The sequence below is a fragment of the Mycoplasma sp. 21DD0573 genome (assembly GCF_034863425.1).
Classification (GTDB): Bacteria; Bacillota_I; Bacilli_A; order Mycoplasmatales; family Metamycoplasmataceae; genus Mycoplasmopsis.
The window spans coordinates 1-57671 of the sequence record NZ_JAYFEZ010000002.1 but is presented as its reverse complement, the minus strand read 5'-3'; the positions used below and the strand labels follow the sequence as shown (position 1 = coordinate 57671).

7 protein-coding genes (1 of these 7 running past the window's edge) are annotated in these 57671 nt (G+C 28.4%); 6 read left to right on the top strand and 1 reads right to left on the bottom strand.

The genetic code is table 4. The features are described 5' to 3' along the window. The 5 genes from VBM86_RS00395 to VBM86_RS00375 all read left to right on the top strand — a co-directional run. Positions 1-6418 carry the 3' portion of a lipoprotein 17-related variable surface protein gene (locus VBM86_RS00395; RefSeq protein WP_323189481.1) on the top strand. Its footprint begins 3395 nt before the window's first position, so only the last 6418 of its 9813 coding nucleotides appear in the window; its start codon lies off the left edge, out of view; its stop codon occupies positions 6416-6418. A 332-nt stretch (positions 6419-6750) separates the two neighbouring features. Next, positions 6751-16383: a hypothetical protein gene (locus VBM86_RS00390; RefSeq protein WP_323189480.1), complete on the top strand. Its 9633-nt coding sequence runs from the start codon at positions 6751-6753 to the stop codon at positions 16381-16383. Between the two features lie 358 nt (positions 16384-16741). Continuing rightward, the gene (locus tag VBM86_RS00385; protein WP_323189479.1) at positions 16742-28084 is read left to right on the top strand and encodes a lipoprotein 17-related variable surface protein; all 11343 of its coding nucleotides are present in this window, start codon (positions 16742-16744) and stop codon (positions 28082-28084) included. Positions 28085-28537: 453 nt separating this feature from the next. Then, the gene (locus VBM86_RS00380) at positions 28538-38800 is read left to right on the top strand and encodes a lipoprotein 17-related variable surface protein (RefSeq protein WP_323189478.1); all 10263 of its coding nucleotides are present in this window, start codon (positions 28538-28540) and stop codon (positions 38798-38800) included. Between the two features lie 299 nt (positions 38801-39099). Further along, the gene (locus VBM86_RS00375; RefSeq protein ID WP_323189477.1) at positions 39100-48942 is read left to right on the top strand and encodes a lipoprotein 17-related variable surface protein; all 9843 of its coding nucleotides are present in this window, start codon (positions 39100-39102) and stop codon (positions 48940-48942) included. Positions 48943-49105: 163 nt separating this feature from the next. Here VBM86_RS00375 and VBM86_RS00370 read toward each other — a convergent pair whose 3' ends face one another. Then, complete coding sequence (locus VBM86_RS00370; protein ID WP_323188476.1) at positions 49106-49243, bottom strand: hypothetical protein; 138 nt, start codon at positions 49241-49243, stop codon at positions 49106-49108. 56 nt (positions 49244-49299) lie between these two features. On the opposite strand from VBM86_RS00370, the gene VBM86_RS00365 reads away from it, so the two are divergent. Further along, complete coding sequence (locus tag VBM86_RS00365) at positions 49300-57522, top strand: lipoprotein 17-related variable surface protein (RefSeq protein ID WP_323189476.1); 8223 nt, start codon at positions 49300-49302, stop codon at positions 57520-57522. Positions 57523-57671: the final 149 nt, after the last annotated feature.

Below are 57671 nucleotides of genomic sequence, written 5' to 3'. Positions count from 1 at the left end.
CTATGATATTACAGGTTTTGCTAATGAGCAAAATAGAGTTAATAAATTAAGTGCTACTCCAGATTATAAAGATGCGAGTGAAAAACCAAATATTCAAGCTTCAGCTGTTGTAAACAGAAATAATAATACTGAAGATATTGCTTGAGTATTACCAACAAAAACACAAATTTATGCAGATAGTGTTAGATATCTTGGTTATAACGATATAACCGGAAAAATTAAAATTGCATATAAATTGCAATCAACTGTAAATGCAAGTGCAATTTCTGATGAAAAAACTGCAGAAATTACTGGTTTTGAAACAGAAAGTACTAGATTAAATAATTTAGTCAAACAAGATACAGATGCTAACAAAAATACAGTTCTTAACATCACTGCAAACCCTATTAAACGTGCTTCAGATTCAACTTTAAATACTGATTACACAATTGCTTTAGCAAATAATTATGGAACTAATAACCAAGTTGAATTAACTAATTTATCATCTCCTACAGCTAATGATACTGATGGTTCAGTTTCATATACATATAAATTAAAAACTACAAGAACTAAAGAAGATTTAGTAACAATTACTGAAGAAGTAGTTAATGACAATGATATTTATAGTGATGTTTCAGCATCACAAACTAGAACTGGCTTTTTAACTCAAGCTCAATATGAACAAAATCAAAAAGATGCAAAGAAAAAAGCAATTGATGATTATCAATCTTTAAATGATGCACAAAAAACAGCACTTAAAAATGAAATTGATCAAGCTAATCTAGATAAATTAGATAAAATTGCGCAAAATGCAAGTGATTTAAATGATGCAATGGAAGCTTACAACGGTGCAACTAATAACATCGAAACAATTAAAGAAGGCACAGATTATACTCAAGCAGATAATGATAATAAGAGTGCTTTAGATAATGCAGTAAATCAACAAAAAACCGATGTTAATAAAACTCAAGGACCTAATTTATCATTAGAAGAAGTTAAAAAGAGAACTAAAGCAATTCAAGATGCAATTAGTGATTTAAATGGTGATGAAAAATTACAAGAAGCTAAAGATGAAGCGATTAGAAAAATTAATTCTGATTATTCATCATTAACTGATAAACAAAAAGAAAAAGCAATTGCTTTAATTAATGAACAAACAACAATTGATGGTGTTACTACTCAAGACGCAACCAATAGTGAATTAAATTCTTCAATGAAAACCTTACGTGATTACATAGCAGGTCAAGATACTGTAACAGCAGGTGATGATTATATTTACACAACAAATGATTTAAGAGCTGCCTATGATGGTAATCCTGCTAAAAATAATAATCAAAAAGGTGGCGTGATTAAAGAAGCAGAAGATTTAGTAGATGCTTTAAATACTAACAATAATGATAATTTAATGAATAAAGAAACAATTGATGCTTTAAACAAAAAAATTAAAGGCGCAATTGATGCTTTAAATGGACAAGAACGTTATGGTGAAGAATTAGCAAGATTAAATGGCTTATCTCTTGCTTTAGCTAAAGTTAAAGATGCAAATCGAGCTACAGATACAGCAAGTGAAGTTGACACTAATGAAGTTGAATTCATTTCTTCAACTATGCCTGACAATGTAACTCCAGTTGATTTAGTTATTTCAAATCCAAATGAATTAACAGGTAAATTAGACTTAAGTTACAAATATCAATCAACTAAAGAAAATCTTGAAAATGTTAAATCAACCAAAGTTTATACATTAAATAACAATAATGCTTTAAGCACTTTAACTGAACAACAAAGAGTGGACGCTATTTTAGCTGATTCAAACATTCCATTTACTATTAATGAAAATGATACTAACGCAATTGATAGAAATCAATTACCAAGTGCAGTTGCTAAAGAAGCCATTAAAGCGTTTAACAACCCGGCAGACTTAAATGTTGAAGGTTATTTAAATAGTATTGAATTATCGCCAAACAATGACAATGGTACATTAAACATAACATTCAAAATCGCTTCAACCAAAGCAATATTGAATTCAAATAATGATCCACAAAACCCAGCGGTTGTTTCAACTAACACAAGAACAATTACTTTAACAGGATTTAAAACAACTTTACAAGCTGAAAAAGAAAAAGTTATTGAATACATTAATAACAATGTTCCTGAAGCAAAAAAACAAGCTTTATTAGATGAATTAGCAAACGCTAATACTCTTGACGAAGTAGCTAAAGTTCAACTTAAAGCAGAAATTGAAAAAGCTATTGCAGATGCAACAAATAATTACCCTTATTTAAATAACAATCAATTAGAAGCTTATAAAACAGATTTAAGATCAGCTACTTCAACTGAAGGAATTCAAACTCATAGTGCAACAGCAAGCACATTAAATGCCAAAATGAAAGAATTAAGTGATGCTGTTAAAACTGAATTAACTGCTTTAACTAAAAAAACAGTTGAAAATGATCAAAACAATGATGCTAAAACAGCTATTGTTTATACTTTAGCAGATGCTGATAAAAAACAAGCTTATGATAACGCTTTATCAGCAGCTCAAGAATTACTTAATAAAACTAATGGTGCTAACTCAGAATTAAGTGCTGTTGAAACAGTATTAAGCAATTTACAAACTGCTTATGGTGAGTTAAATGGTGATCAAAACCAAAATGCATTAAACGAAAGAATTGATGCTTTAAACAATTTAACTGAAAAACAAAAAGCGCAATTAAAAGAAAATATTGCTAACGCCGACGCTCAAGCAGATGCTGAAACTATTGTAGAAGCAGCAGAAACATTAGATGCCAAAATTGCCGATACTAAAAAACAATTAGTCGAATTAAATAATTACAAAAACAATGATGTTTATAAATTAGATAAAGAAAATAAAGACGCTTACGATACAGCACTTGAAAATATTCAAAATGCTTTAGATGAATTAAGTAACAAAGACTTAACTTCTGTAAGTGCTGATGATCTTAACAGCGAAGCTACTAATTTAGACACCAAAGTAAGTGAAGCAAATCAAGCTAAAGACCTATTAGATGGAATTAGAAGCGATCTTAAAGATAAATTAAATAATTTTGATAACTTAACTCCTGCCAACAAGCAAGCGTTAATCAATTTAATTAATGCCGATGACAAAGAGTTAAGCGCTGAAAAAGTGACTGATTATCTAAACCAAGCATTAAACTTAGCTAAAACTAACGTTAATAATGAAATAGACAAATTAACACATTTAACACCAGCAGAAAAACAAGCTTATAAAGATGCCGTTAATGAGGCTGAATTAAACACTGCAGACGGTGAAAAATATGACAAAAATCTTAATGACATTTTAACCCAAGCAAAAGCCGATGATGAGGCCAAAAAAGCTTTAATTAAGGCTATTAATGACAAGCAATATTTAAATGATGCTCAAAAAGCGGCTTTAATTGACAAAGTTTATAAAACTCCATTAGCTGAACTTAATGAATTTGAAAATGATGCTACATCATTAGATAATGCAATGAAAACATATAGCGAAATTGCCACTGTTGATAAAGAAAGCATCAAATATAAAGAAGCATTTGAAGATAGACAAGCTGAATATAACAATCAAATTACTAATCGTGACAATGCTTTAAATAAAACTGATGGTGCTAATTTATCATTAGACCAAGTTAATGAAGCAATCAAAAAATTAAATAAAGCAATCAACAATTTAAATGGTGAAGAAAGATTACAAAGAGCTAAAAATGAAGCGATTGCTAAAATCACTGGTGATAATCCAACTTACACTGATTTAACAGATGCTCAAAAAACAGTTTTAATTAACCAAATCAATGCCCAAACATCAATTGCTGATGTTAATGCAGTTGATGCTAAGAACAAGCAAATTAACGATTTAACCAAAATGCTTAAAGACAATATTAATGGTGAAAGTGGCATTAAAGAGTCAATTCATTACACTGGTTCAGAACCTGATGTAAAAAGCGAATATGATGAAGCCATTGAAGCAGCTAAAGAATTATTAGCTAAATTAAATGAGCCAAATTCTGATACTAATAATATTGTTGATTTAGATAGAATTAAAAACCAAAACCAAGCCGTTCATGATGCAATTGATGCCTTAAATGGTGAACAAAACATTAAAAAACGTAGAGAAGAAGCTTTAGCTAAATTAGAAGAATTAGAACACATTAATAATTTACAAAAAGCAGCTTTAACTACTCAAATCGATAATGCAACATCACCAGAAAAAATTGACGAAATTGTTGCTAATGCAACTAACTTAAATGAGCAAATGGGCTTATTAAAAGAAGAATTAGCAAATCAAGCACCAGTTAAAGACACACCTAAATACTTAAATGCTGATGAAGATCCTCGTAATAAATATGATGATTTATTAAATGAAGCTACATTTTTAGTTGACAAAGAAAATGGTGGTGCTCAACTAAGCCCAGAAGCAGTTGCTGACTTAATTAATAACATTAAAGTTGCTGAACAAGCACTAGATGGTAATGAGAAATTTGATGAAGTAAAACAACAAATTATTGCTGATATCGATGCTTTAGAACATTTAAATGATGCTCAAAAAGCAGCCCTTAAAGAATCATTAAATGAGAAAAAATTAATTGCCGACCTTAAACAAGTTGGTGAAGATGCTAAACTTCTTGATAACGCAATGGCAGAAATTAAAGCTAAAGCTCAAGAAATAGCTAATGATTTAGCCCAAGAAGGTAATTATAAATATGTAGCAGCAACTGAAGAACCAAAAACAAATTATGATAATGTTAAAGCCAAAGTTGATGCGTTAGTTGTTCCTAGTGGTAATAACTTAAACTTAAAAGAAGTTCAAGACTTACAAAAAGCTTTAATAGCAGCTGAAAAAGCACTTGATGGAGAAACTAACTATGATTACTTTAGAAATAAAGCAATTGAAAAAATTCAAAGTAATCCTAATTTAACAGATGAAGAAAAAACAGCCTTAATTGACCAATTAAATAATGTTCAATCTCCTAACGACGATGAAGCAATTACTAAAGAAGACTTTTTAAACAATTTAGACAAAATTGTTGATAAAGCAAAATTAATTGAAACAATTAAGAATGATGACAATTTAACTCCAGAACAAAAAACAGACTTGATTGATGACATTGTTAAAGCAGATTCAACACAAGCAAACTATGATGATGTGCTTGATAAAATCAAAGCTAAAGAAGATGCATATAAAACATTAAATAATGACGATTCATTAACAGAAGACGATAAGGCTAAATTAAGCGAAAACATAGCCGACATTGAGCCTAATAGTCCTAAATTTAATGAAGAGTTAAACAATGAAAAAATCAAACAAGACGCTATTAAAGAAATTAGAAACGATGACAATTTACCTGAAACTACAAAGAACAATTTAGCAAATGAAATTGCTGAATTAGACAATAAACAAGCTAAATCAGCATTAAATTACCAAATTGATAAGGTTAAAGAAAAACAAAAATTAATAGACGAAATTAAAGCTTCAAATCTACCAAATGAACAAAAAGAAGCTTTAATTAATGAAATAAATTCATTCAAGGGAAACGATGACAAAGCTCCAGTAATCCTTGACAAAATTCGTGATCAATTCAATAAATTGAAAGAAATTCAAGAAGATCCAAACTTAAGCCAAGAAGACAAAGCTCAATTAGTTGAAGACGTTTTAGCTAATGATCCAAAAGACGAAAAATACTATGAAATAGCTAAAAACATTAACAAGAAACAAGAAGTAATTGATCAAGTTAGACAAAATCCAAACTTGACACAAGAACAAAAAGATTCAATTTCTCAAAACATTAGAGAATTAGATGAAACAAGCGAAGAATTTACTAATAAATTAGAGAATGAAAAAGCTAGATTAGATTTAATTGATCAATTACATCAAGAAGCTAAAGACAACAAAATTTCTGATGAAACGAGAGATAAATTAATTAGTGAAACACTGAATTTAGTTAATGATTCAAGCTTTGTAAATGACTTAAATAACATTAAAGCTAAAGACAAATTAATTCAACAAGTTAAAGAGAGCGAAGTGCTTAATGACACAACCAAAGCAACATTAATCAATAACATTTTAGATAATAATGCTACAAGCACAGAATTTGATAATAAACATAATCAAATTACTCAATTACATGTTGATGCTGAAGAATTGGCTAAAGCTAAAAATGATTTAGTAGATTTAACCAAATCTAAGAAATTTGAAAAATTATCTAAAGATAAACAAGATGCAATTAATAAAGCAATTGCCGATTCAGATGAAATTTTAAATAATCTTAACTCTTATAAAAATGAAGATGTGGTTAAACAAACAATTATTGATAAAAAATTAAAACAAGCATCACCAATCTTAATCTGACCATACTTTGTAGCTGCTTCATTTGTAAGTTGATTAATTGGTATGTTAATCTTTGTATTTGGTAGAAAGAAAAAATAAGAAGTTAATTAACAATTAATAAACAATCAAAATCAATCAGTACTAGATAAAAATAGTGCTGATTTTTTTGTATTTTTTTAAAACCAAAAAAATTTCAGAAAAATCACTTAAAAATTTCATAAATGTGAAACTTTAAGGGTGAAAATATGTAAAAAATTACATTTTTTGCAAAAAAAAAAAAAAAAAAAGTTGCCTCAAAGATGATTTTTATGCTATATATAAGTATATTTAATATGAATATTTGACTTATAAAAAAGAATAAAATAAGTGCTTTTCTAGCTTAAAATTAATATTTTTAGCTTCCTTAAGTATTTATTGAAAAAGGAAATTTTATGAACTTGAAAAACAAGAAAAAATGAATTCTTTTACCTTTAAGCGCAGGAGTTACAGCTCCACTTGCTTTACTTACAACAGTAAGTGCATCTGCAAATAATGAACCCCGTGAAGTGAGTTTATCACCAACAGGTAGATGAGATGAGGGTATTCAAAATTGAACAGGTAGAGAGAATATAGGAACATTCCATCCAAGTCAGACAGATTATGTATGAGAAGATTGTGATGAATATGGAACATACTATTATAAACATTGATCATGGAGTCACATAAAAGAGTTTCCTGAGTCCAAAGTAAGAGAATCTATGCAAATAGATAAAGTCGTAAATGAAGATGGCACAATTGATTGGACACTTCAGTATTTTAAACCTTTTGGTTTCGTAGAAATAGAAGGTATTGATAGTGAACAAAAAGCATATTTTGCTTTCTTTCTTACTAAAGACATACAATTAAGTTCACCTGTCGAAATTAAGAGATTCGAAAAAGATGGTTCTGATAGACTAATCACTAGTTCAGTTACGTTACAACCAGGACATGAATTATCTTCAAGTCAATTAAAACAAGTTGGTCTTGGTGGTTCTTGACATCACTATGGTACAAATGATGAGCTAACTAGATCTTCACTGGCTAAAGTTGAGTGATATAACCTTCAGAATAAACCAAGCAATAGTTCTAATCATAACCAAAATCTTCTATTTTCGACATGAAATAGAAACGATATTAATGATCCAGGTGGTAAATTTATTGATGGTAAGAAAACATCAATTAGAGATTTTACTTACGATTATGAATTTCAAACTGCCGGATGAGATCATTCAAAATTTGAGATTAAATTTAAAACAGCACCTATTCCAGGTGCACAAAAAGGTTATTTTTCAGGAGTTATGACATCTGAAAGATCACGGCAAGATGATGGTACGTACTCTAGAGTTCTCTTAAATGGTGTTAGAAAGAAAGAAACAAAGAAATTCGAAAGATATCCTGTTATTGTAGAACAAGTGTTTGAGGATATTTATGACACTACAAATATACCTGCAACCAATTCAACATTAACAAAGACTATTACATCTCCAGTGGATTGATCATATAAAACATTCACTAAAGATATTCAAATTCCTGCGCAAAGATTAACTCCAACATCAGGCAATGCATCTTATACAGTGAAAAATGAATATTTAATAAATGATATTATTCCTGCTAGTTTAAATGGACTTTCAAATGAGCAGAAAGCGAACTCTATTTCATTTAATCCTACTGCAATACCTGGATTTGATATTGTTTCAACAAATAAGAATGTATATAGAAAAAAACTTAATAATTCATTTCTAGAAGATGCTGTAGTAGTGCAAACTATATACAGAAAAAAAGCTGATAAAACAAAACTTGAAGAAGAAATTAATTATTCGAAAGGTGATTTCTTTAATCAGCATCCATATCTTGATGCAGATGATGATTTAAAAAATGCTTACAATGCAGCTTTAACAGCAGCTAAAAAAGTATTTGAAAATAATAGTGCAAGACAACCTCAAGTTAACACAGCATATCAAAGTTTAAATCAAGCAAGATTGAAATTAAATGGAAAGATAAACTTCGATAATTTCAAAGAGAAAGCCAGAAAAGTCCTTTTTGAAAGTAATCCAACTTGAGAAGAAGATGGAACTACTGTATCATTAATACCTCTAAATAAATTATTGACACTTGAAAGAGATGAAGCTTGAAATTTAATTAGTAATGCAAAAAGTATTTCAGATGCTACTCCTATTCGAACTTGAGCAGAAGAGCTTAATGATTTAAGAAAAGAATTAGAGCTATCTAAGGATATTAAAGAAAACCCGGATAATAATAATCATAGTAATTACACAGAAGCTACAACAGGTGCAAAAGAACCGAGCGATAATAAAAAAGATAATTTTGATGAAGCGATCAAAGTTGCTGAAAATTTAAAAGATATTTCAACCTACTCATCACAATCTATTAATACAATTAAATCTGCTAAAGATGCATTAGTAGAAACTCGTAAAGCACTTAACGGATTTGATAATGTGAATGCTGCTAAAGCTGCTGCTCAACAAACTATTAATTCACTTCCAAACTTGAGTGGAACAGAAAAAAATAATGCTAATAATGAAGTTAAAAGTCAATCTACAATTGCTGGCGTTAATGATAAATTATTTGAAGCACAAAAACTTGATGCTAAAAACAAAATTGTTCAATTAAGTAACTTGACAAATACTCAAAGAGATGCTGCTAAACGTTTAATTGACTCAAAATCATCTAAAGATCAAATTGATGCCATTGTTAATAATGCAACAACTGTTAATAATGAAGTTCCAAAACTTACCGCTGCTAAAGAGATTAAATCAAATAATGAAATAAGATATACAGAAGCATCAACAACTCCAAATAAATCAAACTTTGATAATGCTATTTCAGCATTAAATGATTTAACTACATATACAGACTTTGAAACAGCATATCCAGACTTACAAACTAAGTTAACTAATTTATCAAGTGCAACAGATAATCTTGATGGAGTTGCGAATTTAAACACAGCTAAAACAAATGCTATTGCTGCAGTTAAACGTTTAAATTTAAGTGGTACACAAAAAGATGAAGCTGAAAAACAAATTAATCAACAAACAACAATTAATTCAGTTAATGCAGTAAAAACAAATGTTGAAGGTTTATCAAATGCTAGAGCTAAATATGACCAAGCTCTTGCAGAAAAAGCTAAACCAAACTATATTGAAGCAACACCGAATCCAAATAAATCAAACTTCGATAATGCATTTGAAGCTCTTAATGGAGTAAAAGATAATACAAACTTTACTACTCCAACCAGTGATTTAAGCACTTTAGTCTCAAATATGATTACTGCTATTAATGATTTAAATGGAAATACAAATTTATCTACATCTAAATCAAACGCTTTAATTGAAATTGGCAAATTGACTTTCTTATCACCATCTCAAACACAACTTGCTAAAAGTCAAGTAAATGGGATAGATACAAACTCAAGTGCTAAAGTTGATGAAATTGTTTCAAATGCAAGAAAATTAAATGTTGCACGTGAACAATTACAAATTGCTAATAAAAATCATCTTAATCAGCCTAACCATACAGAAGCTTCAACAACACCAACAAATAAAAAAGCTGCTTTTGAATCGGCAAGAAATGCTGTTGATGCTATAAAAGATACAAGCGACTTTAAAACTGCTATTCCAAATATTGATAGCTTAACTACTAATTTACAAAATGCTATTAGAAATCTAGATGGAACTACAAACTTAAATAATGCAAAAACAGCTGCTAAAAATACTATTGATGGATTTAGCTCTGACACCTGAACTTCAACGCAAAAACAAACTGCTAAAAATGAAATTGATTCACAAAATACAATTGCCGGTGTTAATGATAAATTATTAGAAGTACAAAAACAATATGCTTTTGATCAAATTAATAATTTAAAAAACTTATCAAAAGAGCAAAAACTTAAAGCAAAAGAATTAATTAGTTCAAAATCAACAAATGAAGAATTTAAAGATTTAGTAGCAGCATATAAATTAGTCAATAATGCTCTTGCTATTCTTAATGATGCTAAAACAGCAAAGAATTCACCTAAATATACAGAAGCTTCAACAACACCAACAAACCTAAAAACAGCTTTTGATACATCATTAGGTAAAATAAACGCTTACAACTTAGAAACAGAGACAAACTTTGAATCACTTGTAAACAAAACAACACAAAGTCAATTTAATGCAGCTGCAATTGATCTTAAGAGAAAAACAACTGCTCTTGATGGGGATACAAACTTAGCAAAAGCTAAAGAGAATGCTATCAGAGATATTAAGTCATATACTAAATTAGATGAACAATCACAAAGAGATCTTGCAATAGCTACTGTAGAAAAAGACGCGACAGACTCAATTGCTAAAGTGCAATCAATTAGGGCTAATGCTGAAAAACTTAATGTTGCTTTAGCCGCATTAGAAACTGCAAATGCTCAATGACAAACACCAAACCATTTACAAGCAGATACAAACAAAAAAGAAGCATATGAAAGTGCTAGAGCAAAAGTAGATGCAATTAAATCACAAAATAATTTTGAATATGAAACACCAAATATCCAAACATTAACAAGTGATTTAAATACTAAAACAGCTGCTCTTAATGGGAATGATAGATTAAGAAAGGCTAGAGAAGCTGCTATTGCTAAAATTAATGATGCTGCTCAAATACCTCATTTATTAGAGGTTCAAAAAACAAAAGCTATTGAAGCTATTAATAATGCACAAACTCTTGCATTAATAGATTCTATTTCTGAAAATGTAAGAGATTTAAATAATGCTATTGGTCAGCTTAAGGATAATGAAACTGTTAAACAAACAGATAATTACAAACAATCCGAAGATGGTTCACAAAGAAACTTTGATTCAGTTGTTGGAGAATTACAATCTTGAAAATCAGTAACAGAGTTTACACAACCAACTCCTAACTTATCTACAGATTTACAAAGATTACAAACTGCAAGAGAAGCTCTTAATGGAGATGAAAGATTAAAAACTGCAAGACAAGAAGCGCTTGCTGCTATTGATGCTGCATCACACTTAAGTGAAGAACAAATTACAACTGCAAAAAATTCTGTTAATGGTTCAAATGTAGTTGCAACAATTGATGCTATTAAAGCAAATGTAGAAAATCTTGATGCTGCTAAAGCTCAATTAGAAAGAGCGTTAGAAGCAGAAAAAACTGCAAACTATAAACAAGCTTCAAATGATAGAAAGCAACCATTTATTAATGCTAAAAATGCAGTTAACAACATTAAAGATCAAACAGACTTTACTCAACCAGTTGATGCTCAATTAGCTAAAAACTTAAAAAATGCTATTGAGGGTCTTAATGGTCAAGATAGATTAACTACAGCTCAAATAGAAGCTAAAGCTGTTATTGAAGGAATGTCTAATTTATCAAAAGCTCAAAAAGACGCTGCTAAAGCTGCTATTAAAGCTGCAGACAGTCTTGATTCAATCGAGTCAATCAAAAACAATGCATCTAAATTAAATGATGCTTTAGGTGTTTTAAAAGATGCAATCGCAACAGAAACTACACCAAACTACACACAAGCTTCAAATCAACAAGCATTTGATGATGCTAAAAAAGCAGTTGCTGCATATAGCAATCATACTGATTTTAACAATCCAATTTCAAATATTCATGACTTAAAACAAGCATTGACTAATGCTAAAGGTGCTCTTGATGGAGAAGAAAGACTTAGAACTGAAAGAGCAAAAGCTAAATCTATTATTGATAATTTACAAAACATAACACCAACTCAAGTATCAGCTGCCAACAATTTAGTTGCAAATTCAAATGATTTAGAACAAATAAAAGCTATTGCTAAAAATGCTCAAGATATTGATTCAGCTTTAGGACAAGCTAAAGAAGATGGCAAAGTTAAACAACAAGTTAAATATACAGAAGCAGAAAGAAGTTTACAAACTGCATTTGACAATGCACTTGATAAAGTTACTGATTTAAAACAAAAAGTTGACTTCCAAAATCCAGATGAACAGTTAGTAACTAAATTAGCAAACTTAACTAATGCTAAAAATGCTCTTAATGGAGAAACAGAACTTCAAAGTAAAAGAGATGCTGCCAATGCTGAAATTGATAAGTTATCTCCATTAGATGAACAAATCAAAAACAAAATTAAAGATCAAATTCAAAAAGCTGCAAATTCACAAGTTGTAGAAAGCATTAAAAATAATGCTAACGACTTAAATGAATTAGCACAAAAACTTGAAGAAGCTAAAGAAATTATTAATTCTCCAAAATACACACAATCAACACCTGAGGAACAACAACAATTCAATGACGCTAAAAAAGCAATTGAAAATGCTATTGCTGCAAAATCAGATGGAACACAACAAGTTGATAATAAACAAGAATTAATTAATAATTTAAATAACGCAAAAGATGGTTTATCTGGAGCAAACAAATTAAAAGATGCTCAAGATGCTGCTCTTAGAGAAATTGAAAACTTACAAAACTTATCAGAAACTCAAAAAGATAAAGCAAAACAATTAGTAAATGCTGCTACAACAGTTCAAGAAGCAAAAGACATTGCTACAAACGCAACAAATGTTGATGCTGCTATCCAACAAGTTCAAAGATTTAATGATGTTAAATCAAAACCACAATTCACAGAAGCATCAACAACACCTACAGATAAAAAACAAGCTGCTCAATCAGCATTTGACAACTTAGCAGGTGTAGAAACAGTAACAGACTTTACAACAAGTTCTATTGCTGACATTGCAGAGAAAACAGAAGCTCTTAAAAACGCAATCAACTCACTTGATGGTGAACAAAACTTAGATGATGCAAAAGCTGCTGCTAAAGCTAAAATCGAAGGATTAGAAAACTTATCAGAAACTCAAAAAGATAAAGCAAAACAATTAGTAAATGCTGCTACAACAGTTCAAGAAGCAAAAGACATTGCTACAAACGCAACAAATGTTGATGCTGCTATTGAACAAGTTCAAAGATTTAATGATGTTAAATCAAAACCACAATTTACAGAAGCATCAACAACACCTACAGATAAAAAACAAGCTGCCCAAACAGCATTTGACAACTTACCAGGTGTTGAGTCAATTATGGACTTTAGAACAAATCTAATTGACCAAATCACAAACAAAACAGAAGAACTGAAAAACGCAATCAACTCACTTGATGGTAAACAAAACTTAGATGATGCAAAAGCTGCTGCTAAAGCTGAAATCGAAGGATTAGAAAACTTATCAGATACACAAAAACAAGCTGCTAAAGCTGAAGTTGAGAAAAAACAAACAATTGCTGACATTCAAGCAACTCTTGAAAATGCTAAAAAATTAAATGCTGCTAAAGGAGCATTAAACGCAGCAAATGAAGTTGAAAAAACAAAAGCATACATTGATGCTTCAAAAACTGCTAAAGATGCATTTGATGCTGCAAAAGGCAAAGTTAATGGAATTAAAGATGTTGAAGACTTCTCACAACCTATTGCAAACATCGACACATTAACATCTAACTTAAATAATGCAATCAGCAACTTAGATGGAGCTAGAAACTTAAAAGAAGCTCAGGATGATGCTATTGCTAAGATTGATGCTTTAACAAACTTAACACCAGCTCAAAAAGACGCTGCTAAGGATGCAATCAGAAACGTTACAACTAAAGATCAAGTAGCTAACGTGCTTTCAAATGCTCAAAAAGTTGATCAAGCTATCGCTAAATCAAAAGAAGCTGCTAATAAACAAACCACACCAGCTTATGTAGAAGCTTCAGATGAACCAAAAGAGAACTTTAACAAAGCTAAAGAAGCACTTGATGCAATCAAGAACACAACAAACTTTGAAGTATTAAGTGATGATCCTGATGCACTTATTAGTGCTTTAGATGCTAAATCTGAATTACTTGATGGTTTAGCTAACTTAGCTACAGCAAAAGAAGAAGCTAAGAAAACAGTTGACGGAATTGAAGGATTATCTCAAGGTCAAAAAGATTTAATTAAAGCTGCTATTGAAGATGAATCAACAAATTCAAAACAATTAATTGATCAAATCCTTAATAATGCTGCTAAATTAAAAGAATTAGTTGATGCATTAGAGGCTGCTAAAGCAAAACAAACAACTCCTGATTACACAGAAGCTGATGAAGATAGACAAACTACATTTACTAATGCTAAAGACGCTATCAAGCAAGCTATTGCAAGCTTCACAGATCCAAAACAACAAATTGCTAACGCAGATAATTTATTACCAGATATGACATTAGCAACTGGGAAATTAAATGGAGATGATAAATTAGCTACAGCTAAAACTGAAGCAATTAAAGAAATTGATAAATTAACCAACTTATCAGAAGCTCAAAAAGATGCTGCTAAAAATTTAATTAAATCTGAAGAAACAAATACACTTGCAAAAGCACAAGACATTGTTAATAATGCAAAATTATTAAACAATGCATTAGCTACACTTGAAGCTGCTAACGACAAATTAGATAAAGTGGATTACACACAAGCTTCAAAAACTGCTAAAGATGCATTTGATAAAGCTAAAGACGCTGTAAATGCAATCAAAGATACAATGAACTTTGAAAACAAAGTACAAGACATTGAATCATTAACAAGCAAATTAGCAAATGCTATTAGTAACCTTGATGGTAAAGATAGATTATCTACAGCTAAAGAAAAAGCTAATCAAGATATTGATGCATTACAAAACATCTCAGAAACACAAAAAGCTGCTGCTAAAGCTAAAGTTGAAGAACAAAACACAATTGACAATGTAAATAACATTGTTTCAAATGCAAAAGCAGTCGATGCTGCTCTAAGAACAATTAAAGACATTGTTCCGGTTAAAGAAAAAGTTCAATTCAAAGAAGCTGATGCAAACAAACAAAATGCATTAACTACAGCATTAAATAATTTAATTTCGTTAGAAAGCAAAGAAGACTTCCAGAACGCTGTAGAAAACTTACAAGATAAAGTGCAAACTCTTAAAGATGCTCACAAATCATTAAACGGAGATTCAAACTTAGCAAAAGCTAAAGCAGATGCTATTGCTGCTATTGATAAGTTAATTTACTTATCAGAAGCGCAAAAAGATACTGCTAAAGCTGATATTAATGCTAAAGAAGCTGTTACAGATGTAAATAACATTGTAAACAATGCTACTTTAATGAATAATGCTAAAGAAGCTCTAGATAAAGCTTCTAAAGCACAAGAAACAATTGCTTACACAAAAGCTTCAGAACAACCAAAAGCTAACTTTGATGCAGCTAAAGCTAATGTAGAAGCAATTAAAGATATTACTAACTTTAATGAGTCAGTAGATAATATCGTTGATTTAACAAATAAATTAAACAATGCAACTGCTGCTCTTGATGGAAGTGCAAGTTTAGATGCTGCTAAAGAAGAAGCTCTTAAAGAAGTTGCTAAACTTCCATACTTATCAGATTCAGAAAAATTCAAAGCTTCTGAAGCTATTAAAAACGCTACAGATGTTGAATCATTAGCAAAAGCTATTGAAGATGCTAAAGCTTTAAACAAAGCTAACTACGATAAAAAAGTAGATGAATTAAATGATTTAACAAACCAATACTTACAAAGCACATATGGAACAGATGCTTCAAACAAACATAGAGAAAATGTTGTTAAAGCAATTAATGAATTTAATTCAAAAGCATTCTCAGATGCAAATGGAGAAGCTGCTATTGCTAAAGCTCAAAACTTACTTGATTTAATTGATTCAATCACAACAAACAAATCAAGAAACAGCTTTGAAGCGTTAGCTGACGCTTCAGAACTTGCTAATATCGATACTTTAGCAAACGCTGTAATTAAACACGATTACTTTAAAACATCTACAAAAGCTAAGAATAAACTTAACTCAACAGACCTTAAAAACATTAAACAATTAGTTTATAAGGTTGGAGATGTTCAAGGGTTAAACGTGCTTACGACAGCTATTACTAAAGCATTGAAAGACAACTCACCAATGGCGATTTGACTATACTTTATAGCTGCTTCAGTAGCAACTTGATTAATTGGTATGTTAATCTTTGTATTCGGTAAAAAGAAATAAGAACTTAATTAACAATTAATTAACAATCAAAATCAATCAGTACTAGATAAAAATAGTGCTGATTTTTTTGTATTTTTAAAAATCAAAAAATTTCATAAATGTGAAACACCCCCAACAACATTGAGATGTTATTATGTCTAATTAACCCATCTGTTCACTTTTAGTGTGCCAGATTATTTCTTTTGTTTAGAATCTTCACAAGAAGCGACAAATGCTACAGGAATTAATGTCATACCTGAAATTGATACAATTTTCAAAAAGGTTTTAATTTTTTCATAATTCCACAATTAATATATAATGAATATATATATATATATATATATTATAGAATAGTTATATATAGAATTAGGAGATATGTATGAAAAATAAAGCATTAAAAAGAGGTCTTTTAATTGTGCCTGCATCAGCACCATTAATAGGACTTACTTTGACTCTTTCAGCAAATCATTCAAAACAAGATGTGAATATTGCGATTAATAATGATAATTATGTGTTTGATAAAGTTAATTCTAATATTTCAGATGATATTTGAACAGGTTATGATAATTATAGTAATGGCACAGTTCATAGGTGATACAACTCTTTAAATGCAGATGGAGTAACTAATTTAAGTCAAACTGGGAATAATAAGCTTAAATGAAGCGCGACTGGTGATGCATGGTATAGATTATTCGATGCTTCAACCCCAGGTTTACCATCGAATATTAATCAAACCAATTGAAACGGTGAGGGTTTTGCAAATGAAATTGGTAATATGTATTCTTGAGAAAAAGATGGTGCTTCATCATCATTACCTGATAACACTGGTTCTTGATGAAATGGAAATGGATATAATCCATTAACTAATACTAAAAAAGTTAAAGTTGGTGTTAACTTAACTAATGCTGATACAAATAATGACTTTTTTACTGCTGGAATTTACTTTTCTGACGATATTAGATTAGTTGGTGATATCAAAATTCACTTATTTGTTAAAGAAGATAGTAGCAATGTTAATATTGATCAAACTGAAGGTAAATTAACTACATATACCATAAATATCAATGATAATCCAAAAGCTAATATTGGCAAAATGGAAATAAGCCCATGAATAGGTAAAACGCAACAATTAACTAGCGCAGAGAAATCAGTTAGTACAAGCGTAAACGGTAAGTCAAAAATGGCTTACATTAGTGACTATGCTTATTTACCATATTATGATCATATTCCTAATGAGTACAAAAATAATATGTCAGATACTAATAAAAATCAAAGAAACTGATGACAAAACACTAGACAACAAGGAAGTAATGAACTTTATGATGTTTTAATTAGAGGTTATACTCCACAAGCAGTAAGAAATTCTAAATTTACTTTCACAACTGATAAATATAATAAAGTTGCTTTTGGTTTATTTCAACACTCAATAATTAGGGATAAGACTCCTGTTATTACTAAAAATAATATAACTCAAAACCAAGGGGGATTATTTGTTTTTAGAGTTAATACAAGTACATCACATAATGAAATTGTTGCAGGGGCTGTAGTTGAATTAGAAATGAAACCATTCAATAATTCAGCTGAACCTTTTGATCAATTATATGCTGGTAATGCTGGTTCTACCACTGAAAAGAAAACATATTTTGGAGTTTCAGAATATAGAAATTTAAATAATAGAGATGAACACAAGGTTATTGGTGGATTTATTAAAATGGCTGATCGGAAACAGTCATATTTAAAGAAATTTAACACTGAAGAAAAAATTCAAGACAATCTTGAATTTTACAATAAAGCAACTGATGGAATTCCACAAGCTAATTTATCTATTTCTGAAAACGGAAATAGTGCTTTTGCATACTATATAGATAAAAATGGCGTTTCATATGACAACAAAAATGTAATTAGAACAAGAAATATTTATCAAGATTATAAAAAATACAATAACTTGGATAACTTACGTCTAAATGCTTCTTTTGCTACTGGTACAGATACCAAAAAATGAAGAATGATTACTAAAACCTCAACTGCTTCTGCATCAACTACTTTTGGAAGAGAATATCTTGATTTTGAACCGATTGAATACACATTTACAGATTTAGAATATCTTAAAAGATATATTCAATCTAAAAAATGATTAACTAAAGGTGAAAAAGATGCTTTAACTAGATATGTTGAAGCTGATACATCTTTTAATATAGATAATGAATTTACAGATACAGATGCTAAAAATAGTTGAAAAACCAAAATTGATACAATTGATGATTTACAAAAATCAATAGAAGAAAAATATAAAGAGGTTCGCGAATCTCCAGTTGATACTAAAATTTATGATAGTAATTGAAATACAATTGCTACAAATAAAATGCTTTATGCTTTAGCTGATATCGAAGTTAAAAAGAATTTAGAAGATTTTATCAAAACTAATTCTAGCGTTATTAAACTTAAATCTACTGAATATAATAATGATGCAAAAGCACAAGATAGAAATACTTCTACTCAATATGATACTGCTCAATCTTATGATTATTTAAATAGACTTCTTCAAACAATTAAAACAACTTTAACTGATAGACTTGATGCAATTTTAACTTCTGGTAAAAACAATTTAGATTCTATTTATGCAAAATTAGATGATTATCAAATTACTCAAGCCAATTCGCAAACTTATCCAAATAACAATACAAAAGCAACTAATTTGTTAACTAATAATCTTATTCAAAATGTTATTGATACTTTAAAAACTGCAGAAGAAGTCAAAACTTTTGACTCAACTGACTCAACAACATCAAGTTCTTACGAATCTAATATTAAGAATGTTTTAGACACTATTGCAAATTTAAATTCTCTTGTAACAGAAAAAGATAATTTAAGAAATCAAATTATCGAAGAACAAAAAGCACAAAACGACTTTAATCATTATGGTGTATTTACTAGAACAACAAATAAAATTGATTTAAGTTCTTTTGATACTTTTGATGCAAATTTAAAAAATACTACTAATAAAACAATTGATAATATTTTTGAAACAACTCAAACCTTAAGTGATTTTTACACTGATGGTAAAAATACTTTACAAAAAAATTGAATCGATAAATTAACTGGTGATAAACTTAATGGAGCTGTTGAAGAATTTAAAAAAGAAATCAACAATTTTACTTTCTTAAATGGTAATAATACTATTGGTGAAAAATTCTATATCATTAATTCTCTAGAAGGAAAATTGGACTCAAAAGGCCCTTTTACTTATAATGCTCAGACTAAAACTTTAGCAATTAATAAAAATTATTATTCAATTATTAATGACGAAATGAAACTTGCGTTTGATATTGCGATATCAAATGCAAAAAATCAAATTAATAGTCTTACTTATTTAAGTCAAGATGAAAAAGATAATGTTAAACGATTAATTGGACAAGCTCAATTGTATAAAGATACTTATGTAGCTGATGAAGACTATTCTGATAAAGTTCTAATCGGTTCAGATAAAAATATCAAAACTATTGTGGATAAATGAACTAATATTAATAATGAACGTGAAAAAATTAAAGACTATACTGCTACTTTTGATTATCCAGATAAAAGCATTAAACCTTCAACTGCAGATCAAAATTTAATTACTACTGATAGTATTGATCCTAATAAGCAAGGGGTAGAAACTAAAATTATTGGTATTCAAGCCGATGATAATGCTGGCACTTTAGTAGTTGCTTATAAAATTCTTAAATCAAGTGATAAAGACAACATCTATACAGAAAATAAAACTTATAAAATTACTGGTTTTAGTGATGAACAATCAAGAATTGAAACTTTAAGCGCTACTCCAGAATATAAAGTGGTAACTCAAAAACCTAATATTCAAGCCTCAACTGTGGTAAAAGCAAATAATGCAAATGTTGATATTGTTTGACAATTGCCAACCAATACAAAAATTTATGCAAATAGTGTTAAGTATCTTGGTTACAATGACATTACAGGTAAAATCAAAGTTGCATATAAATTACAATCAACTATTGATAATACTGCTATTTCAACTGAAAAAACCGCTGAAATTAATGGGTTCCAAACTGAAGCAGATAGATTAAATGGCCTAATTACTCAAGATACTAATGATACTCAAAAAACAACTCTTAATATTACAACTAATCCAATCAAACGTGCTTCAGATTCAACTTTGAATACTGACTATACAATTTCACTTATTGATAATTTTGGTACTGATAATAGTGTTGCATTAACTGATTTATCTAATCGCACAAATAATGACACTAATGGATCAATTTCATATACTTACAAATTAAAAACTACAAGGGAAGCAAATGATTTAGTTACTATTGCTGATGAAATTCCTTCAAATGTAGATATTAAAAGTAATGCTTCATCTTCACAAACTAGAACTGGATTTTTAACACAGGCTCAATATGAACAAAATCAAAAAGATGCAAAGAAAAAAGAAATTGATAATTATCAATATTTAAATGATGCACAAAAAAATGCTATTAAAGAAGCGATCCAAAATGCTCCAATTGATCAATTAGACCAAAAAGTTGATGATGCAAGTGATTTAAATGATGCAATGAAAGCTTACAACGATGCAACTAATAATATTGAAACAATTAAACAAGGCACAGATTACACTCAAGCAGATAATCAAAGTGCTTTAGATAATGCTGTAAATCAACAAAAAACTGATGTTGATAAGACTCAAGGTTCTGATTTATCATTAACAGAAGTTAAAAATAGAACTAAAACAATTCAAGAAGCAATTAGTAATTTAAATGGTGATGAAAAATTACAAGAAGCTAAAGATAAAGCAATAGCGAAAATTAATTCCGATTATTCATCATTAACTGATAAACAAAAAGAAAAAGCAATTGCTTTAATTAAAGCTAAAAATACCATTGCAGATGTTAACAATCAAGATGCAACTAATAATGCATTAAATTCATCAATGAAAAAACTGCGTGATTTCATTACAAATCAAAATACTGTTGTAACAAAAAATAATTATATTTACACAACAAATGATTTAAGAGCTGTTTATGATGGTAATCCTACTAAAAATAATGGTCAAAAAGGTGGAGCAATTAAAAAAGCAGAAGATTTATTAACTGCTTTAAATACTGAAAATAATTCTGAATTGATGAATAAAACTAATGTTGACTCAATGAATACTGAAATTCAAAATGCAATTAATAATTTAAATGGTCAACAACGTTATAATGATGAATTAACTAGATTAAATTCATTACAAACTGCAACAGCAAAAGTTAAAGATAATTCACAAAATACTAAAACTGCTAGTGAAATCACTAAAGATGATGTTGAATTTAACGATTCTACAATCCCTGCAGACGTTAAACCAGTTGATTTAGTGATTTCAAATACAAATGAATTAACAGGTAAATTAGACTTAAGTTACAAATACCAATCAACTAAAGAAAATCTTGAAAGTGTTCAATCAAGTAAAACTTATACTTTAAATAATGACAATGCCTTAAGCACTTTAACTGAACAACAAAGAGTGGATGCTATTTTAGCTGATTCAAACAATTCATTTACTATTAATGAAAGTGATACTAATGCAATTAATAGAAATCAATTACCAAGTGAAGTTGCTAAAGAAGCTATTAAAGCGTTTAACAACCCAGCAGACTTAAATGTTGAAGGTTATTTAAACAGTATTGAATTATCACCAAACAATGATAATGGTACATTAGATATAACATTCAAAATTGCTTCTACCAAAGCAATATTGAATTCAAATAATGATCCACAAAACCCAGCTGTTGTTTCAACTAACACAAGAACAATTACTTTAACAGGCTTTAAAACTACTTTACAAGCTGAAAAAGAAAAAGTTACTGAATACATTAATAACAACGTTCCTGAAGCAAAAAAACAAGCTTTATTAGATGAATTAGCAAACGCTAATAGTCTTGATGAAGTAGCTAAAGTTCAACTTAAAGCAGAAATTGAAAAAGCTATTGCTGACGCAACAAATAATTACCCTTATTTAAATAACAATCAATTAGATGCTTATAAAGCAGATTTAAAATTAGCAACTTCAACTGAAGCAATTCAAGCTCGTAGCACAACAGCAAGCACATTGAATGATAAAATGGAAGAATTAAGTGATGCTGTTAAAGCTGAATTAACCGCTTTAACTAAACAAGCTGTTGCAGATGATCAAAACAATGATGCTAAAACATCTATTGTTTATACTTTAGCAGATGCTGATAAAAAACAAGCTTATGATAATGCTTTATCAGCAGCTCAAGAATTACTTAATAAAACTAATGGAGCTAACTCAGAATTAAGTGCTGTTGAAACAGTATTAAGCAATTTACAAACTGCTTATGGTGATTTAAATGGTGTTCAAAACCAAAATGCATTAAGTCAAAGAATTAATGATTTAGATAATTTAACTCCTAAACAAAAACAAACTCTCAAAGATAAAATTGATGGTGCTGCTAATAAAGAAGAAGCAAACAAAATTATTGAAGCGGCTAAAAACTTAGATAAAGCTATTAGTGATCTTAAAGCTAAAATAGCTGAAGCTGAAGGTAAAAAAGATAAACTTGAATATACAGGTGATACAACAGGTAAACAAGCTAAATTTGACCAAGCAATTCAAGATGCTAAAAAGGCATTAAAAGGCTATGAAACAGCAGATTTAAGTAATTTAAACAAAGATCAAATTGCTGAAAAAACCGCTGAAATTAACACTCAAACGTCAACTTTAAATGATGCAATTGATGCCTTAGATGGATTTAGAAACAAATTCAAAGAAGATCTTAATAATTGAGAATTATTAGATGCTAGTCAAATTAAAGCTTTACAAAACAAAGTTGATAATTTACAAAAACAACCAACACAAGAAGAAAAATCAAGCATCCTTCAAGAAGGATTAAGTTTAAGCAAAACCAAAGCGTCAAACAAAATTAATAATAATTATGCAAATCTTTCAAGTGAAGAAATTACTGAATTATTAAGAAAAGTTAATAGTGCCGAACTTGATGAAACTCAAGGTCACAAATATGACGCTGCTGTTAAAGCAATAATTCAAGAAGCTGAAAAATTAAACCAAAATAAACAAGCAGCTATTAACGCGATAAATAGTTTAAGTGATTTAACCCTAAATCAAAAAGCCGTATTTGAAAATCAAGTTAAAACATTGCCGACATCACAAGTTTTAACAGTTCAAGAAACTGCTACAGCTTTAAATACTGCCATTTTAGAAGCTAAGAATGTTGTAAAAGAAGAAATTCAAAAATTAGCAAAAGACGACCAATTGACCTATGAAACAGCTAAATCAGCAAATAAAGTTGCTGACAAATATAGATTAGCAAATACTGCTTTGAAACAAACTTATGATGCTAAATTAAAAGCTTTAAATGATTTAATTGTTAAAGATAATGTTTCAAAAACAGAAATTGACAATGCTAAAGGCGAATTAATTTCTGCTTATGATGCACTCAATGGTGATGAAAACAAAAACAAAAAAGCTCAAGCAGTTGATAAACTTGATAATTTATCAAAAGATCAAAAAGATAAAATTAAAGACTTATTAAGTAATGCTACTGATGAAGAAGCTGCACAAAAAATCTTAGAAAAAGCTCAAAAATTAAACTTAGATCTTGGCGACTTAGAAAAACAAATTACTTCTACAGAAACTAAAGTTGCAACAAGCATTTATACCAATGATGCGCAAGGCAGAAAAGAAGCTGTTGATCAAGCCTTGGAAAATGCTAAAGCTAAATTAGCAGAATTAAAAGCTAAAGATTTAAGTAATGCAACTGTTGATTCATTAAATGGTTTAGCTAATGAAGCAAACCAAAGTAAAGAAGTCTTAAAAATTGCTGATGAAGCCCTTGATGGAAATAGAGAAGTATTAAGAAATGACATTGATAATCATTTCCCAAATCTAAACGAAAACCAAAAAGGCTTATTAAAAGCTGAAATTGAAAAATTATCAAAAGTTCCAACACAAGAAGAAACACAAGCTGTTTATGACAAGGCTCTTAAATATGCACAAATCAATGCCAAAGATGAATTAGCTAAACTAGATAATTTAACTAAAGCTGAAAAAGATACATATATTACTAAAATTGATGCTGCCACATTAGATAAGACAAATGATGATTTTGCTATTAATGTTAAAAATCTTTTAGATCAAGCCAAATCTGACGAAGCAACTAAAGCCAAAGCTATTGAAACAATTAATAATTTAACTAACTTAAATCCGGCTCAAAAATCATCCTTAACTGAAGAAGTCAAAAATAACCAAGCAAGTGAAGCTAATAATATTGTTGAAAAAGCTAAAGAAATTGATGGCAAAATGAAAGCTTACAAAGATATTGCTGAAGTTGACAAAACAAGTGTTGATTATGTTGAAGCTGACGAAGATCGTCAAGTTAAATACAATAATCAAGTAGCAATTAGAGCTGAAGATTTAGGTGATAATGGAACTAATTTAAGTGTTGAGCAAATTGATACTAAAATCACTGAACTAAATAATGCAATCAATGGATTAAACGGTGAAGAAAAAGTCGCTCAAGCTAAGGCTAATGCTATTGCTAAAGTTAAAGGTGAAAACCCAATTTATAACAATTTAACTGATCAACAAAAAGATGAAGCAATTGCTAAAATTAATGAGCAAAATTCAGTCGTGGATGTAAATTCTGTCGATGCTAATAATGCCTTGGTTAATGGTACAATGGCTACACTTGATCAATACTTAAACAACGAAACTAAGATTAAAAACGATATTAATTACACAGGTTCAGAAGAAGATTTAAGAGAAGCATATGACGATGCTATTCAAGCTTTAAAAGACTATAAAACAGCCTTAAACGAACCAAGCGATGACACAAAAGATATCTTAAGCAATAACAAGATTCAAGAAAAAATCAATGCGGTTCATGAAGCAATTAATAACTTAAATGGTAAAGAACACATTAAAACAGTTAGAGCTAAAGAAATTGCTAAAATTAATGCTTTAGAAAACATTAATGATGCTCAAAAATTAGCTTTAATTGCTAAAGTTGATAAGGCTACAACTCCTGAAGATGTTAGAGCTGTAACTGAAGAAGCAGCAGCATTAGATGAAAAAATGGCTGAGCTTAAACAAGCAGTCGCTGACAATCAAGATACACCTAATAGTGTTGATTATAAAAATGCAACTGAAGTAAAAATGCGTGAATTTGATAAAGCGTTTAATAATGCAAGCAATTTAGCTGATAAAGAAAATGGAAGCGCTGAATTAAGTATTGACAACATAGATTCATTAATTGAAAAATTAAATGTTGCTGCTCAAAATCTTGACGGTGATGAAAAAATCAATAACAAAAAAGCTGAAGCAAGAAACTTAATTAATGGTCTTGAACATCTTAATGACGCTCAAAAAATAGCTTTAATTGAAGAAGTTGATAAAGCTAAATTGTTAGCTAATGTTGACAAAGTGGTTGATAAAGCTCAAACATTGAACAATGCTATGGGTCAATTAAAAGAAACAGCTAAGGCAATTAATGATGAATTAACTCAACCAGATAATCCTAAATATGTCGCAGCTTCTCAAGAACCAAAAGCCAACTATGATCAAGCTAAAACCAAAGTTGACGAATTAATAAGTAAACAAGGTTCAAATGAAGACGTTGCTAAAGTATTAGAATTAGAAAAAGCATTAATTGATGCAAAAAATGCTCTTGACGGTGATAAAAACTTTGAATATGCTAAAGAAAAGGCAATTGAAAAAGTTAATGAAAATAACAACTTAACTCCTGCTGAAAAACAAGCTTTAATAGATCAAGTTAAAGACTTAGCTATCCCTTCTAATTCAGATAATGCTGATGAAGTTCAAAACTTCAAAGACAATTTAGATAAAATTGTTAATAAAACAGACTTAATTAATAATGTTAAAAACAACGCTAATTTAACACCTGAACAAAAAGCAGATTTAATCGAAGATATTGAAAAAGCTAATGTTGATGATAAATTAAACAATGAAGCTAACAAAAATTCATATAGTGATACATTAGACAAGATTAAAGCTAAAGAAAAAGCTTATGAAAGAATTAACGCTACTGATGACTCTCAATTAAACGCTGAAGATAAAGAAAAATTAAGTGATAATATCAGCCAATTAGACCCTAGAGATAAAACATTTGTTGATCAATTAGCTAATGAAGAACTTAAAGAAAATAAAATTAAAGAAATCAGAAACAATCCTAATTTAACTGATGATCAAAAATCACAATTAATTGATGAAGTTGCTAACTTAGACAATAAACAACCTGATTTGGTTGATCAAATTGCTAACATTGATCAAAAAGCTAAACTAATTGAAAAAATTCAAACTAATGAACACATTAGCGATGAAGACAAAAACAAATTAGTAAATGAAGTAATTAATGTGCCTCATGATGACAGTAAATTAACTGATAAATTAAACAACATTGAATCTAAATTGAATTTAATTGACCAAATTAAACAAAACCCTAATTTAGATGAAAATGCTAAGGAAGCTTTAATTGATCAAGTTCATAATATTCCTAATGATTCTGATGACTTTAACAAACAAGCAGATAATATTTCAGCTAAAGTTAAAGCAATTGAACAAATTAAAGCAAATGATGAGTTAACTAAAGAAAATAAAGCAAATCTAGTTGAGGAAATTATTAACTTAGATAATAATCAAACTAAATCAAGTCTTGATTATCAAATTAGTAATGTTGATAAAAAAGCCGAACTTTACGAACAAATTAACCAATCAGACTTGCCACAAGCTCAAAAAGATGAATTAATTACTGAATTAGACCCAATTAACGCTAATAGCGAAAATGCTTTAGTAAGCTTTGACAACATCAAAGATCAATTAAATAAATTAAGCAAAATTAATAATGATCAAAGTTTAAGTGACAATGATAAAACTAAATTAGTTGAAGATGTTTTAGCTAACAATCCAACTGAACAAAACTACAATGAAATAGCTAAAAACATTAACAAAAAACAAGAAGCAATTGATCAAATTAGACAAAATCCAAACTTGACAGAAGAACAAAAAGATTCAATTTCTCAAAATATTAGAGAATTAGATGAAACAAGCGATGAATTTGCTAATAAATTAGACAATGAAAAAGCTAGATTAGACTTTATTGATCAATTACATCAAGAAGCTAAAGACAACAAAATTTCTGATGAAACCAGAGATAAATTAATTAGCGAAACATTGAATTTAGCTAATGATTCAAGCTTTATAAATAACTTAAATAACGTTAAAGCTAAAGACAAATTAATTCAACAAGTAAAAGCGAGCGATGTGCTTAATGACACAACCAAAGCAACATTAATCAATAACATTTTAGATAATAATGCTACAAGCACAGAATTTGATAATAAACATAATCAAATTACTCAATTATATGTTGATGCTGAAGAATTGGCTAAAGCTAAAAATGATTTAGTAGATTTAACCAAATCTAAGAAATTTGAAAAATTAACTAAATATCAAAAAGATGCAATTAATAAAGCAATTGCTGATTCAGATGAAATTTTAAATAATCTTAACTCTCATAACAACGAAGATGTAGTTAAACAAACAACTATTGATAAAAGATTAAAAGAAATATCACCAATCTTAATCTGACCATACTTTGTAGCTACTTCAGTAGCAACTTGATTAATTGGTATGTTAATCTTTGTATTTGGTAGAAAGAAAAAATAAGAAGTTAATTAACAATTAATAAACAATCAAAATCAATCAGTGCTAGATAAAAATAGTGCTGATTTTTTGTATTTTTTAAAAACCAAAAAATAATGTGAAAACACCTCAACAACATTGAGGTGTTATTATGTCTAATTAACCCTTCTGTCCACTTTTAGTGTCCTAGTTTATTTCTTTTTGTTTAGAATTTTCACAAGAAACAACAAATGCCACAGGAATTAATGTCGCACTTAAAATTAATGCAATTTTCAAAACGTTTTGTTTTTTTATAATTCTTCTATAAGTTCTTCTGTAAGATGTATAATACATCCATATACATATACATATATATAATGATTTCATATGTATTTCGAAATCATTAATAATAACTCACATGAGTTGAGTTATTTTTATGTTTATTTTAATGTGTATATATTTATATTTAATTAAAACAATTAACAGGAGACTTAATTTATGAAGAAAAAAAATATATTTACGCTTTTAAGCGCTGCTCTTTCTTCATCTATACTTTTAATTTCTTCAGTTCCTATCTATATGGGTAAAGATACTACTGATACTAAATATGACAGTTTCTTTTATGAAGATACTGACATTTATTCTAATACAAGATATAGTCAATATGGTTCATATGACAATGGAAACGGGTATCAATTCTATGGATATAAAGGAACTCAAAATTTAGTAACTATTGGTGATCCATCAGTAACTGATAATAGAAATCCTAATTTCTTAAATACAAATTATTTTGATAGATTTACTAAAAGAGCTAATTGGGTTGATGATAAATCATTAAATGGTAGACGTAGAAAATGAAAATTAATTTTTCATAAAGATCAACCAGCTAATTTTAGAGAAAACAGATATTTAGGTGGTTTCTATTTTTCTCAAGACATGATTTTAGCGGATAATTCATTCGTTAAATTTTCATTTTATCCAGCTGATATTAATGTTATTGATTATGCAAATGTTTCAACAAAGGAAATTCCGGTTTCATGAACTAAATTACCAACCAATAAAAGTGATTACACTTTTATTAATCCGCTTTATTCTCAAAATCCTTATTTTGAAGATAAGTGACAAAATATTGTTAACTGAGTAAATCCAGAAAATACTTCTACCGCTGGAGCAGCTGGATATAACAATAATAGCGAAATTAGATTAAGAGGATTGTGAACTAATTCTGCCTACCCTTGAACAGCAGAAGAACAAGCAACTGCTGAAAAAAATGGTTTAACTCGTGATAGCCGCTCAAATATTGCTAATAGATTAATTAATGACCAAGTTACTACCCTTGGAAAGGGAACACCTGGTTTCTATCATAAATCTATTAAAAAAATTAATAAATTTGAAAATGGTGAAGTAGCAAGACAATTAATTAATGATGGCTTGTATGATGAAGATTTATTAAATAATGAAGGTATTGGTTTTTGAAATTTATTAGAAAAAAATGCTGGATATATGTTTAGTTTTTTCATTGACGCACCAAATGCTAGAAATAGAGGATGATCAAACAACGTTGTAGTTGTTGAATTTGAAACAGTTGATAATCCTAATTTTAAATGAAATGGCAACATTTCTGTTCCAACCTTTTTAGGTGGAGCTTACACTCTTTTTGATGTTGGATTTAACTCTGGTTTTGAAGGTGAATCTGGATTTATCATAAGAAGTGAAAAAACTAAATCATCTGAATACAAATTTAGAATTAAAGAAACAGTTAATTCATCTGATACTAACATATATTTACCTAAATCAATTAAAAGAAGAGAAGATGATGAAATTGATAATAAATTGTACGAAGTAGGTCTTTATTACACTAATCAAAATGGTACAGAAATTAAATTACTTGATTTAGATAGAACAAAATACAATAACATAAATAATGCAAGAGAATATTATAGTGAATACACTTTAAATTCACCGCTTAATAATATTGATCCAAGCACTTTCAAAATTAAAGCAAAAATTAAAGACACTAATTTCCAAAATCAATGAAATATTGCAGAAGCAAAACTTGCTTCTACAACAAAAGATTCTCAAGGTTTTTATGTTTTTAATGATTTAACCTATACTCCTCTTATTACTGATAGATTAAGAATTGAACAAATGTTACAAACAGATTTCCCTAATTTATCAGGTTGAGTTAGTGAATTAGTTCAAAAATTTATTAATAATGAATTTAAAGATAAGGGTGAAAATAGTAGCGAAAGTGATGTTTGATTTAAAGATCATAACAACACAAGTACACCTGATGATAAAAAGTATGTATACACTTTTATTAAATTATTGAGATTTATGATTCCTACAATTCAATCTGCTTCAGAAGTTGATGAAATTTATTATTCTGACACAAATAAAGGATTATCTAGCGATGAAAACAAATTAATTTCTCAATTAAATTTTGCTTATTCTTCTACTCAAAATTTAAAAGAAATGGTTGTAAAACTTCATGAATTTTTATCTAGTGGAAAAAATGCCTTAAAAAACGATCAACCTCTCCCACAAGGGCAAAAAGCCGCTACTGAATGAGGTTATAAATTAAATGACATTTTAGGTAGAAATCACCAAACCTATGATCAAGAAGTAGCAAAATTGGATGGATACAAAGTTGCTAATGACAATACAATTAGTGGTAAGATTAATGATCTTGCAACTAGTGAGTTTAGTCAAAATCATCCTGAAGCATACCAAAGATTGACCCAATCTGAAAAAGATAATTTAGTTAAATTATTTAAAGAAAAAGCAATTGATATTATCAATAATCAGTTTAAATTAACTGCAACTAATGGTGGTATTGATAACTTAATTGAAACCAATTCAAATACCAATTTAGAAACATTGAAGCAATTCCAAGCAGAAGTTGCTGATGCAATTTTGAAGCGTAAATATTTAAATGATTATGTAACTTGAATTAACAATAATTTAAAAAATGATGATGGAACTTGAAAAGAAACTGTTTCTGAAAATACTCTAAGTTCTCATGAAGATGGTGAAAAATACAATAAATTTATTGACGCTTTTGACAATGCAGAATACCAAAAAATCTTTTTAAATGATCCAAGTAAAGGCTTTTTAACTGATCATGTTAAGTTTAACAACTTCAAAACTAAATTGAATAATGGACTTAATTTATTAACTGAAAGTTTAAATGCTTTAGATGGTAACAAAAATCAAGCTAAAAAAGCTGTTGAATCATTTGTTTTTGTTGAAAGTAATGAAACTGAAAGACAAGAATTTGCTCCTTTATTAGAAAGATTACAAAATAACTATGAAAGTAATAATGGAGCAGTTAAAGACGCTGTTTGAAGCACAAATAATAGTAAATTAGCAGAACAAATTAATAAAATTTTTGCTAAAGCTAAAACTAATTCAATTGCTAAATTAAATAAATTAACTAATTTAACTGAAACTGATAAGACAGAATTTTCAAGATTAATCAATGAAGCAGAACTTAATCCAATTAGTAAGAAATTTACTCAATTTGGTAATGATGCAAATTTAAAACTAATTTATGATAAAGCAGCATTAATTGATCATATTCGTTCATTAACTAATTTAACTGCTAAGCAAAAACAAGCTTTAATTGATCAAATAAATATTGCAGATAGTAATGATAGTAATTATGTAAATCCTAAAAATTATGAAACATTTAAAACAAATGCAACTAATTTAAATACACAAATGAAAGCATTAAAAGATTACTATGATAAATTGCCTGATTCACTTAAACCAAATAATAATGGTGAAATTACTGATGAACTTTATGTTTATGAAAAAACTCAAACCGAAAAAGAAAATTATAAAAACTATATTAAGCAAACCGAGGCAGTAATTGATGATTCTGCTACTAAAACAATTACTAATAGTACAGAAATTGAAACTTTATTAAGAAATCTTGAAGATGCCAAATCTAAATTAGATGGTTCTAGTTCATATTTACCAAGACAAAATGAATTAAAACATATGACAGTTGAATTAAAACAACAATTGTTAAAAGAAATTGATACTACAATTACTAATGAAAATGATAAAGAAAATCAATTTAAAAAAGTTCAAGCCTTAGACCTAGCAATTGGTAAAGAATTAAATAAAATTAACCAATGACAAACTAATTATGTGGTAGATACTAATGTCGGTTATAAAAATGCTATTGAATCACTCAAAAAAGATGCCGATAGTTTAACTACAAAATTAACTACTGCATTTAATTCAAATTTAGCAGATGGTAATCAAAATAAAGATAAATTCAATCAAGTTGAACAAGAAGATCCAAATAATTACAGTGGACTTTATACTAAAGCTTTTGCTAACTTTAAAGCTTTAAAAGAAGAATTAAGCAATCTTAAATCTAAACTTGATGAAAGTAATCGTTTATATAACTTAGCTATCAATCACACTAATAATAATCCAGAATTATTTGCTACTAATGTGGCTAAAAATTATGCTAATGATCAAAGTCCTTTTACTGTGGAAATCAATGATAATCAACCAGATGCCGTTATTCAAAATATACAAGTAGTTGCTGCTAATGATGTTGATGGTAAACTTGAAATTACTTATGAAATAGTTTCAACTAAAGCCAAGTTAACTGATGTTAAAACTAAAGTGCAAACTTACGTTTTTAAAGCAGATACTCAAGATAATTATCAAACTGAAAAACAAAGATTAAATACTATTGCTAATAGTATTAATGAAGATAAAAGTAAAATTAGTCTTAATTTTACAGCTGCCAATGAATTAGCTAATTCAGAAACTGCTAAAAATAAAGCTAATTATTCATATTCAAATGCAACAAATGAAGAATTAACTTTCGATATCACAAACATTAATCCAGAATCTGATTTTGGTAGAAGTACTTTAAACTTCACTTTAACTTCAACTAAATCTAAAGAAGATTTATTCTGAAGACAAGATAATAATTTAGATAATATCACTTATACAGTGCCAAAATCTGATGCTAATAGCGTAACAATCACCGGATTTAAAAATGGTGAAAAAACTAGATTAGATGGCTTAAGTGGTTATAGTATTGATAGAAGTGATAAATCTAAAATTTTAGCTTCTAAAGTTACCATAGAAGATTTAGATAGCAGTAAGTGAAGTTGAAGTCCAGAAATTGATGGCCAATATACTTTTGCTGAAAAAAGAATTGTAGGCTACAATGATGTTACTGGACAAATTAAACTTGGCTTTAAATTGCAATCAACTAAACCTGGCTTAGAGAAAGTAAAATCAGAAGAAAAATTTGTTACTATTTCTGGTTTTAAAACTGAATTAGATAGAATTAATGAATTAATTAAAGATACTTGAGTGGTCCAAATTGTTGATAAAAAACGTGGCGAAGAACATTCAAACAAGTTACCTTCTGAATTAAACTCAGATGATTTCACAACTAAAATTGCTGATAATTTAGTTAATCAAAATGTAACAATTAGTCCCGAACTATATATCTATCCAAATGATACAAAGGGAGAAGCTTATGTTTGTTTTAAAATAATTTCAGCCAGAACCGATTTAATCTCAGTAAATTGAGAACCTGTTGAAGAAAATCCGAAACCTATTATTTCTAAGTGATCAAATTATGTACTTCTTACTGCATATCGAACCACAAAATACAAAGAAGTTGATCGTTTAAATGATATAAACGTTACTTATACAAATAAAAATGCACAACTTATGCCTTCTGAAATTTCTGCTGCTAACATTAATAGTGCTTTAGCTGTAACTTTACCTGAGAATAGCGAAGCTGAAGTGGTTGAATTAGCTATTACTGATCAAGATGATCGAAGTGGTAGTTTAACTATTTCATATAAATTAAGATCAACTAAAGAAAATTTAACTAAAGCAGAAACTGCAGTTAAAACTTATACTTTTAAATCAGAAACTAAGGATAAATATAAAACTGAGCAAGAAAGAATTGATGCTATTAGTTATCAACCTACTTTAAGTGAAAATGTTAAATTAAATAAAACTGCTTCTGAAATAAAACCAAGCGATATTGTTTTTGTTACAAGCGAAACAGATGAAGCTTATGAAGTTAAAATTGTTTCAAATTCTATTAATGATAAAACCGGAGCATTTACTGTTGAATACAAGATTAAATCAAAAAGAACTAGTTTAGATGATATTGTTTCTACTCAAGTAAAAACTGCTACTTTTAATACTTTAACTGAAAGTCAAAGATTAGACAAAGTAATCAATGACAAGACAATCACTAAAGAAATTACTTATGCTGGACAAAAAGCTAAAAATAAAGTTTTAGCTTCAGAAGTAAAAAAAGAAATGTTGAGTCCAAACCAAGCATTATTAAGTAATTCGAAAGCTAAAATCGCAATTACTGATGTAAAAGTAGATCCAAACAATAATCAACAAGTAATTGTTACTTATAATTTAACTTCTACTAAAGATAATTTAAGTGACGTTACTTCAAGTGTAACTAAAGAAATTACTATCGGTGGTTTCCAAAGCCCAATTGATAGAGAAAAAGAAATAATTGATGCTTACACCAATGATGAATTTGTTGGTTTAGGTGATGCAACTAAATTAGCTTCTGCTTTCAATGATGCTTCTAAGCATAATGATATTAACTTAACTTTCAAAACTCCAGATAATCACGCTAACGAAAGAATTAGCATCACTAATGTAATTGGTTATAATGATGTAATTGGGGCTTTAAAAGTTCAATTTAAAGTTATTAGTAACAAAAACGGTCAAGATGTAGTTTCAGAACCAAAAGAAATTATTATTAATAATTATTTAACTGAAAAAGGTAGATTAAATAATTTACGTCAAGAGATGTATAATCAAAATATTAATGTTGATTATCCACAAAAATCATTATCAATACCTTCAAAAGCAGTAGATGATAATGATGATTTAAGTAATTTCTACTATACTCAAAGCAATGAAAATAAAGCTGAATTAATTAATGTTTCTAAAGAAAGTGTAGATGATGCTGCAGGAACTGTTAATATTGAAGCCGAACTTAGATCAACCAAAACTCAAGCTGAATTAATTTCTAATTGAGAAGTTGATCCTAATGTTCCTTTTGTAACACCTGTTTCAGATAATACTGCTTTAGGTTCTATTAGTGTATCTGGTTTCAGAACTAAGGCAGAACAAGATAAAATTGATCGTGAAGCAGAAAAAGAACGTTTAAATAATTTAACTGTTACATTAGATTATGACAAGAAAATTGCAACCTTACCTTCAGATGCAGATATTAAAAAAGTAATTGCAACTATTAAAGAAACTAATCCAGAAGCTAGAGTTGTAATTGATAGTATTGATACAAGACACGAAATTGAAGGCTCTATTAGAATCCAATACCATTTAGTTTCTGAAAAAAGCGATGAAATTTATCAAGATGTAACTTCAGCTAATAAATACGCACAAATTAAAGGTTTTAAAACTGAGCAAATGCGTCTTGATGAAATTATTCAAAACTTAGCAATTGAAGCCGGAATTAAAAATATTGCAAACGACCAATATGATAAACGAACGGCATCACAATTATTAAAAGACTTAATTTTAAATAAATTAGCAACTAATAAAGATACAAGTTATAACTTAAAAGTAGTAGATAAATCAGCTAATGATAACACAGGTGAAATTAGTTATACTTGACAAATTATTTCTAATAGAGGTACAGTTAATTCACAAAACTTGAATGCTGTAACTTCAAGCAAACAATATAATAAATCAGGTACTTTAAGTGGCTTTAAAACTTTAGCGCAAAAAGAAAAAGAAAGATTAGATTCTATTGATTTTAGTGACAAAGCTGAAAATGGTGTTCTTTATCGTATTGATTATCCAAATAAAGCAAATGAACAAGCTTCAAGTTTAACAAATGCAACCACCAATTGAACTTGAGATACATTAAATAAAGATAATTATGAATTTGTTAATCAAAAAATTGTTGGTTACAATGATTTAACTGGTGAAATTCGTTTAAGTTTCCAAATTAGATCAACTAAACCAGACTTTGCTTCTGTGGTTTCTAATACTAAAGAAATTATTATTAGTGGATTTGAAACAGAATTACAAAGATTAAATAAATTAATTGATGCTAATCCATATGATATTTCATTAAATAACACTGTTAATAAAGAAACTCAAAAAGCTTCAACATTAAATAAAGATAATTTTAGTGCTTCAATTAAAGAAAATGCCGACAATACAAGCGATCATAGCTCTGATTTACTTCTAACAGATGCAAATGATAATACTGGTCAAATTGGAGTTAAATACAAATTAATTTCAAATAGACAAGTAAATACTGATCAAACTGATTTGAAAAAATTAGTAAGCAATTGAAAAGAAACATTCAAAGAACAACAAGTAATTTCTAAAGAATCAACTCCTGTTAATTTTGCTGGCTTCTTAACAAATACTGAAGAAGAGAAAAGAAGAATTGAAGACTTCTTACCGAAAATTGTGCTTGATTTTACAAATCGTGATCAATACTTACCTCTTTATAATAAAAATGATGTAATTGATTCAAAAGTAATTGTTAAATTAAAGAATAATGAAACTTTAGAACAAAATCAAATTAAAGTTAAAGAAAATTCATTAACTATTACTGAACGTGATGATCGTGAAGGATATATCAAAGTAAGTTATACCTTGCAATCAACTAAACCAGGTTTAGAAGGTGCAGAAATTGTTGTTAATGAAACAAGAAGTGCTAATACTAATAAATTAAGCGGTTTCAAAACTGAATTACAAAGATTAGAAGGTTTAGTTTTTGATTTTAATAATAGTGTTAGTGATAAAAATCAAAAACAAGCTTCAGATACTGAAATTACTATCGGTAATTTAAATAAAAATGACGTTAAAACCACAAATATTACAATTAGTAATAAAACTCGTGATGATAGAAATGGTACTTTAAGCGGTACTTATAGCATTTATTCAACAAGAGACGGTTTAAATGACATTCATGTTGATGATAAAGAATTCACTATTAACGGATTTTTAACTGAAAAAGAAAGAATTAATAATTTATTAGCAGATGATACAATTCAATCTCATGTTGAATATAAATTAGATAATCAAGCTGAAATTTTACCTTCAGAATTATTAGCTAATAAAGATGAAGTATTAAATAATTTAAGTACATATTTTGATATGAACTTAGATAATGAAGCGATTAATCAAGTTAATTTAAAAATTATTGAGTTAAGTGCTGATGATACCGATGGTTCAATTACCTTTAAATATAAAATTGCTTCAACTAAAGAAAACTTAACTGATATTGAATCAGAACAATCTAAAACTATTACTTTAAGTGGTTTCTTAACTGAATTAGACAAGCATAAAAAAGAAGCTAAGAAAACTATTAATGCATTACAAAACATCTCAGAAACACAAAAAGATGCTGCTAAAGCTAAAGTTGAAGAACAAAACACAATTGACAATGTAAATAACATTGTTACAAACACAACAGCAGTTGATGCTGCTCTAGGAACAATTAAAGACATTGCCCCAGTTAAAGAAAAAGTTCAATTCAAAGAAGCTGATGCAGACAAACAAAATGCATTAACTACAGCATTGGATAATTTAAATTCATTAGAAAGCAAAGAAGACTTTCAGAATGCTGTAGAAAACTTACAAGATAAAGTGCAAACTCTTAAAGATGCTCACAAAGCATTAAACGGAGATTCAAACTTAGCAAAAGCTAAAGCAGATGCTATTGCTGCTATTGATAAGTTAAGTTACTTATCAAAAACACAAAAAGATACTGCCAAATCTGATATTAATGCTAAAGAAGCTATTGTAGATGTAAATAACATTGTAAACAATGCTACTTTAATGAATAATGCTAAAGAAGCTCTAGATAAAGCTTCTAAAGCACAAAAAACAATTGCTTACACAAAAGCTTCAGAACAACCAAAAGCTAACTTTGATGAAGCTAAAGCAGATGTAGAAGCAATTAAAGATATTACTAACTTTAATAAGCCAGTAGATAACATCGTTGATTTAACAAATAATTTAAACAACGCAACTGCTGCTCTTGATGGAAGTGAAAACTTAGATGCTGCTAAAGAAGAAGCTCTTAAAGAACTTGATAAACTTTCATACTTATCAGATTCAGAAAAATTCAAAGCTTCTGAAGCTATTAAAAACGCTACAGATGGTGAATCATTAGCAAAAGCTATCGAAGACGCTAAAGCTTTAAACAAAGCTATCTACGATAAAAAAGTAGATGAATTAAACGATTTAACGAACCAATACTTACAAAGTACATACGGAACAGATGCTTCAAACAAACATAGAGAAAATGTTGTTAAAGCAATTAATGAATTTAATTCAAAAGCATTCTCAGATACAAATGGAGAAGCTGCTATTGCTAAAGCTCAAAACTTACTTGATTTAGTTGATTCAATCACAACAAACAAATCAAGAAATAACTTTGAAGAATTAGCTGACGCTTCAGACCTTGCAAATATCGATACTTTAGCAAACGCTGTAATTAAACACAATTACTTTGAAACATCTACAAAAGCTAAGAAAAAACTTAACTCAACAGACCTTAAAAACATTAAACAATTAGTTTCTAAGGCTGGAGATATTGAGGGATTAAATGTGCTTACAACAGCTATTACTAAAGGATTAAAAGACAACTCACCAATCTTAATCTGACCATACTTTGTAGCTGCTTCAGTAGCAACTTGATTATTGGGAATGGCTATCTTTATATTTGGTAAGAAAAAATAATTGTTAAGTAATAATTAACAAGAAAATTAGTCAATTAATCAGTACCAAATTTGCTTGGTGCTGATTTTTTTGTACATTTTGTGCAATTAAACTAGGACAAGAAAAGTAGACAGTTTTTTATTTTTCTGTCTACTTTTCTTGTCCTAGTTTTTTTTTTTTTTTTACATATATAATGTAAAATAATTAAAAATTTTAATAATTAAACTTAAATATTTAATGTATATATAACGGTAATTATTAAATTTAATTTAGAATTGTAAATTTAATTATAAATTTTTAATTTAAGAAGAGAGAAGAATATGGCAAATAAAAAATTAATAAAGAAATTTTTAACAATTGGAGTAACAACAAGTCCTTTGTTGCTATTTTTACCATCAGCATTGATAAGAGTTGATAACAAAGAAGCCGAAACAGGTGACTATGACCAAATAAATATTTTTTCAACAACCACAAGAAACGCTAATACAGCGGTAGAAAAATATGAAACAGGTTCATGGAACAAAGAAGTTTGAGGAAAAGTGGATCGAACATGATTTCCAAAGAATGATGACCCTTTAAAACCTGAAACAATTATGGAAATTTATGAAAATGGTCGATGGGTTGAATTACAAAATAGCGCTGGACAAAAAACAATTTGAAATCCAAGTGATGATTCCGCAAACGCTTTAAATCCTAATTTCGTTAAGAAAATTAGACTTAGATACTTGTCGATGAGAGCTTATCAAGACCAAGATTCAATGCTTATTCCCGAGAATTATTTTTCTGGTGGTTTTTGATTTTCTAAAGATATTGTTTTGGCAAGCAACATTGATGTAAAAATTTATGACGCGAGAAAATCAAAATATAAAACAAGCCCTAAATTAGAAAGACACGAAACCGTAACAATTGACCCTTTCTCATTTAGTTATACTAGTCGTACCACCGTTTCTCCTACAGTTATTTCAAACACTACCACTACAGACGGCACAAGCGAAGAAAGCGTTTCAAAACAATTTTCAAGTAGATACAATGCTTTTTACACAGAAAATCCTTTAACAGGAGCAAAAAACACAAGTTGATCTGATAATAGTGATTGGGGAACAACTGATATTGTTCATGATATTTTTAGCTTTAATGGAGCAGCGTTTTTAAACAAATATGCACTATATAAACCTGACAATGGTTTATATAATGATGCTGCAAGTTTTGCTAAATCAGATGGTTGAATCACAATTCGTAATAGTCTTGGTGGTTATTTTTACTTTGCTTCAGGTCGCGGTACACAAGCTAGACCACAAGAAGTGGTATTAGAATTTGATGTTAGATTTAACATAAATTCGGATGGTACAACTACAAACGATTTCAACTCTACAACAAGATCGTTTTTTGGAACAACTCAAGCCTATCGTTATGATAATCAAAGCTTATTGCAAAAATTTTCTATGCAAAAACCTAGTTTTTGAAGAAACACCAATTTGATTATTAAAGAAGAATATGATGATAGAGTTAAAAAATCATTTAATACTTTAGATTTAAACGCCCCACAAGCAGAATTTTATTTAGTTAATACACAACTAAATAGTTCTAAAAATTTAAATGACAGTAATTCAGTTGTAAAAATTAATAGAAACAATATTAGCAACTATTCTGATTTTAGTAAACCTTTTACTAATAAAGCAGTTATTCAAGAATCTATTGATATTGATAACGTTGATTCTGCATCAACCACACCTTCTACTTGACAAGCATCTAACATTGAATTAGTTATTAAACAAGATGAAAAAAGCAAAAAATATTGAAAATTTGCTAATAATAATGGTAGATTCACATTAAGCGACCGTAATAACTTTTCAAGCGAAGCCAACATAAATTCAAACATTGTTTGATCATTAACTGATTATGGTACTGTTATTGCAACAATCAAAGAATCTAAATGACTAACGAATCTTCAAAAAGCACAATTAATGGCAGATTTAGAAAAGCAAATAGATCAAGATTACAACTTACCAGGTGGAACAGGCAAGAGAAATCTTAATGAATGAATTGCTTATGTTAAGGCATATGATGACTTGCAAAAACAAATTGAAGAAAAGTTCTTTGAAACAGTTAATTATGCTTCAAGCGATGAAAAAGTAACAGTTGATGACTATGATGGAACTAAAAAGTTGGATTATTTATTTTCAACTCCTGCTTACAAAAATAATATTGATTCTCGCAAATTTTCTTATTGACAATATGCTGCTTACAAGAGTAATGAATTTAATCAAAGCGAAAAATTATTTGATAGATCAAATGCTCCAACAACTGTTAGCTATAACAATCTTCAATCAGCCCTAGCGATTTGAAAAGGAGCGAACTTTGGCACTCCAAATGGTTTAAAAAACTTAAAAGCATTAGAAGATAAAATTAACAATTACGCAGTAATCGCCGATTCTGAATACAACAAACAACAAATTAAAACCTTTATTGAAAAAATTAAAAATAAAGCTTTAAATGATTTTGTAAATATTCAAGTTAAAAATGATCAAGGTCAATCAAGCACAACACTAGCAAACGCTTGAAAAGCAAACTGAAAATATGACTATTTAGGCGATATTCAAAAACTAGAAAAAGCTGTTAGTTTAGCTAATGACATTTACACTAAAACCAAAACATTTAATCAAGAATTAGACACAATCAAAACAAGTGATTTATTTACAGGTGGCAGTACATTAATTGACAAAAATCAAGCTAACACTTCTTATGTTTGAGATGGCCAAAACACTAGAGAACAATTTAGTAATGTTAATGAACCAGCTTGAACAAAATTAATGAATCAATTAATTGGATCAGACAATGAAAATAATAAAGCAAATAATGTTTTTGCTTCAGAAACTAATTTATTAAGTGCCAACTTAAAACAAAATTACTTAACAGGTTTTAACAACTTAGTTACTTCATTAGACAACATTTTTGGCAATGGTGGTAAATTAGCTGAAGAATTTAAAAAGTATGTTTATATCGATGCTAAGAAATACTACGACATTGCTAACGAATCAAGCGCTTTAACAAATTGATTTGGAAAAATTAGCAAAATAAATGTTGCTGAGACAGAATATGGCAATCGTCATAATTTTGCAACAAATGCCAACCAAGAATTTGTTTTAACTAAACCTGATCAAAACGAAATTAATGGTTACTTATTGCAAATTTCTAATGCAGTTTATAAAGAATCTGCTAGTGCTGTTAAAGCGCAAATTAAATCCTTACAAAACTTATCAGATGCTCAAAAACAAACTTTTAAAGGCGAAATCGACAAATTAATTGATACAAATTTAGATACAAATAAATTAAATGTAGTTTATAAAAATGATAGTGATTTCACTAAAACATTAAACTTAGCTAAAGAACAAAATAGAATTAATGGAATGACTAAAGCATTAGCTTCTGATGAAAATAAATTTGGTTATGATCAAGCTAATAATCAAACAAAATCAAATACCTTGGTTAGAGATGCTCAATTAGTCAAATTCTATCCAATTGATACTTTAACAGACGCAATTGTGGAAATTAAAGCAATAGCTAAAAAAGAGCAATTAGATGATAGCGGTAGAGCAAAATTAAATTTTGTTGTAAAATCAACTAAAAACTTATATAACACAACTATTCAAAGTGATGAAACAACATCTAATTGAATTACTGGTTTTGCTGCTGATAGAGTTCAAGAAAAACAAAGAATCGATGATTTAAATGCTACATTTGCCCTTAAAACAGCTAAATCGGTATTGGCTCGTGAAATTACTAAAGAAAACTTTGCTCAATATATTGATGTAAATGGAATTAATGATAAAACCGATGAAATTGTTCTTAAAGACAATTCATTTGTTGTTGATGATAAGACTGGAACATTAACTTTTGATTATGTAATTAAGTCAAAAAGAATTAATGATATTGAAACTGAACAAAGACAAGCAACAGTAAACAACTTTAAAACAGAAGTTGAAAGATTAAATGAATTGGTTGCTAATATTAAAAAGAACACATTAACAGTTTCAAACAATTCAATTAGCAATCAAGCAAACAGGTTACCTTCTGAAATTCAAGATAATGAAATTGTTTTTGGTGCTTTAAACAATCAAAATGCATTAGTAAAAATAAACAATATTACTAAAAATGACGAAAACGGCACAATTACAGTTGATTATGCACTTCAATCAAGTATTGCCAACTTAAATGACCAAGTTTCAAGCGATACAAATTCAATTGTTTTAAACGGCTTTTTAACTACTTTAGAAAAGAAAAGACGTGAAGTTTTAGCAAAAATCAACAATAGTCAATTATTGACCAAGCAAGAACAAGAATCATTCTCAAATGAAGCAAACGCACAAGAGCAAACAGTTCAAAAATTAAATCAATTAACAATTAAAGTTGAAAAAAATGAAATTGCTAATAAGGTTGCTACAACGTATCTTAATTTAAATGACAATCAAGCTTACAGAATAGCTGATCAAATTAGAAATGCTACTGACAAACAAACTTCCGAGCAAATGTTTAATAATGCTAGTGTTTTAAATGACAAAATGGGCGCTTTGAGCACAACTGTTGTTGATCAATTAAAAGTTTTAACTAATAATGGTTCATTAAATGACAATCAAAATAGTGATGAAAAAACTAATGTTATATATAAATTAGCAAGCGATGACTTAAAACAAGCTTATGATACTGCTTTGTCAGTTGCGCAAGCATTATTAAATAAAAAAACAGGCACAAACGGAGATCTTCAAAAAGTTGAAAAAACATTGAGTGATCTTCAAGCCACTTACAATGCTTTAAATGGTAATAACAAAGTTAGTGAATTAAACAATAAAATAGATCAATTAGGTAATTTAAGTGCTAATCAAAAAGCTAAAATTAAAGAATTAATTAACAACGCTTCTTCAGCTAAGCAAGCTGATAAAATTTACCAAGAAGCAGAAAAATTAAATGCCAATCTACAAGCTTTAATTGACAAAATAGCAGAAGCTAAAGCTAAACAAGCTAAAGATATTTATACGAATGATACAAAAGCTAAACAAACTGCGTTTGATAAGGCAATTAGCGCAGCAGAAAAAACCTTAAATAACTTTAAACAAGACAATTTTGCCAACATAGATAGTTTAGATAAATTAACGCAAATTAACACAAACGTTGTTAATGAAACAAAAAAATTAAATGATGAAATTGAAAAATTAGATGGCAAAAGACAAATTTTAAGAGATGAAATTAATAACTATGACAATAGTTTATTAATTGATAAACAAAGATTCTTAACACAAATTGAAACTTTGGATCAAAATAATCCAGACCAAAGCAAAGTTGATGAAATACTCAGCTCTGCTTTTGCCGGAGCTAAAGCAAAAGCTAATGAAATTGTAGCTGCTTTAGCAAACTTAAGCAATGATGAACAAACTAAATACAAACAACAACTGGATAATGCTCAAAAAGCAACAATTGCTTCACCAGATGCTAATTTATTAACTATTATTCAAGCTGCTCAGGCAGACAATAATGCTAAAGAACAAGCAATTAAACATATTAAACAATTAAATGATTTAAATCAAGCTCAAAAAGATGCATTAGTTGCAGGAATTACCAATTCAAATGTTGATCAAATTGAAGCCATTAAAGAAAAAGCTAATAATTTAGATCAAGCAATGACAAATGCTAAAGTAAACATTTTAAACGAACTAAAATCATTAACAGAAAATGCTAATTTAGAATTAAATGATGATGCTTATTCAGCAGACAAAACTTTAGATAACTATCAATTTGCTTCTCATGATGTTAAAGCTAATTACGATGCTGAATTAGCAAAAATTAAAGAATTATTAAGCCAAAACACAGATAAAGCAACAATTGATCAAGCATTAAAAGAATTAGAAAAAGCTTACAACGCACTTGATGGCGAAGAAAACAAAAACAAAAAAGCTAAAGCAGTTGATAAACTTGATAATTTATCAGAAGATCAAAAAGATAACATTAAAGACTTATTAAATAATGCTACTGATGAAGAAGCTGCACAAAAAATCTTAGAAAAAGCTCAAAAATTAGACTTAGCTCTTGGTGACTTAGAAAAGCAAATTACTTCTACAGAAGCTAAAGTTGCAACAAGCATTTATACCAATGATACCCAAGATAGAAAAGAAGCTGTTGATCAAGTCTTGGAAAATGCTAAAGCTAAATTAACAGAATTAAAAGCTAAAGATTTAAGTACTGCAACAGCTGATTCATTAAATGGTTTAGCTGGCGAAGCAAACCAAAGTAAAGAAGCCTTAAAAACTGCTGATGAAGCACTTGATGGAAATAGAGAAGTATTAAGAAATGACATTAAGAATCATTTCCCAAGTCTAAACGAAAACCAAAAAGGCTTATTGAAAGCTGAAATAGAAAAATTACCAAAAGTTCCAACACAAGAAGAAACACAAGCCATTTATGACAAGGCTCTTAAATATGCACAAACCAATGCCGAAGATGAATTAGCTAAACTAGATAATTTAACTAAAGCTGAAAAAGATACATATATTGCTAAAATTGATGCTGCCACATTAGATAAGACAAATGAAGATTTTGCTATTAATGTTAAAAATCTTTTAGATCAAGCCAAAACTGATGAAACAGCTAAAGCAAAAGCTATTGAAACAATTAATAAATTAACTAACTTAAATCCAGCTCAAAAATCATCCTTAACTGAAAAAGTAAAAAATAACCAGGCAAGTGAAGCTAATAATATTGTTGAAAAAGCTAAAGCAATTAATGACAAAATGAAAGCTTACAAAGATATTGCCGAAGTTGATAAAACAAGTGTTGATTATGTTGAAGCTGACGAAGATCGCCAAGTTAAATACAATAATCAAGTAGCAATTAGAGCTGAAGATTTAGGTGATAATGGAACTAACTTAAGTGTTGAGCAAATTGATGCTAAAATCACTGAACTAAATAATGCAATCAATGGCTTAAATGGTGATGAAAAAGTTGCTCAAGCTAAAGAAAATGCTATTGCTAAAATTAAAGGTGAAAACCCAATTTATAACAATTTAACTGATCAACAAAAAGCAGAAGCAATTGCTAAGATCAATGAAAAAGATAGAATTGCCGATGTAAATAGTGTTGATGCAAATAATGCATTAGTTAATGGCACAATGGCTACACTTGATCAATACTTAAATAACGAAACTAAGATTAAAAACGATATTAATTACACAGGTTCAGAAGAAGATTTAAGAAAAGCATATGACGATGCTATTCAAGCCTTAAAAGACTATAAAACAGCTTTAAACGAACCAAGTAATGATACAAAAGACATCTTAAGCAATGACAAGATTGCAGAAAAAATCAATGAGGTTCATAAAGCAATTAATAACTTAAATGGTAAAGAACACATTAAAACAGTTAGAGCTGAAGAAATTGCTAAAATTAATGCTTTAGAAAATATTAATGATGCTCAAAAATTAGCTTTAATTGCTAAAGTTGATAAGGCTACAACTCCTGAAGATGTTAGAGCTGTAACTGAAGAAGCAGCAGCATTAGATGGAAAAATGGCTGAGCTTAAACAAGCAGTTGCCGACAATCAAGACACACCTAATAGTGTTGATTATAAAAACGCAACTGAAGGAAAAATGCGTGAATTTGATAAAGCATTTAATAATGCAAGCAATTTAGCTGATAAAGAAAATGGAAGCGCTGAATTAAGTATTGACAACATAGATTCATTAATTGAAAAACTAAATGTTGCCGCTCAAAACCTTGATGGCGATGAAAAAATCAATAACAAAAAAGTTGAATCAAAAAACTTAATTAATAGTCTTGAACATCTTAATGACGCTCAAAAAACAGCTTTAATTGAAGAAGTTGATAAAGCTAAATTGTTAGCTAATGTTGATAAAGTGGTTGATAAAGCGCAAACATTGAACAATGCTATGGGTCAATTAAAAGAAACTGCTAAAGCAATTAATGAAGAATTAACTCAACCAGATAATCCTAAATATGTCGCAGCTTCTCAAGAACCAAAAGCCAACTATGATGAAGCTAAAACCAAAGTTGATGAATTAATCAGTAAACAAGGGTCAAATGAAGACGTTGCTAAAGTATTAGAATTAGAAAAAACATTAATTGATGCAAAAAATGCTCTTGACGGTGATAAGAACTTTGAATATGCTAAACAAAAAGCAATTGAAAAAGTTAATGGAAATAACAACTTAACTCCTGCTGAAAAACAAGCTTTAATAGATCAAGTTAAAGACTTAGCTATTCCTTCTAATTCAGATAATGCTGATGAAGTTCAAAACTTCAAAGACAATTTAGATAAAATCGTTAATAAAACAAACTTAATTAACGATGTTAAAAACAACACTAATTTAACACCTGAACAAAAAGCAGATTTAATCGACGATATTCAAAAAGCTAATGTTCATGATAAATTAAACAAAGAAGCTAACAAAAATTCATATGCCGATACATTAGACAACATTAAAGCTAAAGAAAAAGCTTATGAAAGAATTAACGCTACTGATGACACTCAATTAAACACTGAAGATAAAGCAAAATTAAGTGATAATATCAGTCAATTAGACCCTAGGGATAAAACATTTGCTGATCAATTAGCTAATGAAGAACTTAAAGAAAATAAAATTAAAGAAATCAGAAGCAACCCTAATTTAACTGATGATCAAAAATCACAATTAATTGATGAAGTTGCTAACTTAGACAATAAACAATCTGATTTGGTCGATCAAATTGCTAACATTGATCAAAAAGCTAAACTAATTGAAAAAATTCAAACTAATGAACACATTAGCGATGAAGATAAAAACAAATTAGTAAATGAAGTAATTAATGTGCCTCATGATGACAGTAAATTAACTGATAAATTAAATAACATTGAATCTAAATTGAATTTAATTGATCAAATTAAACAAAATCCTAATTTAGATGAAAATACTAAAGAAGCTTTAATTGATCAAGTTCATAACTTAGCAAAAGATTCAGATAATTTTGCTACTGAAGCAGATAATATTTCAGCTAAAGTTAAAGCAATTGAACAAATTAAAGCAAATGATGAGTTAACTAAAGAAAATAAAGCAAATCTAGTTAATGAAATTATCAACTTAGATAACAATCAAATCAAATCAAGTCTTGATTATCAAATTAGTAATGTTGACAAAAAAGCCGAACTTTACGAACAAATTAACCAATCAGACTTACCACAAGCTCAAAAAGATGCATTAATTGCTGAATTAGACCCAATTAATGCTAATAGCGAAAATGCTTTAGTAAGCTTTGACAACATCAAAGATCAATTAAATAAATTGAGCAAAATTAATAATGATCAAACTTTAAGTGACAATGATAAAGCTAAATTAGTTGAAGATGTTTTAGATAACAATCCAACTGAACAAAACTACAATGAAATAGCTAAAAACATTAACAAAAAACAAGAAGCAATTGATCAAATTAGACAAAATCCGAACTTGACACAAGAACAAAAAGATTCAATTTCTCAAAACATTAGAGAACTAGATGAAACAAGCGAAGAATTTGCTAATAAATTAGCCAATGAAAAAGCTAGATTAGACTTAATTGATCAATTACATCAAGAAGTTAAAGATAACAAAATTTCTGATGAAACCAGAGATAAATTAATTAGCGAAACATTGAATTTAGCTAATGATTCAAGCTTTATAAATAACTTAAATAACGTTAAAGCTAAAGACAAATTAATTCAACAAGTTAAAGCGAGCGACGTGCTTAATGACACAACCAAATCAACATTAATCAATAACATTTTAGATAATAATGCTACAAGCACAGAATTTGATAATAAACATAATCAAATTGCTCAATTATATGTTGATGCTGAAGAATTAGCTAAAGCTAAAAATGATTTAGTGGATTTAACCAAATCTAAGAAATTTGAAAAATTATCTAAAGATAAACAAGATGCAATTAATAAAGCGATTGCCGATTCAGACGAAATTTTAAATAATCTTAACTCTTATAACAATAAAGATGTAGTTAAACAAACAACTATTGATAAAAAATTAAAACAAGCATCGCCAATCTTAATCTGACCATACTTTGTAGCTGTTTCAGCTGTAACTTGATTAATTGGTATGTTAATCTTTGTATTTGGTAGAAAGAAAAAATAATAAGTTAATTAACAATTAATAAACAATCAAAATCAATCAGTACTAGATAAAAATAGTGCTGATTTTTGTATTTTTTAAAAACCAAAAAATTTCACAAAAATCACTTAAAAATTTCATAAATGTGAAATCACTCCAAAAAACATTGAGGTGTTATTATGTCTAATTAACCCTTCTGTCCACTTTTGGTGTCCCTGTTTATTTCTTTTTGTTTAGAATTTTCACAAGAAGCAACAAATGCCACAGGAATTAATGCCATACCTGGAATTGATACAATTTTTCAAAAAAGTTTTAATTTTTTCATAATTTTTCCATAGGTATATAATATATATATATATATAGGAAAGGTGTGTTATTAAAATGAAGAAAAGTAGAAAAATTTTTCTTTCTTTTGGTGGGATAATAGCATCATCATTATTTTTAGTTTCAGCTATTACTGCTGCCAATCAAGAAAATTGAAATGAGTTTCAAAGAACGACAGCTGAAGACTTGAAAACTTTTATCGAATCACAAAAAAAGCTTGCTGATTCTACTGCCACTATAAGTAATTTGCATGTTCCAAATGGATACAAAAGTTCAAGAGCGGATAAGAAAAAAATAATAGATTTTGCAATTGATGAAAATCAATTGCAATCAGTTTATGATTTTTTTATTCAATTACCAAGTTTTAACCAAATTAATGATGAGAACTCTAAAAATGAGTGAATTAAAGAAATTAAAAATTGATTTTGATGTAGGCCTTATTTATATTTCGATAATTACAATGAAAACAAAAAAGGTTCACTTGAATGAAGATTTATGCCTAACGAAGCCATTACTGATGAAGATCATGCAGCTGAAAATGCAATTGAAGTATTTGATCAAAAAATAAAAGATTTAACAACTTTTAAAACACTTAGTGAATATCGCGGAAGATTTAATACTTTTCAAGAATTTGAAAAGTTTATTTTAGACGAACTTCAAGCAGAATTAAAAAAAGAAGTTTATAATGCTCCACGAGCATATTGTGATAATTTTGTAACTATTTTAAAAAATGCAACTGTAGATCCAAATGATTCAAATAATTTAAATAGAAATATTCCACAGGATTTAAGTAATACATTATTGAATTGATTAAAAAATAGTCAAAACTTAAATGCTGATGAAAAAGCTAAGGGTGGAAACCATGGCGAAGCTTTGGAATTATTAGGGGATAATGGATTAATTGGAATAAATAACAAAATTGCTGAAATTAGAACCAAATTAGCTACTTATCAAGCAAAAAAAGCTTCTTTTGATTATAAATTTGAACCTGATGAACCTGAAAAAACTGATTTTGATAATGAAAAAGAAAAATTAACAACTCAATTGCAAGAATTACAAAAAAAATTAAATGAATTGAACACAGCTATTAATGGAACAATTAGTAGTACAGGTTGAGACAGGAAGAAACGAAAAATATTAAATTTAACTACTACTAATGATGAATTAGCAACAGGTTTAAACACTTATATAGTTGCTGAAGATAAATTAGAAGGTTTATTAAAATACAGAGAAAAAGTTGCAGAATTACAAAAAATACTTTCAGATTCTTCTTTATCTGATGAGCAAAAAAAACACTATACTGAAAGAATCAATAGTTTAGGTGAAGATGCAGATAATTATGCTGAGTTACAAACTATTGGAGATGAGATCAAAAATTCAATTGAAGCAGAATCAAATGTAGAAGAAATTATAAATAAATTTAGTTTATGAACTGACGAACAACAAAAAGAACCTTATCGTGAACAAATTAAAAACGTTTATAAAGATTCAAATTTGGATGAACAAGCTAAAAGTGCCAAAATTAAACAAATTGAACAACAAATTTTTAGCAAAATGAAAGAAAACGCTAATAATTTAATTGATCAAACTTCTTTAGAAAACACAGAAAAAAACGCATATAAAACTTTAATTAGTTCTGAAAATATGGATAAAAATATTAATCCATATGATTTTCCTCTACTTAAAACAATCACAAAAGCTAAAATAGATAATTTAGACAGTTTAAATCCAGCACAAAAAGAATATTTTAAAAATAAAATTAATGATCCAAATATTAATGATCTAACAAAATTAAATGCAATTTTAACTGAAGCAGAAACAGTAAATCAAAAAATGAATAATTATAAAAATACATTCAAGGATGATGCTAATAGTGACGCAACCAATGTAGCAACAATTAAGAAAAGCACTGATTATACTGAAGCAGATAGTGATAAGAAAACTGCTTTTGATAATGCTTTAGATCAAAGAAACACTGATTTAACAAGTTCAACTGATAATTTAACAACCGAACAAATCAATCAAAAAATTACAGCTTTAAAACAAGCAAAAGAAGATTTAAATGGTGATGAAAATCTAGCAGAAGCTAAAAAACAAGCAAAAAATAAATTAGATACTGCTTACACATATTTAAATAATGCTCAAAAAGAAGATGCAATTAATAAAATTGAAGCATTAACAACTGTAAATGCTGTTAATAATCAAGATGCTGAAAATAAAAAACTTGACGATGCTATGAAAAGTTATAGTCAAAGTCTAGCTAATATAGAATCAATTAGAAAAACTACTGATTATACTCAAGCAGATAATCAAAATACTTTAGAAAATTTAATTACTGCTAAAGAAAATGACATTAATAAAACAAGTGGGGCTAATTTAACTTTAGAACAAGTAAATGGAAAAATTACAGCACTTAATGATGCAGTTACTGCTTTAAATGGTGATGAGAGATTAAAAGCTGCTAAAGATGAAGCGATCAGAAAAATTAATTCGGAATATTCATATTTAACACAAAAACAAAAAGAAAAAGCAATTGAATTAATTAATAGTCAAAATACTATTGAAGATGTTAATAATCAAGATACAACCAATAAAGCTTTAGATTCTTCAATGAAGACTTTAAAAGACTATATTTTTAATCATGCAAAAGTTACTTCAAGCAATGATTATATTTATACCACTAATGCTTTAAGAGCTGCTTATGATGGTAACCCAACTAAAAATAACAATGTAAAAAGTGGTGCGATTAAAAAAGCAGAAGATTTAGTAACTGCTTTAAATACTGATAACAATTCTGATTTAATGAATAAAGAAACAATTGATGCTTTAAACGAAAAAATTAAAGCAGCAATTAATGCTTTAAATGGACAAGAACGTTATGAAGCTGAAGTTGCAAGATTAAATCAATTAAGTACTGCAACTGCTAAAGTTAAAGATAATATAAAAACCACTGATACAGCTAGTGAAATTTCAAATGAAGAAATTGAATTTAATAATGATACTATTCCACAAGATGCTAAACCAGTTGATTTAAATATTACTAATAGAAATGAAGTAACAGGTAAATTAGAATTAAGTTACAAATATCAATCAACTAAAGAAAATCTTGAAAGTGTTCAATCAAGTAAAACTTATACTTTAAATGATGATAATGCTCTAAGCACTTTAACTGAACAAGAAAGATTAGATCAATTAGTTCAAGATGAAGCCGTTACTAAAACTGTCGATTTTAATGACACAGATTTAAAATCTTTTGCTGTTAGTGATTTAAACAAAGATAATTTCACAACTTCTATTACTCCAAATAATAATGCTAAAGTAATTATCGATAAAATCGAACCTGATCCAGATGATCCAAGAGGAGTAATTGTAACTTATAAACTAGAATCAACCAAAGACAATTTAGATAATCAAAAAGTTGTTTCAAGCAAAAGTTTAACTACTAAAATAACTGGATTTATGACCAGTGAAGAAAAAGAGCAAAAAACTATTAATAGCTATAATGGAAGTAATTTTTTAGGAACTCCTGATTCTCTTATTCAAGCATCAGAATTTGTAAATAAATTATCAGAAGTTAATATTGCTTTTGATCGTCATGATAATGTTGATCATTCAAATGAAACCATTGTGGTTAAATCAATTAAATCTTGAGATGATAGAACCGGAACATTAGTAGCTAATTTTGTGGTGCAAAGTAATAAAAACGGTAAAGTTCTTACTTCAGATCTTAAAACTATAACTATTAATGGTTATATGACTGAAGAGGAAAGATTAAACGATTTATTAATAAATAGATCTAAAAAATTTGAATTTAATGGTGATAAACCACAAAACAAAACTACTGTAGATGAAGTTGAATTAGCACAATTATCTGGTTATTTAGCAGGATCAAATAATAAAGTTAAATTAATAATTGATGAAATTACTGCAAGAGATAACCAAAACGGCGCACTTACTTTCAAATATCATCTCTTATCTACTCGAACAGATATTCCTAATAACAACATTGTTTCTCAGTCAAGAACTTATTCTTTAAGTCCTTTTCAAACTGATAGCGAAAGAGAAAAAGAAAATAAGAGAGAAAAAGAAAATTTAAATGCTAAAGGAATTGATGATTTAGAAATAAATGTAACTAAAAATAAATTAGCTTCTGACTATAATGTCGATGAAATTACTTTAAGTGCTAAAGATTCCAACGTTAGTGTAATTGATAAAAAAATTATTGGTTACAATGACATCACTGGTGAAATTAAACTTTCATATAAACTAAAAAGTAATCAAAGCAATATTGAATCTGATACCAAAGAAATTATTCTTAGTGATTTCAAAACTGAAAGTCAAAGATTAAATGAACTTTTAAATACTTTAAGTAAAGAAGATATTAGTTTTGATGGAACTAAAAAGGACCAATTACCTTCAGTTGAGCCAGCTAATAATAAAAATAATTATACTTATGATGAAACTAAAAAAACTACGAATAAAGCTAATATAGAAATTAATTCAATTACTCCAAATAATCAAGCTGGAGAAAATACTTTAAATCTCAAATTAATTTCAACTAAAACACAAAATGAATTAGTTTCAAATTGAAAAATTGATAATTTTGTTGCACCTGAAAGTAATAATAAAAACTCAGTAATTGATGGTTTTAGAACTAAGGAAGAGCAAGATAGAATAGATCGGGAAACAGAAAAAGAACGCTTAAATAATTTAACTGTTGTATTAGATTATGAAAACAAAACTACAACTTTACCTTCAAGTACAGTTATTGAAAAAGTAATTAAAACTATCAAAGAAGCTACTCCAGAAGCCAGAGTTGTAATTGATAATATTGATGCAAGAAATGAAATTGAAGGTTCTATTAGAATCCAATACCATTTAGTGTCCGAAAAAAGCGATGAAATTTACCAAAATGTAACTTCAGATAATAAATACGCACAAATTAATGGCTTTAAAACTGAGCAAATGCGTCTTGATGAAATTATGCAAAAATTAGCAATTGAAGCTGGAATTAAAAATATTGCAAGCGATCAATATAATAAATGAACCGCATCACTATTATTAAATGACTTAATTTTAAATAAATTAGAAACTAATCAAGATACAAGCTATAACTTAAAAGTAGTAGATAAATCAGCTAATGATAACGCAGGTGAAATTAGTTATACATGACAAATTATTTCTAATAGAGGTGTGGTTAATTCACAAAACTTGAATACTGTAACTTCAAGCGACGAATATAACAAATCAGGTACTTTAAGTGGTTTTAAAACTTTAGAGCAAATCGAAAAAGAAAGATTAAATTCTCTTGATTTTAGTGACAAAGTTGAAAATGGTGTTGTTTATCGTATTGATTATCCAAATAAAGAAAACAAACAAGCTTCAAGTTTAACAGATGCAACCACTAATTGAACTTGAGATACCTTTAATAGAGATAATTATGAATTTATTAATCAAAAAATTGTTGGTTACAATGATTTAACTGGTGAAATTCGTTTAAGTTTCCAAATTAAATCAACTAAACCAGACTTTAGTTCTGTAGTTTCTGATACTAAAGAAATTATTATTAGTGGATTTGAAACAGAATTACAAAGATTAAATAAATTAGTTGATACTAATCCATATAATATTTCATTAAATAACACTGTTAATAAACCAAATAAAAAAGCTTCAACTTTATCTAAAGATGATTTTAGTGCTTCAATTAAAGAAAATGCCGACAATACAAACGATTATAGCTCTGATTTACTTCTAACAGATGCTAATGATAATACAGGTGAAATTGGAGTTAAATACAAATTAATTTCAAATAGACAAGTAAATACTGATCAAACTGATTTGAAAAAATTAGTAAGCAATTGAAAAGAAAAATTCAATGAACAAAAAGTAATTTCTAAAGAATCAACTTCTGTTAATTTTGCTGGTTTCTTAACTAATATCGAAGAAGAGAAAAGAAGAATTGAAGATTTCTTATCACAAATTGCGCTTGATTTTGCAAATCGCAATCAATACTTACCAATTTATAATAAAAAAGATGTAATTGATTCAAAAGTAATTGTTAAATTAAACAACAATGAAACTTTAGAACAAAATCACATTAAAGTTAAAGAAAATTCATTAACTATTACTGAACGTGATGATCGTGAAGGTTATATCAAAGTAACTTATACCTTGCAATCAACTAAACCAGGTTTAGAAGGCGCAGAAATTGTTGTTAATGAAACAAGAAGTGCTAATACTAATAAATTAAGCGGTTTTAAAACTGAATTACAAAGATTAGAAGGTTTAGTTTTTGATTTTAATAATAGTGTTAGTGATAAAAATCAAAAACAAGCTTCAGATACTGCAATTACTATCAGTAATTTAAGTCAAAACGATGCTAAAACAACAAATATTACAATTAGTAATAAAACTCGTAATGATAGAAATGGTACTTTAAGCGGTACTTATAGCATTTATTCAACAAGAGATGGTTTAAATGACATTCATGTTGATGATAAAGAATTCACTATTAACGGATTTTTAACTGAACAACAAAGAGTTAATAATTTATTAGCAGATGATACAGTTCAAGCCCATGTTGAATATAAATTAGATAATCAAGCTAAAATTTTACCTTCAGAATTATTAGCTAATAAAGATGAAGTATTAAATAATTTAAGCACATATTTTGATATGAACTTAGATAATGAAGTGATTAATCAAGCTAATTTAAAAATTATCGAGTTAAGTGCTGATGATACTAATGGTTCAATTACCTTTAAATATAAAATTGCTTCAACTAAAGAAAACTTCACTGATATTGAATCAGAAAACTTCAAAACTATTACTTTAAGTGGTTTCTTAAATGAATTAGACAAGTATAAAGAAAAAGCTAAGAAAACTATTGATGCATTACAAAACATCTCAGAAACACAAAAAGATGCTGCTAAAGCTAAAGTTGAAGAACAAAACACAATTAACAATGTAAATAACATTGTTTCAAATACAACAGCAGTTGATGCTGCTCTAGGATCAATTAAAGACATTGTCCCAGTTAAAGAAAAAGTTCAATTCAAAGAAGCTGATGTAGACAAACAAAATGCATTAACTACAGCATTAGATAACCTAGCTTCATTAGAAAGCAAAGAAGACTTTGAGAACGCTGTAGAAAACTTACAAGATAAAGTGCAAACTCTTAAAGATGCTCACAAAGCATTAAACGGAGATTCAAACTTAGCAAAAGCTAAAGAAGAAGCTATTGCTGCTATTGATAAGTTAAGTTACTTATCAGAAACACAAAAAGATGCTGCTAAAGCTGATATTAATGCTAAAGAAGCTATTGTAGATGTAAATAACATTGTAAACAATGCTACTTTAATGAATAATGCTAAAGAAGCTCTAGATAAAGCTTCTAAAGCGCAAAAAACAATTGCTTACACAGAAGCTTCAGAACAACCAAAAACTAACTTTGATGCTGCTAAAGCTAATGTAGAAGCAATTAAAGATATTACTAACTTTAATGAGCCAGTAGATAAGATCGTTGATTTAACAAATAAATTAAACAATGCAACTGCTGCTCTTGATGGAAGTGCAAGCTTAGATGCTGCTAAAGAAGAAACTCTTAAAGAACTTGATAAACTTTCATACTTATCAGATCAACCATATTCAACATCTGAAAAATTCAAAGCTTCTGAAGCTATTAAAAACGCTACAGATGCTGAATCATTAGCAAAAGCTATTGAAGATGCAAAAGCTTTAAACAAAGCTAACTATAATGCAAAAGTAAGTGAATTAGATAACTTAACTAATGAATACTTACAAAGTACATATGGGACAGCTAAATCAAATAAATTAAGAGCAAAAATCGAAGAAGTATTAGCAAACTTTGCTGCTAAATCATTTGAAGATACAAATGGTGCAGAAGCTATTGCTAAATCTGAAAACTTGCTTAGTTTAGTCGATTACATCACAACAGATGTATCTAAACCTAAATTTAACACATCATCAGAAGCTTCATCATTAAGCAACATTGACCAGTTCTCAAAAGCTTTAAATGATAATAATTACTTTAACATTGCTACAAAAGATAAATCACAAATTAAAGCTGATGATGTTAAAAACTTAAAACAAATTATTTCTAATATTGCAAAGATTAACAACTTAAATGTGCTTACAACAGCGATTACAAAATCATTAAAAGAAACATCACCAATCTTAATCTGACCATACTTTGTAGCTGCTTCAGCTGCAACTTGATTAATTGGTATGTTAATCTTTGTATTTGGTAGAAAGAAATAATAAATTAACTAACGATTAATAAAGAAACAAAATCAATCAGCACTAGATAAAAATAGTGCTGATTTTTTTGTATCCCGAGTTTCCAAGTTTGACCTTTTTTAAGGGTCGTTTTTTAATCCATATATCTATAGATATATGAAGCAAAAGAA